This window comes from Streptomyces sp. KM273126, assembly GCF_004337435.2.
Taxonomy (GTDB): Bacteria; Actinomycetota; Actinomycetes; order Streptomycetales; family Streptomycetaceae; genus Streptomyces; species Streptomyces acidicola.
This window is the reverse complement of the sequence record NZ_SJXB02000001.1, coordinates 2,865,172-2,922,157: the sequence shown is the minus strand read 5'-3', so window position 1 is coordinate 2,922,157 and position 56,986 is coordinate 2,865,172. Positions and strand designations below refer to the sequence as shown.

General features: G+C 70.5%; 44 protein-coding genes and 4 pseudogenes. 19 read left to right on the top strand and 29 right to left on the bottom strand.

What is annotated here, in order from left to right; translation table 11 throughout:
- Positions 1-150 precede the first annotated feature (150 nt).
- Entirely contained in the window at positions 151-1,050 is a 900-nt protein-coding gene (locus E0500_RS12570) for a hypothetical protein (protein WP_131564360.1), read from the bottom strand.
- Positions 1,051-1,372: 322 nt separating this feature from the next.
- Between E0500_RS12570 and E0500_RS12565 the strand changes: the two genes are divergently transcribed.
- The gene (locus E0500_RS12565; RefSeq protein ID WP_258572757.1) at positions 1,373-4,225 is read left to right on the top strand and encodes a LuxR family transcriptional regulator; all 2,853 of its coding nucleotides are present in this window, start codon (positions 1,373-1,375) and stop codon (positions 4,223-4,225) included.
- A gap of 10 nt (positions 4,226-4,235) precedes the next feature.
- Here the strand turns inward: E0500_RS12565 and E0500_RS12560 are convergent, their stop codons facing one another.
- On the bottom strand, positions 4,236-4,697 hold the full coding sequence (locus E0500_RS12560) for an ATP-binding protein (protein ID WP_131564364.1): 462 nt from the start codon (positions 4,695-4,697) through the stop codon (positions 4,236-4,238).
- Between the two features lie 132 nt (positions 4,698-4,829).
- Here E0500_RS12560 and E0500_RS12555 point away from each other — a divergent pair, with 132 nt between their 5' ends.
- Complete coding sequence (locus E0500_RS12555; RefSeq protein ID WP_131564366.1) at positions 4,830-5,693, top strand: helix-turn-helix transcriptional regulator; 864 nt, start codon at positions 4,830-4,832, stop codon at positions 5,691-5,693.
- A complete protein-coding gene (locus E0500_RS12550) occupies positions 5,690-5,929 on the top strand; it encodes a DUF397 domain-containing protein (protein WP_131564368.1) in 240 nt (79 codons plus the stop codon). The genes E0500_RS12555 and E0500_RS12550 overlap by 4 nt, the downstream gene beginning before the upstream one ends.
- Here E0500_RS12550 and E0500_RS12545 read toward each other — a convergent pair.
- Positions 5,926-6,774: an alpha/beta fold hydrolase gene (locus tag E0500_RS12545; protein ID WP_131564370.1), complete on the bottom strand. Its 849-nt coding sequence runs from the start codon at positions 6,772-6,774 to the stop codon at positions 5,926-5,928. The two genes, E0500_RS12550 and E0500_RS12545, sit on opposite strands and share 4 nt — an antisense overlap.
- Positions 6,775-6,895: 121 nt before the next feature.
- On the opposite strand from E0500_RS12545, the gene E0500_RS12540 reads away from it, so the two are divergent.
- A complete protein-coding gene (locus tag E0500_RS12540) occupies positions 6,896-7,474 on the top strand; it encodes a TetR/AcrR family transcriptional regulator (protein WP_131564372.1) in 579 nt (192 codons plus the stop codon).
- Positions 7,475-7,756: 282 nt separating this feature from the next.
- Here E0500_RS12540 and E0500_RS12535 read toward each other — a convergent pair whose 3' ends face one another.
- Positions 7,757-8,656: an aminoglycoside phosphotransferase family protein gene (locus tag E0500_RS12535; protein ID WP_258572756.1), complete on the bottom strand. Its 900-nt coding sequence runs from the start codon at positions 8,654-8,656 to the stop codon at positions 7,757-7,759.
- Between the two features lie 376 nt (positions 8,657-9,032).
- On the opposite strand from E0500_RS12535, the gene E0500_RS12530 reads away from it, so the two are divergent.
- Positions 9,033-9,503: a GNAT family N-acetyltransferase gene (locus E0500_RS12530; protein ID WP_131564376.1), complete on the top strand. Its 471-nt coding sequence runs from the start codon at positions 9,033-9,035 to the stop codon at positions 9,501-9,503.
- 48 nt (positions 9,504-9,551) lie between these two features.
- Here the strand turns inward: E0500_RS12530 and E0500_RS12525 are convergent, their stop codons facing one another.
- Positions 9,552-10,433 (bottom strand): alpha/beta fold hydrolase, encoded by an 882-nt coding sequence (locus E0500_RS12525; RefSeq protein WP_131564378.1) that lies wholly within the window; start codon positions 10,431-10,433, stop codon positions 9,552-9,554.
- A gap of 435 nt (positions 10,434-10,868) precedes the next feature.
- Between E0500_RS12525 and E0500_RS12520 the strand changes: the two genes are divergently transcribed.
- The gene (locus tag E0500_RS12520; protein WP_258572755.1) at positions 10,869-11,774 is read left to right on the top strand and encodes a calcium-binding protein; all 906 of its coding nucleotides are present in this window, start codon (positions 10,869-10,871) and stop codon (positions 11,772-11,774) included.
- 205 nt (positions 11,775-11,979) lie between these two features.
- On the opposite strand, the gene E0500_RS12515 is transcribed toward E0500_RS12520, so the two are convergent.
- Positions 11,980-12,948 carry a helix-turn-helix transcriptional regulator gene (locus E0500_RS12515; protein ID WP_131564382.1) on the bottom strand — a complete coding sequence of 323 codons (969 nt, stop codon included), beginning with the start codon at positions 12,946-12,948 and terminating at the stop codon, positions 11,980-11,982.
- A 395-nt stretch (positions 12,949-13,343) separates the two neighbouring features.
- On the opposite strand from E0500_RS12515, the gene E0500_RS12510 reads away from it, so the two are divergent.
- Positions 13,344-14,702: an MFS transporter gene (locus tag E0500_RS12510; RefSeq protein WP_399119046.1), complete on the top strand. Its 1,359-nt coding sequence runs from the start codon at positions 13,344-13,346 to the stop codon at positions 14,700-14,702.
- A 368-nt stretch (positions 14,703-15,070) separates the two neighbouring features.
- Here the strand turns inward: E0500_RS12510 and E0500_RS44950 are convergent, their stop codons facing one another.
- Positions 15,071-19,747: a cation-transporting P-type ATPase gene (locus E0500_RS44950; protein ID WP_131564386.1), complete on the bottom strand. Its 4,677-nt coding sequence runs from the start codon at positions 19,745-19,747 to the stop codon at positions 15,071-15,073.
- Positions 19,748-19,910: 163 nt separating this feature from the next.
- On the opposite strand from E0500_RS44950, the gene E0500_RS12500 reads away from it, so the two are divergent.
- Positions 19,911-20,300: a hypothetical protein gene (locus E0500_RS12500; RefSeq protein ID WP_181586975.1), complete on the top strand. Its 390-nt coding sequence runs from the start codon at positions 19,911-19,913 to the stop codon at positions 20,298-20,300.
- 213 nt (positions 20,301-20,513) lie between these two features.
- Here E0500_RS12500 and E0500_RS12495 read toward each other — a convergent pair.
- Positions 20,514-22,444, bottom strand: a pseudogene (locus tag E0500_RS12495) (AMP-dependent synthetase/ligase).
- A 443-nt stretch (positions 22,445-22,887) separates the two neighbouring features.
- Between E0500_RS12495 and E0500_RS12490 the strand changes: the two are divergent.
- Positions 22,888-23,741, top strand: a pseudogene (locus tag E0500_RS12490) (MaoC/PaaZ C-terminal domain-containing protein).
- On the opposite strand, the gene E0500_RS12485 reads toward E0500_RS12490, so the two are convergent.
- From E0500_RS12485 to E0500_RS12455, 8 genes and pseudogenes are all read right to left on the bottom strand, one after another.
- Positions 23,734-24,405, bottom strand: coding sequence for a TetR/AcrR family transcriptional regulator (locus E0500_RS12485; RefSeq protein ID WP_131564392.1), 672 nt, complete (start codon positions 24,403-24,405; stop codon positions 23,734-23,736). The pseudogene E0500_RS12490 and the gene E0500_RS12485 sit on opposite strands and share 8 nt — an antisense overlap.
- A gap of 87 nt (positions 24,406-24,492) precedes the next feature.
- Positions 24,493-24,792 (bottom strand): DUF4229 domain-containing protein, encoded by a 300-nt coding sequence (locus tag E0500_RS12480; RefSeq protein WP_131564394.1) that lies wholly within the window; start codon positions 24,790-24,792, stop codon positions 24,493-24,495.
- Positions 24,793-24,876: 84 nt separating this feature from the next.
- Positions 24,877-25,401 (bottom strand): GNAT family N-acetyltransferase, encoded by a 525-nt coding sequence (locus E0500_RS12475; protein WP_131564396.1) that lies wholly within the window; start codon positions 25,399-25,401, stop codon positions 24,877-24,879.
- A 378-nt stretch (positions 25,402-25,779) separates the two neighbouring features.
- Positions 25,780-26,943, bottom strand: a complete 1,164-nt coding sequence (gene mqnE, locus E0500_RS12470; RefSeq protein ID WP_131564398.1) for an aminofutalosine synthase MqnE — start codon at positions 26,941-26,943, stop codon at positions 25,780-25,782.
- Between the two features lie 177 nt (positions 26,944-27,120).
- Entirely contained in the window at positions 27,121-27,576 is a 456-nt protein-coding gene (locus E0500_RS43780) for an Lrp/AsnC family transcriptional regulator (RefSeq protein ID WP_131564400.1), read from the bottom strand.
- 114 nt (positions 27,577-27,690) lie between these two features.
- Positions 27,691-28,359: pseudogene (locus E0500_RS43775) on the bottom strand (UbiX family flavin prenyltransferase); the annotation flags it as partial.
- 66 nt (positions 28,360-28,425) lie between these two features.
- Positions 28,426-29,328, bottom strand: coding sequence for a menaquinone biosynthesis prenyltransferase MqnP (gene mqnP, locus E0500_RS12460; protein ID WP_131567727.1), 903 nt, complete (start codon positions 29,326-29,328; stop codon positions 28,426-28,428).
- On the bottom strand, positions 29,325-30,782 hold the full coding sequence (locus E0500_RS12455; protein ID WP_131567729.1) for a menaquinone biosynthesis decarboxylase: 1,458 nt from the start codon (positions 30,780-30,782) through the stop codon (positions 29,325-29,327). The genes mqnP and E0500_RS12455 overlap by 4 nt, the downstream gene beginning before the upstream one ends.
- Before the next feature lie 112 nt (positions 30,783-30,894).
- On the opposite strand from E0500_RS12455, the gene E0500_RS12450 reads away from it, so the two are divergent.
- Both E0500_RS12450 and E0500_RS12445 read left to right on the top strand, forming a co-directional pair.
- Complete coding sequence (locus E0500_RS12450) at positions 30,895-31,266, top strand: PLD nuclease N-terminal domain-containing protein (RefSeq protein ID WP_131567731.1); 372 nt, start codon at positions 30,895-30,897, stop codon at positions 31,264-31,266.
- A gap of 111 nt (positions 31,267-31,377) precedes the next feature.
- Entirely contained in the window at positions 31,378-32,769 is a 1,392-nt protein-coding gene (locus E0500_RS12445; protein ID WP_131567733.1) for a cytosine permease, read from the top strand.
- Positions 32,770-32,822: 53 nt separating this feature from the next.
- Here the strand turns inward: E0500_RS12445 and E0500_RS12440 are convergent, their stop codons facing one another.
- Complete coding sequence (locus tag E0500_RS12440) at positions 32,823-33,533, bottom strand: VOC family protein (protein WP_131567735.1); 711 nt, start codon at positions 33,531-33,533, stop codon at positions 32,823-32,825.
- A gap of 85 nt (positions 33,534-33,618) precedes the next feature.
- The gene (uvrA, locus tag E0500_RS12435; protein WP_131567737.1) at positions 33,619-36,126 is read right to left on the bottom strand and encodes an excinuclease ABC subunit UvrA; all 2,508 of its coding nucleotides are present in this window, start codon (positions 36,124-36,126) and stop codon (positions 33,619-33,621) included.
- 114 nt (positions 36,127-36,240) lie between these two features.
- Here uvrA and E0500_RS12430 point away from each other — a divergent pair, with 114 nt between their 5' ends.
- Both E0500_RS12430 and E0500_RS12425 read left to right on the top strand, forming a co-directional pair.
- Positions 36,241-37,038: a TioE family transcriptional regulator gene (locus tag E0500_RS12430; RefSeq protein WP_131567739.1), complete on the top strand. Its 798-nt coding sequence runs from the start codon at positions 36,241-36,243 to the stop codon at positions 37,036-37,038.
- 135 nt (positions 37,039-37,173) lie between these two features.
- The gene (locus E0500_RS12425; protein ID WP_131567741.1) at positions 37,174-37,650 is read left to right on the top strand and encodes a YfbM family protein; all 477 of its coding nucleotides are present in this window, start codon (positions 37,174-37,176) and stop codon (positions 37,648-37,650) included.
- A gap of 53 nt (positions 37,651-37,703) precedes the next feature.
- Here the strand turns inward: E0500_RS12425 and E0500_RS12420 are convergent, their stop codons facing one another.
- Positions 37,704-38,978 carry a PucR family transcriptional regulator gene (locus tag E0500_RS12420; RefSeq protein ID WP_131567743.1) on the bottom strand — a complete coding sequence of 425 codons (1,275 nt, stop codon included), beginning with the start codon at positions 38,976-38,978 and terminating at the stop codon, positions 37,704-37,706.
- 139 nt (positions 38,979-39,117) lie between these two features.
- On the opposite strand from E0500_RS12420, the gene E0500_RS12415 reads away from it, so the two are divergent.
- Positions 39,118-39,567, top strand: coding sequence for a nucleoside deaminase (locus E0500_RS12415; protein WP_131567745.1), 450 nt, complete (start codon positions 39,118-39,120; stop codon positions 39,565-39,567).
- On the top strand, positions 39,548-40,525 hold the full coding sequence (locus E0500_RS12410) for an isopenicillin N synthase family oxygenase (RefSeq protein WP_131567747.1): 978 nt from the start codon (positions 39,548-39,550) through the stop codon (positions 40,523-40,525). The genes E0500_RS12415 and E0500_RS12410 overlap by 20 nt, the downstream gene beginning before the upstream one ends.
- Here the strand turns inward: E0500_RS12410 and E0500_RS12405 are convergent, their stop codons facing one another.
- The gene (locus E0500_RS12405; RefSeq protein ID WP_131567749.1) at positions 40,526-41,032 is read right to left on the bottom strand and encodes a hypothetical protein; all 507 of its coding nucleotides are present in this window, start codon (positions 41,030-41,032) and stop codon (positions 40,526-40,528) included. It abuts the gene before it with no gap.
- Between the two features lie 343 nt (positions 41,033-41,375).
- On the opposite strand from E0500_RS12405, the gene E0500_RS12400 reads away from it, so the two are divergent.
- Positions 41,376-42,536 carry an RNA-guided endonuclease TnpB family protein gene (locus E0500_RS12400; protein WP_131567751.1) on the top strand — a complete coding sequence of 387 codons (1,161 nt, stop codon included), beginning with the start codon at positions 41,376-41,378 and terminating at the stop codon, positions 42,534-42,536.
- A 184-nt stretch (positions 42,537-42,720) separates the two neighbouring features.
- On the opposite strand, the gene ccsB is transcribed toward E0500_RS12400, so the two are convergent.
- The 7 genes from ccsB to hemL form a co-directional block, all read right to left on the bottom strand.
- Positions 42,721-43,824, bottom strand: a complete 1,104-nt coding sequence (ccsB, locus tag E0500_RS12395; RefSeq protein ID WP_131567753.1) for a c-type cytochrome biogenesis protein CcsB — start codon at positions 43,822-43,824, stop codon at positions 42,721-42,723.
- Positions 43,821-45,857 (bottom strand): cytochrome c biogenesis protein ResB, encoded by a 2,037-nt coding sequence (locus E0500_RS12390; RefSeq protein ID WP_131567755.1) that lies wholly within the window; start codon positions 45,855-45,857, stop codon positions 43,821-43,823. The genes ccsB and E0500_RS12390 overlap by 4 nt, the downstream gene beginning before the upstream one ends.
- Before the next feature lie 3 nt (positions 45,858-45,860).
- Positions 45,861-46,583 (bottom strand): cytochrome c biogenesis CcdA family protein, encoded by a 723-nt coding sequence (locus tag E0500_RS12385; protein ID WP_131567761.1) that lies wholly within the window; start codon positions 46,581-46,583, stop codon positions 45,861-45,863.
- Positions 46,584-46,646: 63 nt separating this feature from the next.
- Positions 46,647-47,333, bottom strand: a complete 687-nt coding sequence (locus tag E0500_RS12380; RefSeq protein ID WP_131567757.1) for a TlpA disulfide reductase family protein — start codon at positions 47,331-47,333, stop codon at positions 46,647-46,649.
- Positions 47,334-47,526: 193 nt separating this feature from the next.
- Positions 47,527-48,855: a hypothetical protein gene (locus E0500_RS12375; RefSeq protein WP_181586973.1), complete on the bottom strand. Its 1,329-nt coding sequence runs from the start codon at positions 48,853-48,855 to the stop codon at positions 47,527-47,529.
- 370 nt (positions 48,856-49,225) lie between these two features.
- The gene (locus E0500_RS12370) at positions 49,226-49,948 is read right to left on the bottom strand and encodes a histidine phosphatase family protein (RefSeq protein WP_181586972.1); all 723 of its coding nucleotides are present in this window, start codon (positions 49,946-49,948) and stop codon (positions 49,226-49,228) included.
- Positions 49,945-51,261: a glutamate-1-semialdehyde 2,1-aminomutase gene (gene hemL, locus E0500_RS12365; protein ID WP_131571888.1), complete on the bottom strand. Its 1,317-nt coding sequence runs from the start codon at positions 51,259-51,261 to the stop codon at positions 49,945-49,947. The genes E0500_RS12370 and hemL overlap by 4 nt, the downstream gene beginning before the upstream one ends.
- A gap of 714 nt (positions 51,262-51,975) precedes the next feature.
- On the opposite strand from hemL, the gene E0500_RS43770 reads away from it, so the two are divergent.
- The gene (locus E0500_RS43770) at positions 51,976-52,473 is read left to right on the top strand and encodes a hypothetical protein (protein ID WP_165935251.1); all 498 of its coding nucleotides are present in this window, start codon (positions 51,976-51,978) and stop codon (positions 52,471-52,473) included.
- A 174-nt stretch (positions 52,474-52,647) separates the two neighbouring features.
- Here E0500_RS43770 and E0500_RS12355 read toward each other — a convergent pair.
- Both E0500_RS12355 and E0500_RS12350 read right to left on the bottom strand, forming a co-directional pair.
- Positions 52,648-52,944 (bottom strand): annotated as a pseudogene (locus E0500_RS12355) (family 1 glycosylhydrolase); the annotation flags it as partial.
- Positions 52,945-52,953: 9 nt separating this feature from the next.
- On the bottom strand, positions 52,954-54,303 hold the full coding sequence (locus E0500_RS12350; RefSeq protein ID WP_131571891.1) for a mucin-1: 1,350 nt from the start codon (positions 54,301-54,303) through the stop codon (positions 52,954-52,956).
- 181 nt (positions 54,304-54,484) lie between these two features.
- On the opposite strand from E0500_RS12350, the gene E0500_RS12345 reads away from it, so the two are divergent.
- On the top strand, positions 54,485-55,504 hold the full coding sequence (locus E0500_RS12345; protein WP_181586970.1) for a LacI family DNA-binding transcriptional regulator: 1,020 nt from the start codon (positions 54,485-54,487) through the stop codon (positions 55,502-55,504).
- Positions 55,505-55,606: 102 nt separating this feature from the next.
- Positions 55,607-56,959 carry a sugar ABC transporter substrate-binding protein gene (locus E0500_RS12340; protein WP_131570837.1) on the top strand — a complete coding sequence of 451 codons (1,353 nt, stop codon included), beginning with the start codon at positions 55,607-55,609 and terminating at the stop codon, positions 56,957-56,959.
- Positions 56,960-56,986: the final 27 nt, after the last annotated feature.

Here is a 56,986-nt window from a genome sequence, read left to right as displayed (position 1 = left end):
ACGCGACGGCCGGGTGACCGTCAGCCGGGTGACCGTCAGCCGGGTGAAATCGCAGTCCCGCGTCAGACACCCGCCGTCAGACACCCGCCGTCGGCGTGCGGCCACGGGGAGTACGCCACTCGGCAGCCATTCGGTGGTACCGGGTCTCTCTCAGCGGGCCCGGCCCCCGCCGTACCGCCGTGCCGTCTCCCGCGCCGCCAGCGTCTCCAGCACCCGGCGGGTGCGCGTGCCCTGGGACAGGTCGGGTTCGAGGCCGCGACCGTGCAGGAGGGCCGTGAGGGAGGCCTGGACGACCTCGGCGCCCTCGGGCGCGACGCGCTCGGACACCTCGAACCACTCCAGCGGCGTATCGGCCTCGTCGCCCGGCAGCGTCCAGTACTCCAGGGTCACTTCGTGGTGATCAAGGCGTACGCCGGTCCAGTCGACGGTGTGGACGGGCCCGAGGATGTCCAGGTCCCCGAAGCCGATCGGCGCGTCGGCGCACTCGGCGAGGAAGGCGCGCTGCCGGTCGGAGAACGCCGTGGCCAAGGGCTTGCTGCCCGAGGTGACCGCCTCCACCGCCGTACGGCCGCAGTCGGAGGCGAAGCAGGCAGCGAGCGCGCGGCGTTCGCCCGTCCAGTCGGCGGCCAGGCGGAAGGAGTCCGGCCCCTGGGCGCGGAAGTCCAGCCAGCGTTCGCTGAGCCGGGACCTGCGGCAGGGCCGGAGCTCCGCCGTGACGTCCCCGCCCACGCCTCGCCCGCTCCACGCCCGTAGCCGCAGTGTCACCCCCGCGTCCAGCAGCGGCAGTTGTCCGGGCGTCGCCCTGGAGCGGGCGAGGGTCTCGCCGGTGTACGGCGAGCTTGCGGAGGCTTCCCCCTCGTACGGAACACGGCCGTTCGGAAGATGGCCGTACGGAGAGCGGGAGAGCGCCTCGCCGAAGTAGACGTGGCGCCGGGCACCCCCGTGGTCCGGCGCCAGCGCCAGGGTCGCGGCGGCCGCGTCCGCTCCCGAGAACGTCACCCTGATCTCGACGGAGTCGAGCCGTGGTTCGGGTCCCGCGGATGCCGGCATCGGCCGTCCCCCTTGTGCCGCGACCTGCTTTTCCCCTGTTGACGTCGTCGTGCCTGTGTCGTCGTACATGTGTGTGCGTACATGTGCCGTCGTACATGTGCCGTCGTGCTGTTCTGCGGGCCCCCACGACTCGCAGGACTCCATTCAAGGTCGCCGGGCCTCCGGGCGCTTCCGGGAAGTCCCTACACCTGACCCACCACAACCCACCACACCCGGCCACCCTCACAACCCGTCCACGCGCCGCTCCGGCTGTGTTTCGGTCTTCTTGGCCCACACCCCACCGGGCATCATGGAAGACGGACGGGCGCCGAGGGGGTGGCACATGCGAGGGGGAGCGACCGGACTCGTCGGCCGCGAGCGGGAACGGCGGCTGGTGGACGACCTGTTGGTGGCGGGCGGGGCCGGCGGGGCGTCCCTGTTGCTGTGGGGCGAGCCGGGCATCGGCAAGACCGCCCTGCTGGACTACGCGACCGAGCAGGCTGAGCGGGCCGAGCGGGCCGAGCAGGCGGAACAACGCGCGGACCGGGCGGGCGCCCGCGGACGCAGAACCGTGCTCCGCGCCCGCGGCATCGAGACCGAGACCGTCCTGCCGTTCGCCACGCTGGGCGATCTCCTGGTGCCCTATTCGCCCTATTTCAGGGAACTCCCCGGGGCCCAGCGCACCGCCCTGGAGTCCTGCCTGGCACTGGGCGGTGACCCGGCGGAGGCCCCGAGCAACCCGTACGCGGCCTGCATGGGCGCCCTGAACGTACTCGCGGCCCTCGGCGACGAGCGGCCCGTGGTCGTCCTGGTCGATGACCTGCACTGGGTGGACCCCTCCTCCCAGCGCGTCCTGCTCTTCATCGCCCGCCGCCTCTCCAGCGAACGGGTCGCCCTCGCCCTGTGCTCCCGAGAGGACCACGGCGAGTCGGGCACGCGCCGCAGCATCCCGGCGGTCCAGGTCGGCGGCCTGCCCCCCGACGACTGCGCGGCCCTGCTCCGGGAGGCGGACCGTGAGGTCGCCCCGGCCGTGCTCACCGAACTGGTCCGGATCAGCGGCGGCAACCCCCTGGCCCTCCGCGAGATAGCGGCAGGCCTGACGCCCGAACAGGCGTGTGGGGAAGCCCCGTTGCTGAACCCACCGTCCCTGGGCCACCACCTGGAACGCGCCTGGGCGACCCGTATCGGCGGCCTGCCGGAGACGGCCCGCCGCGCCCTGGTCGTCCTGGCCGCCAGCCGTTCCAAGGCGGCCGGCCCCCTCCGCAAGGCGCTGGAGGCGGCCGGGCTCTCCCTCGACGCCCTCTCCCCGGCCGAGGTGGACGGCCTGATCACGGCCACCTCCGACGGCCTGGACTTCCACCACCCGGTGCTGCGCCCGCTGGTCCTCGGCCGCGCCCCGCTGGCCCACCGTGTCGCGGCCTTCACCGCACTGGCCGCGGTGAGCACGGGTCCGCTGCACGCCTGGTACCGCGCGTCGGCGAGCGCGGGCCCGGACGAGGAGGCCGCAGCGGCACTGGAGGAGGCGGCGCAGGAGGCGCGCCGCCGCAGCGCGTTCGCGGAATCGGCCCTGGCCTGGCGCCGCGCCGCCGACCTGACCCCCGCCCCCGACCCGGCGGCCCGCGCCGCCCGCCTCCACCGCGCCGCGTCCGACGCGTTGCTGAGCGGCTCCCCCTCCGGTCCCCCGTGGTGCGAGGAGGCCCTACGCATCACCCCCGACCCGGCGATGCGCGCCGACATCCAGGGTCTGCTGGGCCGTATGTGCACGTGGAAGGGCGAGACGGCAAGGGCGTACGGCCTCCTGCTCGACGCGGCGGACGCCGTACGCGGCCACGACCCGGTCCGAGCGTGTCTCCTGCTCGCCGAGGCGACGGCTCCGGCGCGGCTCGACGGCCACGTCCCGGCAGCCGTACGGGTCGCGGAGCAATCCCTGTCCCTGGCCTCGCCGACCGGACCCGAACGCTGGTACAGCCTGACCGTCCTCGGCGCCGCCCTCATCATGGCGGGCCGCACGGCCAAGGGCCGCGAGATGCTGGAGTCCGCCGACGCCCACGGCACCGGCGACCCGGTCCGCGACCAGCAGGTGTACGCGATGGCGGGACAGGCCTGGAGCCGGGTGGAGGAGTTCGTACGGGGTCGCAGACTCCTCAACACGGCCGTGGAATCGGCCCGCCGCCACAGCGCGGTGGGGGTCCTCGGCTTCACGCTGGCGGTCCGGGGAGAGCTCGAAACCCGCATCGGTCAATGGGCGTCCGCCCGGGGCGACTTGACGGAGTCCCTGCGCTGGGCCGAGGAACTGGGCCAGCTGACGTGCGTGAGCTACACGCTGTACTGCCTGGCACGCCTGGAGGCGTTGCGCGGCAACCGGGGCGAGTGCGAGGACCATGTGGCGCGCGCGAGGCGGGAGTGCGGGGCGTACGGCATCGGTTGCCAGGAGTTCCACATGACGGCGGTGCTCGGTCTGTCGGCCCTGTCGTACGGGGATTACGACGCGGCGGCGGACCAGTTGGAGCAGACGTTGGCGCTGGCTACGGAGCAGGGAATCGGCAACCCGGAGGTGGTTCCCTTCGCGGCGGACCTGGCGGAGGCGCACCTGCGGGCGGGCGATACGGCACGGGCCGCCGAGGTGGTGACCTGGCTGGAGGAACGGGCGCGGGAGACGGGACTCGCGTCCGCGGAAGCGTCGGCGGCCCGCTGCCGGGGCCTGCTGGCGTCGTCACCGGAGGACGCCGAAGCGCACTTCGAGCTGGCGCTCAAGGCCCACCAGCGCACGACGGGTCCCTTCGACTGGGCCCGCACCCTGCTCTGCGAGGCGGAGGTGCTGCGCCGTTTCCGCCGCCCGGCAGCGGCCCGCGCGCCGCTCGCCTCCGCGCTGGCCTGCTTCGAACGCCTGGGCGCGGCCCCCTGGGCTCGCCGCGCGGCGGGCGAACTGGCCGCTGCGGGCGGCACGTTGACAGGTCCGACGAGCACGGCCTCCTCCTCCACCGACCTGTCCGGCGCCCTCGACCAGCTCACCCCGCAGGAGTTCCAGGTGTCGCGGGCGGTGGCGCGGGGGCTGAACAACACGGAGGCCGCTGCGTCGTTGTTCGTGTCACGCAAGACGGTGGAGGCGCACCTCACGCGGATCTACCGGAAGCTGCATGTGCGCTCGCGTACGGATCTGACGCGGTTGCTGACGGCGGCGGACCTGGTGGACTGAGGGCGCCGGTTCAGGGTGATTCAGGGAGGGCGAGTTCGGCCCACACGGTCTTGCCGAGCGCGCGCTCGGTGACACCCCAGTCGACGGCGAGGGCGTCAACGAGCAGGAGCCCGCGCCCGGATGTGTCCTCCTCGCCCCCTCGACGAACCTCCGGACGCCGTTCCCCGCACGCGTCGGTCACCTCGATACGCAACCTGCCGACGTCCTGGAGGAAGACGAGCCGCAGCAGGAAGTCACGTCCGGGCACGTGCCCGTGAGTGACGGCGTTGGCGGCGAGTTCGGCGACGACGTGGACGGCGGTGTCACTGAGGTCACTGTCGTACGGGACGCCCCAGTGGTGGAGTTGCTGCACGGTGAACCGCCTGGCGAGCCGGGCCCCGCGCCGCGTGGAGCTGAGCAACTGGCTGAATTCGGGACTCGCCCCGGCGGTGACGGCCGCCGAGACTCGGGAGGTGGAGTTTCGTGAGTTCACGTCACTGAGCGTGGCTGTTTGTCCCTACCTTGACCAGGGGCGACCACGGGACGCTACGTAGCCGTATGGCTGCGCTGAGCGATGCGTCGGGTCGTCGACCGTGACCACGAGGACGTGAAGGCGGGACGGGACATGGCGGACGAGCGGGACCGGAGGCCGGAGACTCCGGCCGAGGCCGACGGAACGACGGGGCTGTTCACCGCGGTGGGCAAGCTGCTGAGGCTGCTGCGGGAACGGGCGGGTGTGACCCAGAAGGAACTGGGCGAGATGGTCGGCTACGGCCCCGACGCGATCTCGGCGATGGAGCGGGGCGTACGGGTCGCGCGCCCCGAAGTCCTGGAGAAGGCGGACGAGTTGCTGAACGCCGGGGACGCGCTGAAGGTGATGATCCCCGAGATCAAGGAGGCGATGAAGAAGGCGCGGACGAGGCATCCGGAGTGGTATCGGAGTTATGCGGGGTTGGAGGCGGAGGCGGTTGAGCTGCACTTCTATGCCAACCAGGGGGTGCCGGGCCTCCTCCAGACCGGCGACTATGCGCGGGCTGTGTTCTCACGCCGACGACCTCTGCTCGATGAGGAGACCATCGAGAAGCGGGTGGCCGACCGGCTGGCGCGTCAGCAAATCTTCGACAAGTGGCCGGCACCAATGTGCAGTTACGTGCTAGAGGAAGTGGTGTTGCAACGGCCGATCGGAGGTCGGGCTGTGCACGAGGGGCAGTTGCAACAACTGCTGCGCATCAGCCGCATGCGGAACGTCGAGATCCAGGTGCTACCGACCGAGCACGCAGAACACCCGAACATGGACGGTGCGTTCAACCTGCTGACACCCAGGCACCACGGGCAGGTGGCGTACACGGAAGTCCAGGGCTACCCACGGTTGATCACCGATGCGGAGGACGTCCGCAAGATCGCTGACCGCTATGGGATCATGCGCGCGATGGCCCTGAACCCTATGGAGTCCCGGGCCCTGATCGAAAAGAAGCTGGGGGAGCTATGAGCACAGAGAAACTCAACTGGTTCAAGTCCAGCTACAGCGGCGGCGAGGGCGGCGAATGCCTCGAAGCCGCCTACACCTGGCGCAAGTCGACGTACAGCAGCGGCGGGGGCGGCGAATGCGTCGAGATATCCCCCTGCCCCCGAACCATCCACATCCGCGACTCCAAGAACCCCACCGGCCCCCACCTCACCTTCTCCCCCACCGCCTGGTCGGCCTTCCTCGCAAGCAGGACCTAGGACGCGGCGAGTTCGCCCAGAACCCGGGCCGCCGGTGCCGGGTCGACCAGCCACTTCAGGTGGCTGCTGGTGAGTGTGCGGACGTCGTAGGGGTTCTCCGGCGTCAGCGCGTCGCCCTCGCGGATCATCCGGTCCTGCATGGCGAGCGGCACGCCCGCGTCCTCGGTCAGCCGGATGTACGTCCTGGGGATTCGCCCCCAGGTGTCGGACTGTGCCCGGTCGTCGGGTGTGCCGACGTCGAGGTTCTCGTCGGACTGGAAGGTGTTGAGGAAGACCATGAACTCGTCGTCCGTCCCGTCGGCGAGGAAGGCCGCCTTGAGGGCCGCGAGGACGCCGGGATCGGCGGTGCGGAAGTTGCAGCGCAGCAGCCCGAGTTCGGCAGGGTTCCCGACCATCGCCGATGCCATCCCTCCGGCGTCGACCGTGGCCATCTCGGGCTCGGCGTAGTAGGCACTGACGTCGAGGTCGACGGGGCACCAGGCGGAGACATAGACGATGCGGTCGATCAGGTCGGGCCGCTGGTTGGCTGCGCGGGTGGCCGTGATGCCGCCACGACTGTGGGAGACGAGGATGACGGGCCCGTTCCGCTTGGCCCGCTCCAGTATCCCGATGAGGTGCGCGGCGTTGTCGGCGAGCGTGACGCCCTTGATCGCCCCGGGCGCGGTGGCGAGCCCTCCGAGATCCTGGGGCGCCTGATAGGCGCGCGGGTACGTCGAGGCGAACCCGTGCCCCGGAAGGTCGACGGCGACCGAACGGTGTCCGAGGAGGCCGAGTTCGGCCTGGAGAGGTGCGAAGGAGAAGGAGTTCGCGAAAGCTCCGTGAACCAGTACGAAGGTCGGTGGCATCTGCCTGCTCTCACTTTCCGGCCCGCGGCGTCGTCGGCACCCACGTCGCCCACGTCGCCCAGGCGATGAAGTACTCTGACTGAAGTGGTTTGAACGTAGTACTACAGCTGGAGTGGTGTCAATGGTGAGACGGAACGACCAACGGCGTGCTGCGCTCGTCGACGCCGCGATCGAGGTGCTGGCCAGGGAAGGCGCGCGAGGGCTGACGTTCCGGGCGGTGGACACCGAGGCCGCCGTACCCGTCGGCACGGCGTCGAACTACTTCGCCAGCCGCGACGACCTGCTCACCCAGGCCGGCGCCCGTGTCTACGAACGGCTCCAGCCCGACGAGGCCACGATCGCCCGCCAGCGGTCAGCGGGCCGTGACCGGGAGACCTACGCGGAGCTGATGCGTGAACTGGTGGGCCGCGTCGCCGCCTTCCGCACCGGCTACCTGGCGCTGCTCGAACTCCGCCTGGAGGCCACCCGCCGCCCCGAACTGCGCAAGGTTCTCACCGAACGGGTCCGAGCCGACGTGGACGCCAACATCGCCTACCACGAGGCCTCCGGCCTCCCTGGCGACGCCATGGCCGTCAAGCTGCTCATCCTGACCCTGAACTGGCTGATCGTCGAACAGCTCACCCTGCCGGACGTCTTCACGGAGGCGGAGCGCGAACAACTGGTGACGGCAGCGGTCGAGCGCATCGTGACGCCGGAGTAGGCGACTGGGCCCCAGGACTACGGCGTCTTCGAACTTGAGCGGCGCGCCGGCCACCGCGATGGGGCCGCGACTACCTACCAAGGAAGGTGATTGGCAGGTTTGGGCCGGCCCGGGACGCCTCTGAAGGGGTTGATGCCGGCCCAAACCTGCCAATCACCCGATGGATTCCACCGCAGACCCGGATTGGCCCTGGGCAACCGAGCGTGCAGGTCGAGCATGCCGGGGGTGGCGGATGGCAGTGCTGGCTGGAGCGGAAGGTCCGAGGAGGCAGCACACGCCGCTTCACACCCGCTGTCCCAGCCAGCGCAGCGAGGCAAGGCCCAGGGCGGTCGCCATGGCCACGAGCTTGCGATCGGCGGCCGGTCCGGCCACGGCGGCCATTCTCAGGAGGAATCCCGCCTGCAGTGCCAGCACTTCGTTGACGCGGACGGGATCAAGGTCACGGATCAGGGGTTGACGGTCTGCGATCGGCTGCGGATCCAGGCCGCTGAGCCACGCGCTCGACAGCAGTGTGACCACATCGCAGTGCCGGGGTCCGATCCAGGCATGCGGCCAGTCGACGACGAAGACACGGTCCGCGGTCAGCATGATGTTGAACGGGTACAGATCTCCGTGCAGGAGGGTGCTGCCGACGAGGGAGGCGTTCTGTTCCAGGGCGACGAGGTCGTCGAAACGGTGGGCCGCCCACGGCGACAACTCCTCCACCTTGGCCCTGACGGCGGCATCCGCAGCTACGTCCAGCCACCCTCCGAGGCGCGGCTCGCCCAAGATCGCGTCGTCCACGGGCGACGGCGTCAGGACCTCGGTCATGTCGGTGACTGCCGCGAGCACCCTGTCGAGTTCGTCAGGCTGCCACGGCTGGGCGGGCAGACGTCCAGGGACGTCCTCGAAGGCCAGCATCACCCAGGTACCGTCGTCATACGCATCAAGCAACCGCGGTGTCGGCGCTCCCGCGGGGAGCCGCTGCGAGACCGCGGTCTCCCGGCGGTGGAAGTCCGCTACTGCCGGCGCCACCAGCGAGCTCGCTGCCTTGATGAACGCACGCTTGCCGTTCACCAAGTGCACTCGCGCGGCCACGCCTTCGGAAAAGCCGCCTGGCTGGCTGGACGCGCCGGCAACCGGGCTGCCCAGCATCTGCTCGATCCGAGCCGTCACCTCCCGAGGCAGCGCCGCCCAGGCCATCCTTCGGCCACCTGTGGCCTCGGGCATGACCAAACCTGGCGCGACGTTATGTTGGTCGCGATTGCCTGTCATCGTGGCCTCCCTCCGTCTTCAGCGGATGACGATCATTCTGCGAGAGAGCGCTATCCAGGCGAGGCGTCAACGCCTCAAGCGATCTGAGGCAGCACAGGTCGCCGACGCCTTCCCCCCTCCTCGACGTGATCGCCCCGAAGGGCGGCGAGTCTCAGGCCGGCCCAGGGCGTGCGTGGAAAGTGGCTGGTCATGACTCTGTGGCCTGTGTTTCCATGCCGCAGTGAACATCGAGAACTTCGGCGCTGCCGTGGAGAGGTCAGGCCCCTGGGTCCGGCGAAGGACTGGTGGCGATGTCGAGAGGTGCGTGCAGGTTCTCGCGGAGGTCCACCGATGCGACGGGTACCCGGTGAACTGGCCTGACCGACCTGATGAGTGGCTGTCGCAGGCTTCTGCGGCTCCTGCACTGGGAGCCTGGGTCGCTGAACTCGGCGGCCGTGTCGTCGGCCATGTCAGCTTGTCCCACAGCGGCGAAGGAGACCTGGCCCCCGGCTTGTGGAGCGAGCGGAGCGGCACGAGCAAGGACCTGACCGCGGTGGTCAGCCGACTGTTCGTCGCCCCGCAGGCCAGGGGGCACGGGGTCGGTGCGCTGCTGATCGGCCGGGCCGTGGAGGAAGCACGACGTCGTGGCGTGCATCCGGTGCTCGACGTCGTGGCGTCCGATACCGCCGCGGCAGCCCTGTACGAACGGCTGGGCTGGGAGTTGATGGCCACGGTCGAGCAACGCTGGAGCCCGTCCCAGCTGGTCTCCATCCACTGTTACGCGGCGGCATCGTGAGGCGGCCCGTCACGCGCGTCTACCTGGCGGCGCAGGGGTGAGTAACCCTCAGCCGGTGTGCGCCTCGACGGCGTCGTTGATCTCGGGCCAGAGCTCGCGGGGGCGGTCGTGCCCCATTCCGGGGATCAACAGGAGCTTCGCTCCAGGCACGAGATCTGCGGTGCGTTTACCACCACTGGGGTCGATCAGCGTGTCGTCCAGGCCATGGATCACCAGAGTCGGCACCCGAAGCTGCCGGAGCGCATCTGCGCGTGAACCGCCGAGGATCATCGCTCCAAGCTGACGCCCGACTCCGGCTGGGTAGTACGCGCGGTCGTAACTGTTGGCAGCCAGCTCACGAAGGACTGCGGGGTCGCCGTAGCGCTTGGAGGCCCACACCAGTTCCCTCTCCGCCGCCGCGACGTATCCCTCGCGGTCTGCCGGCTTGAGGCTGGAGACCACCGCCTGGGCTTCGGCACTGGACCGGCCGTATTCGGGTTCGCCGGTCGAGGACATCATCGTCGTCAGGGTCAGCAGCCGCGCCGGCTGGGTGATGGCCATCGTCTGGGCGATCATTCCGCCCATCGAGGATCCGACCACGTGAGCTCGTTCGATTCCGAGCGCCGTGAGCAGGTCGAGGCCGTCATCGGCCATGTCCTGAAGCGTGTAGGGGACCATCGCGAGGGCGGACGGAATGTCTCCCGAGCTCACAGCGGTGATGAGCCGGCCCGTGTCCACGGGCTGATCATCGAACTTGGTGGACAGCCCGCAGTCGCGGTTGTCGTACCGGATCACGTAGCGGCCACGCTCGGCGAGTGCACGGCAGAAATCCTCGTGCCAGGCGATCATCTGAGCGCCGAGACCCATCACGAGCAGGACAGGTGTGTCAGAGGGGTCACCGAAGGTCTCGTACGCGATGGACACTCCGGGCGAGACCTCGATCATTGGCATGCCGGGAGCTTCTCAGTATCCGCCATCTGAGCGCACCCGGATTATCGGCGGCGCCTGACCTTCACGTCCTCCGGGGCGGGGTCGGCGAGACCTGGAGGGGCTCGAACGGTGGGCAGGGAAAGGTAGCCACTCGGGCCGTCTCAGCGGGAAGCGGGGGAAATCCGGTTTCCTCACCTCTCGTGGAACGTGAATTCAAGTTGAATTGCGTCTGACGGGCTTTTGAATTGGCGTGCCCTCACTCGGTCGATCGTCGCTGGTCAGTCGATATTTCCGCGCTCCGCCGCAATCACCGCCGCAATCACCGCCGCCGTTTTCCCGCGCGAGAGGTCGGACAACCAAGTGCATACCCCAGCCGTCTCACGTTGCGTCAAACCACATACGCATCACGGAGGTTATGCAATGCCCTCTCGCCCCTTACGTCTCGTCGGTCGCCGGATGCCGCGGGTTACGTCGGCGCTGGCGCTGACTCTCGGTGCGGGGCTGGCCGCCCCGCTGCTGCTGGCCGGTTCTGCCGGTGCCGCGACGTCGTCGGCCACCGCCGAGCTGAACGGCAAGCAGGTCGTCTATACGGCCGCCTCCGGGCAGACCAACAAGGTGACCGTCACCGCGTCGAAGAGCAGCGGCCTGGAGACCATCACCTACGTCATCGACGACGTCGTCCCGATCACCGCGGGCAGCGGCTGCGCCTACCCCGACAGCGCGGACAACACGAAGGTCTCCTGCGAGGTCACCACCCTGGAGAGCCAGGACCCGTACGCCACCCTGCGCATGGTTCTCGGGGACGGCGACGACACCGTCACCTACACCAACAACACCGACCAGGCCTACTACTTCGCCTCGATCGACCTGGACGCCGGCAAGGACACCCTGACCGAGACCCCCGGCGTCCAGGGCAACGATGTCAACGGCGGCGAGGGCGACGACACCCTCACGGTGGACGCGGTCACAGTGGTGCGCGGCGGGGGCGGCAACGACACCATCCACGCGGGCGAGGGGACCATCGCGCAGGGCGGCGACGGCAACGACACGATCTACTCCAACGGTGAGGAGGCCGCCGTCGACGGCGGCGCGGGCGACGACGTGATCCGCGGCGGCGCGGACCGGCAGAGCCTGTCCGGCGGCGACGGCGACGACGAGATCTACGGCGAGGACGGCAACGACTACCTGTACGGCGGCAAGGGCGACGACTTCCTGTACGGCGGCACGGGCAACGACATCCTCTACGGCAACAGCGGCAACGACACGATCTACGGAAACAGCGGCGACGACGAGCTGTACGGCGGCCCCGGCCAGGACACGCTCTCCGGCGGCCCGGGCACGAACATCGTCCGCCAGGACTGACGCCGCCGCCTCCCGCGCCCGGGGAACTGGCCGTTCACTCGCACAGTTCCCCGGTTCCGCGTAGGGGTCCGGTTCGGGGACGTATCGGGGTGATCTCGCACCCGGGTGTTCTCCACTCGTGACCGGCGCTCGCCGTTCGTGCTGTCGTACACCCCGACTCCGCTGTCCTCGGACCAGCACATGACCGAGCGGGTCGTCGCCGTGCTCACCTCGTGAGCGTGGGGCCCACGGCAGCGGACGGGAGCTCGTCGGTGGCGGGTTCTCCGACGACGGGGCACCTCAGTGGTGGAGTGGAATCCGCCGTCACGTGCTCCCCCGCTGCCGGAGCAGTCGCGCTGCCCAGGAGCCGCAGTGCCGCCTCCGACGGCGAGCCGGGCTCGGCGGTGTAGGCGATCAGGCGCTGGCCCGAGGTGCCGGGGATGACGAGGTTCTCGAAGCTGAGGTCCATCGCGCCGACCAGCGGATGACGCAGGCGCTTCACTCCGGAGGTGCAGGTGCGCACCGGGTGCCGGGCCCATTGGGAGGCGAACTCGTCGCAGTTCATGGTGAGTTGACCGATGAGCTCGGCCAGGGATCGGTCGTCGGGGTGGCGTCCGGCGATCAGACGCAGGGAGGCCACGGCGAGTTGGGCCTCCTCGTTCCAGTTCGTGTACAACGCCCGGTACTGCTCGTCCAGAAAGAGCATTCGGGTCAGGTTGGGGCGACCGGCAGGCATGTCGGGGCCGTTGGGCGCCAGATGTCCGGCGAGCAGCGCGTGACCCAGCTGGTTCCATGCGAGGACGTCGTTGCGCCGGTCCAGGGCGAGGGCCGGTACGTCGGTCATGGCCGCCAGCAGCTGCCGTGCCGATGCGCCGGCGTGCTCCACCCTGAGCGCAGCGCGTCGGGACGACGCTGTGGTGGGGCGGGCGAGGTCCTTCAGGTGGGCCGTCTCGTCGTCGGTGAGGCGCAGGGTGCGCGCGATCGCCTCCAGCACGCCGTCGGAGGCGCCGGTGGCGCGGCCCTGTTCGAGGCGGGTGTAGTGGGTGATGCTGACGCCGGCGAGCGTCGCCAGCTCCTCGCGGCGTAGCCCGGTGACGCGGCGGCGGGTCAGGTTCGGGGTGATGCCGACGTCCTCGGGGCGCAGCGCGGCGCGCCGGGACTTGAGGAAGTCTCCCAGCTGGGACGGGGCGTCCATCCATGCCTCCAAGTCGACGCACGGCGACAGGCTGTGGCCACTCCCTCCCATGATGCCCGCCGCTCCCGATGGCCGGGGGCCGTAAGGGTGGTCCTGTGATGACTACCCTCGCGCCGGCTGCGCGAGGCAGGGATCTGGCTGGCGATCCCGGCGCCGACAAGCCTTTTCTCCGTAATCGCGCGTGACGCGACCGAACGTGCGGCGCGCGCGAGGAACGGTGAGGAAAGGGAATCGACGTCATGTCTGTCACTGATCCGGAGACGGCCGGGACTGCGTCCGGTACCGCCGTCGGCCCGGCACCGGCACCAGCACCGGCACCAGCACCAGCACCAGCACCAGCACCAGCACCAGCACCAGCACCAGCACCAGCCACGCTCGCGCCCCGGCTGCGGCTGGTGCTAGTGCTTCTGCTCGCGGCCCAGTTCATGCTGGCCGTGGACTTCTCGATCCTGAACGTGGCGCTGCCGGTGATCGGTGAGGGCCTGGGCTTCTCACTGGCGCACCTGCAGTGGATCGCCACCGCGTTCGCGCTGTGCGCCGCGGGTTTCACTCTGCTCTTCGGCCGGGTCGGGGACCTGTTCGGCCGACGCCGACTGTTCCTGGGCGGCCTCGTCGTCCTGGGAGCGGCCTCGCTCGTGGGCGGCCTGGCGCAGAACCCGGAGGTGCTGATCGCGGCCCGGGTCTTCCAGGGCCTGGCCACCGCCGCCGTGACTCCGGCCGGGCTGTCGTTGCTGACCACCTCATTCCCGGAGGGCCCTCTGCGCCAGAAGGCGCTCGGCCTCAACGGGGCGCTGATGTCGGCCGGGTTCACCACCGGCGCCATCCTCGGGGGCCTGCTGACCGACCTGCTGTCGTGGCGCTGGGCCTTCTTCATCAACGTACCCGTCGCCCTCGCCGTGCTGCTCGTGGCCCCGACGGTCATCAAGGAGTCCCGGCCCGACGAGCGTCCCAAGCTGGACGTGCCCGGTGCCGTCAGCGTCACGCTCGGCCTGCTGGCCATCGTCTTCGGGCTCACTCAGGCGGGCGAGCGGGGCTGGGGCTCGGCGGACGCCCTGTTGCCCCTGGCGGTGGGCGTGGCGCTCCTGCTGGTGTTCTGCGCCGTCGAGCGCAAGGTGTCCGCGCCGCTGGTGCCGCTCGGTGTACTCGGCAAGCGGTCGGTGGCCTGGGGCAACGTCGCCGGTCTGATCGCGTTCCTGACCGAGACCTCGCTGGTGTTCCTGCTGACCCTCTACCTCCAGGAAGTGCTCGGCTTCTCCCCGCTCGCCGCCGGCCTGTCCTTCGGCGTGCTCGGCATGGGAACCGTCGTGGGTGGCTCAACGGCCCCGAAGGTCATCGGGAAGATCGGCAGCAAGCAGACCCTGATCGTCGGCGGCGTCCTGCAGACCGTGTTCACCGCGGCCCTGCTCGGCCTGGGCGACGGCCGGTCGTGGATGTGGCTGTTGCTGGTCGGCACCTTCGCCGGTGGTGTCGGCAACATGCTCGTCATCGTGGGCTTCATGGTCACCGCCACCTCGGGGCTCGCCGACCACGAGCAGGGCCTGGCCACCGGCCTCGCCACGATGACCCAGCAGATCGGCATCACCATGGGCACGCCGATCATGAGCGCCGTCGCCACCGCCGCCATGACCGGCACCGGAGCCTCGGCCGTCCTCGGCGGTCTGAAGGTCGCGATCGCGGTGAACGCCGCCATCGTGCTCCTCGGCACCCTCACCAGCGCCCTGTTCCTGCCCGGTGCCCGGTCGAGTATGCGGTGACGGTGGACGGTACGGGCCGCCGGTCGGGGACCGACGGCATTCCACCGCCGGCGCCTCGACGACCGGCAGTGCGAGGAGGCCCGGTCGGGGGGCCGACGCCGCTGATGCCACCCGCGGTGATGCGCACATGGCCGGCGTACCCCGCCCTGCCGAAGGCCCGGCAAGGATCTCGGCGAGGGTCTGCTGGTCTCCGCCGTTGCCGGGGACGTCTCTGTGAGGGCGACTGCTTGCGCTCGTCTCCCGGGCCGCCACCACCCGCGCTGCGGCGTCAGAGGAGGCGTCAGGGGAACTGTGAGGTCACAAACGCCGTTGCTCTCACGCCGACGGCCACGGTTGCGCCCAGGGCCCGCGAAGGGAGGCTCGCCGGTTCAGCCGGGCGGTATCCCGATTCCGGTCCGGAGGGCGAGCATGTTGCTTCCCTGGGCCAGCGCATGATCGAGCAGGTCGGCGCCGCGCGCACCCCATGAGCGCGGCGCCGTCGGCGGCGGCCCTTCACGGTGTCCCTGCGATGCAGGGCGGCCCTGCGCCTGCGATGCCCCCGGAGCCGTAGCAGCCACACCCGGGCCCGTAGCAGCCGTACCCGGGCCGGTAGCAGCCGTACCCGGGCCCGCAGTCGAGTCTCCGGTCGCCCCCGCCGTCGCGCCCGCAATCGCCTTCGCACCCGCGGTCCGGACGCCTGCGATCAGCGTCGGGAGGAACAGCGAGCTCAGCGTCGCCGCAGTCGCCGCGGAGAGTGCGATGGTCCAGGCCACCGGGCCCAGCGGTGTGCAGCCGAAGAACTGGCTGAGGACGGGGGTCTGGACGACGGCTGCCAGGGCCGCCAGGGAGCCGAGGGAGGAGACGACGATCGCTCGGCTCGTGCCGCCGGCCAGCAGGGTCTGGCCGAGTTGGGCGCCGACGAGGGCGACCAGGGCGATGGTGCGGGCGCGCACGGGGCGGCCGGTGAGCCGGGCGGGGAGCCAGGCCGCCGTCGCGCCGAAGGTGGTGGCCACCGCGCGGGTCACGGTCTCCTCGGCGAGGGCCTCACCGAGCGAGGACTCCGGCCCTTCGTGGAGCATGCGTTCGGCCGCTTCGGGGTGGGGTGGGCGCAGCGCCACGGCGATGGCGGGGGCGAGGTCGGTGAAGAGGTTGACCAGGAGGAGTTGACGGGCCGTCAGTGGGGAGGTTCCGGTGGCCACGGCGCCGAGGAGGGTGAAGGCGATCTCGCCGAAGTTGCCGCCGACGAGGATCGCCAGGGCCTGCCGTACGGAGGCCCACATGGCGCGGCCCTCGACCAGGGCGGCCAGCACGGTCTCCAGGCGGTCGTCCGTCACGACGAGGTCGGCGGCGGCGCGTGCGGCCGGTGTGGCGCGTGTGCCGAACGCGATGCCGACGTCCGCGAGGCGGATGGCGGGTGCGTCGTTGGCGCCGTCGCCGGTCATCGCGACGGTACGGCCCAGGCGTTGGAAGGCCTGCACGACGTGGACCTTGTGGACGGGGGTGCCGCGGGCGACGACACCGATCTCCGGCAGCAGGGCGTCGAGGGCGTGCTCGTCCAGCTCGTCGAGTTCGGCGCCGGTCACCACCCGCCGGCCGTCCAGGACGCCGAGTTCGCGGGCCATGGACTCGGCGGTGCCCGGATGGTCTCCGGTGATCATCACGATGTGCACCCCGGCGTCGGCGAGCCGGCGTACCGCGTCGGCCGCGGTGGGGCGTACCCGGTCGGCGAAGGCGAGGAAGCCGAGGAAGCCGAGGCCGGTGACCGCGTCGTCGGTGAGCCTGCCGTCGGTGGCGCCGCGGCGTTCGGCGACGGCGAGGACGCGGTGGCCCTCCGCCGCCAGTCTCTCGCCCGTCGCGAGGATGGCCCTGCGGCTCTCCTCGTCCAGGGGGCGGCCACCGCGGGTGACGCAGCGGTCGACGACCTCCTCGGGTGCTCCCTTCACCGAGAGGATCAGGCTCTCGCCGCTGCGGCCGCGCGTCGCGTGGAAGCCGCGGCTCGGCTCGAACGGCAGGCTGGAGGTGCGCCGCCAGCCGGGCGCGGCCGCCGTCCGTGCCACTCCCGCTTCCCGGGCGCCCTCGGTGACCGCGCCGTCCGTGGCGTGCTCGAACCCCCTGTCGCCGTGCGGGCGTGGTGTCGCCCGCAGGGCCGCGCCGAGGACGGCGCGCTGTTCGTCCCCGAGCGAGCCGAGGGGCCGGCTGTCGCCGTCGGCCGCGACGGCGACCAGGGAGATCCGCCCGTGGGTGAGGGTGCCGGTCTTGTCGAAGCACAGCACGTCGGTGCGGCCGGCCGCCTCGACGGTCCGGGGGTCACGGACCAGGGCGCCACGGGCCGAGAGCCTTCTGGCGGAGGCGAGTTGGGCCGCCGAGACGAGGAACGGCAGCCCTTCGGGCACGCTGGCCACGGCCAGCCCCACGCCGGCGCCGACGGTGTCCCGGGTGGGCCGCCCGCGCAGCATGCCCGCCGCCATCACCGCCACCGCGGATCCGAGGGCCACCGGCAGGGTCGTACGGGTGATCCGGGCCAGCCTGCGCTCCACGCCGACGCTGGGGGCGGCGCCCCGTCCGGCCAGGGCGGCCCGGCCCGCCTCGCTGGCCGAGCCCGTGGCGACGACGACCGCCCGGCCGGTGCCGGCCGCCACGGTCGTGCCCTCGTACACCATGGACGTACGATCCGCGAGGTCCGACGCCAGCACGGGCGCGACGCCCTTGGCCACCGGCAGCGACTCCCCCGTCAGCGCCGACTCGTCGGCCTCCAGGTGGTGCGACTCCAGCAGACGGCAGTCGGCCGGCACCACGTCGCCGGCGCTCAGGTTCACCACGTCGCCCACGGCCAGGTCCTCGGCGGAGGCGGTGGTCTCCTGCCCGTCCCGGACGACCTTGGCCGTCACCGCGGCCTCGCGCCGCAGCCGGGCCACCGCCCGGTCGGTCCGGTAGCGCTGGAAGCCGCCGATGAGGCCGGACAGGGCGGTGACCGCCATGATGATCACGGAGTCGAGGACGGCGCCCACGGTCGCCGACATGGCCGCCCCGACGCCGAGGACCGGCGTGAGCGGGTTGGCCATCTCGGTCACGTAGGCCCGGCCGAGCGACGACGCCGGGGCCTTCTCGCCGTCGACGGTGGCCCGCTCCCGCACCTCCTCGTCCGTGAGCCCCTCGTCGTGGCCGCCGGCCCGCGCGAGCACCGTGGCCGGGTCCATCGCGTGCCAGGGATGGTGGGAGGCGGGCAGGGGCAGCGGGCGCCGGAGCAGCCATACGGCCGTCCAGGCACCGATGGCGGTCCCCAGGCCGCCCGCCGCGTTGTACGAGGCCACACTGCGGGCCGCCGGATGCCGTCCGCGGCCGGCCAGCGCGGCCGTCGCGCCGACGACGGCGGACGCCTGGGCGAGCCGTACACCCCGCTGTGCGGCCTCCCGCGCGGAACGGCAGGCCTCCACGATCACGACGGCGGCCGCCGGATCGGAGCCCACGTACAGGTCCGCGCCCCAGGGTGGAACTCCGTGCGGGCCCGCGATGCCGACGCCCACGTCGGCGGCCCCGAGCGCGGACCGGTTCCGGGAGATCACCAGCACGCCCTCGCCGTCACGCTGGAGGCGCCGTACCGCGTAGGACAGCCGTTTGCCTCCGTCCAGCAGGTCATCGGCCTCGCGTACGGCCGCGTCGGCGGTGTGCGCGCCCGCGGCCACGACGGTGAGGCCGGCCGCGTGAGCGGCGGGGACGAAGGCGCTCGCGGTGTCGTGCATCTCCGGCACGACGCTGATCACGGCCATCAGACGCCGCTCGTGCGCGAGCCCCAGCACGAATCGTGCGCCCTCGCGCCGCAGCCGTTCCTGGGCCCGCGCCCCGGTGCGTCCGTGCAGGGTCAGCCGCTCGACGGGTCCCAGTTCCCAGGCGCCGTCGCGCCGTGGGCTCTCGGGTTCGGTGCCGTCGAAGAGGCGGTGGGCCGTCGCGGCGAGTTCGCCCACCGGGGCGTCCTCGTCGAGGGCGACCAGGTCGGCCAGCAGATGCGATCCGGTGGCCAGGGCGTCGGTGTCGAGGAGTACGGTGCCGATCCGGTCCAGCCTGCGCAGGGCGTCGGGATCGGCCACCAGGACGCCCCTGTGGGCCAGGCCCCGGCCGAGGACGCAGGCGAAGCCGTCGCGGGCCAGGAGCGGCGCCTTGGGAACGGCCGCCAGCGCCGCGGCGCCGGCCCGTCCGGAGCGCCGGGTGACCAGGAACGATCCGGCGAAGGACGCCGCCGCCACGGCGGGTGCCCGGTCGGCGTAGTGCTCGACGGGCCCGGACTTCAGCGGCGTCTTACGGGGCGGCGCCTCGTGGCCCCCGCCCCGGGCCCCGGCCCGCCGCGCGTCGCTCGTGAGGTGGGGCATCGCCGCGGACCAGGCGGCGTCCTCCGCGTTCGCCTCCATCAGGTGCAGGGCATGGCGGACGGCGTCCACGCCGCTGCCGAGGACACCGCCGGAGGCCGCGTGGCCCACCGCCGTCAGCGCGGCCAGCAGCAGCCTGGCGTTACCAGGGCCGACCGCCTGCTCCACGAGACGCCGAAGCCGGGGCTGCGTGTCCACGATCGGGACGAGTGCCGCGAATGCGGGGGGAAGGGGGGCGCGACGGGTCAGGCCGACTGCTGCGGCCACGGGTGCCGCGGCCACATGCAGGGCCAGGGCGAGGCGCGAGCGCCGGGCCTTCCCGCCGGAGAGCGGATGGTCGGGCAGCGGCGCATCGACCCGGTGCTCCCGCTCCACCTCCTCGACCACGTCTGCCAGCGCCGCCACGATCTCCTCGGCGTCGGGCGGGCCCTCGGTGGCCACGACGACGTGCCCGAGCACGGCGTTGGCCACGGCCCAGTCCACGCCGGGCACGGCGGCGAGCCGCCGCTCGACCTCGTCGGCCAGCCGAGCCGCGGCGGAGTCGGGCAGATGCCCCTCGCGCAGTCCCCGCACGGCGACGTGCGCGCGCCCGTCGACGCGCCGGACACGCGCTGCGGGCACGTCCTGCGCCGCACCCGCCGCAGAGGACACGGCGGCCCGCAGCTCTCCCAGCCCTCGTACCGCCAGTATCGCCGGTATCGCCACAGCGCCTCACCCATCTTCCCGTCCACTTGCCCGAGTGCACGGGTAGCCGGACATCCAGGCTTCAATCAGGCAAATCACATAAAAGAGGGAAAACGGTCCGAAGACGCGCGAGAATTGAATGGGTCAGTACATCCACCCGACCGATCCGGAGAGGAGGACAGGGATGGCCAGGACAGCGGAGACCACACGCGAGGACAAGGCGGTCGAGACGCGGGCGCACGAGGGTGCGGGACTGCACCTGCACACGCGCACGCTGCATCCGCCGGTACCGATTCCCTACATCACCAGGGACGACGTGCGAAGCACCGCCGAATCGGCGACGTCACGACTGCCGGGCAGGCCGTCGGGCAGGGACGTCGTGTTCTACGGAGGCCTCGGCGCGCTGGCCGTGGTGGGCGCCCTGGAGTGGCCGGTCGCCCTCGCCGTCGGCGGAGCGACGTGGCTCGTGCGCAGCAGAGGAAAGGGAAAGGAAGCGAAGGAAGAGGAAGTCGAGGCACGAGAGGCGAAGAACGCCACCAGGGAACGCAGCTCGGCCAAGAAGAGCGTTGCCTGACACAGCCTTCCCCCACTGGCGCACGGCGGCGAGAGCGCTGCCGGGCGCCATTTATGCGCACCGACTTCTACGCACCGACTTTCTGCGCAGCGACTTTCTGCGTACCGATGCGGCCGAGCGTCATCGACGGTACGCACACGCCCCGTTCGCACCGAGTCGCACGACCTCACGCCCGCCGGGCGCCCACCTGCACCCAGGCCCCAACCCCTCCGTCTACTTCGCGTACAGCCCCTCGATCTCGTCCGCGAAGTCCTGTTCGACGGCCGCGCGGCGCAGCTTCATCGACGGGGTCAGGTGTCCGTCGTCCTCCGTGAAGTCGCGGCCCACGACGGCGAACTTGCGGATGGACTCCGGGCGGGAGACGAGCTTGTTGGCCTCGTCGACGGCGCGCTGGAGGACAGAGAGCAACTCGGGGTCGGAGAGGACGAGTTCGGGCGGCACGGTGTGCTTGCCGTTCATACGGCGCCAGTGGTTGAGGCCTTCGGGGTCGAGGGTGATGAGGGCCGCGATGTAGGGGCGGCGGTCACCGAGGACCATGCACTGGGAGATCAGGGGGTGGGCCCTGAGCCAGTTCTCCAGGGGGCGGGGGCGACGCTCTTGCCACCCGCCGTGATGAGCATCTCCTTCTTGCGGCCGGTGATGGTGAGGTAGCCCTCGTCGTCCAGGGAACCGAGGTCACCGGTCGCGAGCCAGCCCTCGTTGGTGGCCGGGGACACTCCGCCGGCCCGGGGGTCCCAGTAGCCGCGCAGCACCGGACCGCCCGCCAGCAGAATCTCACCGTCCACGGCTATCCGGACCCTGACCCCGGGGAGGGGCCAGCCCACCGTTCCCGTACGGGGTTTGAGCGGGGGAGTGACCGTGGCCGCGCCCGTCGTCTCCGTGAGGCCGTAGCCCTCGTAGATCTCGATGCCCGCCCCGGCGAAGAAGGAGGCCAGGGGGCGGCCCAGCGGGGAGCCGCCGCAGATCATGTAACGGACCCTGCCGCCCATGGCGTTGCGGATACGGCGGTAGACGAGCGGGTCGTAGAAGGTCCGGGCCGCCTTCAGCGCCCGGCCGGGCCCGGGGCCGGTACCGGCCCGGCCCGCCTCCAGGGCGTCGCCGTACCGCCGGGCCACGCTCACGGCCCGGTCGAACGTCGACACCCGGCGCCCCACTTCCGCCTTCGCGCGGGCCACGTTGAAGACCTTCTCCAGCATGTACGGGATGGCCAGCAGGCAGGTCGGCCGGAAGCTCCCCAGATCGGCCAGCAGGTCATCCGACTTCAGGCTCGGCGCGTGCCCGAGCCGTACCCGCGCCCGTATGCACGCGATGGCGACCATGCGGCCGAAGACGTGCGACATGGGAAGGAAGAGGAGAACCGACGCCTCCTCCTTCGTCCGCGCCCGGAAGACCGGGTAGAGGAGCTCGATCGCGTTGTCGACCTCCGCGAAGAAGTTCCCGTGCGTCAGGGCACAGCCCCTGGGGCGGCCGGTCGTGCCCGAGGTGTAGACGACGGTGGCGAGCGTGTCGGGCCCCAGCACCCCACGCCGTACGGTGACTTCGTGGTCCGGTACGTGCGCGCCGCTCCCGGCCAGTTGCTCCAGGTGCCCCTTCTCCATGACCCACACGTGCCGCAGGTCGGGGATGCGCTGGCGCTCCGGTCCCAGCGCGGCGGCCTGCGCCGCGGTCTCCGTGACGAGCGCCACCGCGCCGGTGTCCTGGAGGATCCAGCGGGTCTGGAAGACGGAGGAGGTCGGGTAGACGGGGACCGTCACCAGACCGGCCGCCCACGCGGCGAAGTCCAGGAGCGTCCACTCGTACCTCGTACGCGCCATGACGGCGATCCGGTCGCCCGGCGTCAGCCCCTCGGCGATCAGCCCCTTCGCCAGCGCCAGCACCTGCTCCGCGAACTCGGCGGCCGTCACATTCGTCCAGCGGCCCGCCTCGGCCCGGCGGCTGAGGACGATGTCATGGGGTGCGCTCTCGGCGTTGTCGAACGGCAGGTCGGCGAGCGACCCGTACGTCACCGGGGCGACCAGTGGCGGCACGGACACCTCTCGCGCCACCCCGTCCAGCCGGCGGACCTCGGGCTCCACCAGCAGCGGCGCGGATTCGTACGCGCTGGCGGAGACCGGCGTGCGGGAGGACGGTTGTATGAGGGACACGAGCGACTCCTGGGACGTTCTGCGACGCGTTGCTCTGCCGCATGACGTAGTACGCGCCTCACGCACCGGGGCGTTCAGCCACGGGGCTCCCACAGTTGGGGCAGAGGATCATCACCGGTCAGCAACCGGATCGTACGGCGCGCTCGTGATGGGTCTGTGCCGGTTCGGAGATGCTCCGGCGCCGGAGATGTGCGGGATCAGGGCCCCGTCGAGGGGTCACACCCGGGCAAGGCGTATCGTGAAACTTTTTCATGTTCACCGCGCGACCACCACGGGCACCCCCACCCAAGAGCGGGCCCGCACCGAACCCATCTCGACGCCCACTCCACCCGTGACCTACCCTTACCACCAGTAACCTTACTTCGAAGTAAGGACTTCAGAACTCCTCAGAGCTGGGAGTCGAACATGGCCGACCGCAGCCCGAGCGGCCGGGGGCACGGCCCATGACCGTCGTCCTCACCAACTCCCCCGCCCTCACACCCCTCCTGGCCCGCGGAGCCCTGCGTTCCCCCTTCAAGCGGCCGAGCCCGGACGCGGACTTCCCCCGCACCCGACTGGTCCTGCCCGGCATACGCGTCGATCTCGCCCGCCTGGCCGCGTACGAGCGGGTGTGCGGCTTCCCGACCGGTGACGACGCCCTGCCGATCACGTTCCCGCACGTCCTCGGCTTCCCGTCGGCCATGCTCCTGATGAGCGATCGCGACTTCCCGCTCCCGCTCCTCGGACTCGTCCACACCTCGATCGAGATCACCCGACGCCACCCGCTGCCCGCAACCGACGACTACGAACTAACCGTGTACGTACAGGAGCTGACACCGCACCACCGTGGCACCGAGGCGGCGGTCGTGACCGAGGCGCGAACCGACGGCACCGTCGTGTGGGAGTCACGCAGCACCTACCTGGCCCGGCACAGAACGCACGACCGAGCGGCACCACCTTCGGACAAACACCCCCTGCCGAGCCCGGGCCCCCTCCCCACCATCGCCGAATGGCACCTGGCCGGGGACATCGGACGGCGCTACGGAACGGTCTCCGGTGACCGCAACCCCATCCACCTCCACCCCTCACCGCCCGCCTCTTCGGCTTCCCTCGCGCCATCGCGCACGGCATGTGGACGGTGGCGCGCTGTCTGGCCGAGCACGGCACACCCGGAGCGGCGTTCGCGCGCGCGGAGTTCCGGGCGCCGGTGCTGCTGCCCGGGACGGTGACGTACGCGGCGGAAGGCGGCCGCTTCGCACTACGGGGTCACGAGGGCCGGGTGCACATCACCGGGGCGGTGCACCCACTGCTCACGTGAGAGCCGGCACCGGGGCGTCCGTGCCGCTCGGCGGCGACCAGGGGCGCCCGTCCATGAGGTTGCCGAGGCCCGCCCAGGCGAAGTTCATGAGGGTCGCGGCCGCCTGCCAGGCCGTGACGTCCGGGGTGGCGTTGGCCCAGTCGGCCAGCGACTCGGCGGCACCGACGAGGGCCTCGCCGAGCCCGGCGACCTCCCCTTCCTCCAGTGACGGGTCCCGGTGCGCCTCTCGTGCGGCCACCGCGATCAGCTCGGTGACGAACGCGACCAACTCCTCACGCATCGCGGCCACCTCGGCCGCGAAGGGCTCGCCGTGCGTACGGGCCTGGAGGTGCAGCACCGCCCAGCCGTCCGGGTTCTCGGCGGTGTGCGTGAAGAACGCCTGGAGCCCTTCCCAGAGTTGACGGTCGGCGGGCAACTCGGTCCGCACCCCCGTGCGCACGGCCTCGGTGAGCGCCTTCGCCTCACGCCGGATGCAGGCGGTGAAGAGGGATTCCTTCGAGTTCAGGTACAGATACACCAACGGCTTGGACACGCCCGCCAGTTCGGCGATCTCGTCCATCGACGCGGCCCGGTACCCCCGCTGCCCGAACGTCCGCACCGCCGCGTCCAGCATCTGCCGCTCCCGCACCGCGCGCGGCATCCGCTTGCTCTTCACACCACCCATAGGGAAAGGGTAGGCGTGTTCCGGATCACCGCGGCCGCGGAGTCCGACCAAAAACAGGTTGTCCTGGACCAAAAACAGGTTGTCCTGTCAGGACGCCTGGCCCTGCGCCCGGGCCGTGTCGTCGGCCACGTCCTCCTGGCTGCGGTTGGCGTCCAGGTTGGCCTTCACGCGGTCGACCTTCTGCACGATCTGCACGGAGGCGCGGTCCCGCTCCTTGCGCAGGACCACGAAGCTGATCGGGGCGGAGACGACCAGGGCGAGCAGGATCATCCACATGCCGTTGGACGCGCCCAGCCCGCGTGGGGCGATGCCGAAGTAGACGAGGCCCCAGACGACCACGAAGCAGCCCGCGAAGATACCGAGGCGCATCAGCGTGTAGCGGAGCATCTCAATCCACTCTTCCGTTCCGAACCATTACCAAAGTGCACCGTCCAGTGAAGCACGGTCGGCTCACGATCTTGCAGCGGGGCCTCAGTCGAGCGTCAGCAGCATGAAGATGTCGTCCCGGTCGTCGCCGGGCGCGACCCGTATGGCACCCGGAATCCGCCCGACCTCCTTGTACCCGCAGGCGGCGTAGAAGTGCTCCAGCCCCATACCGCCCCGGCAGGTGAGCCGGATCGCCTCGATGCCGTCGAACCCCTGCGCGGCCTCCGCCGCCGCCGCGAGCAGCTCCCGCCCGCAGCCCGTCCCCTGGTACCGGGGGTGCACCATCACGGTGTACAGCCACACCCAGTGCGTCATCAGCCGGTGCGTGTTGAACGTGAAGAACGCGGTCGCCGCGACCTCGCCGTCCCGGTCGTACCCCACGAGCAGCCGCGCCCGCTCCTCGGCCATCGCCGCGAAGTGCTTCACCAGCTCGGGCCGGATCGCCTCCGGCGTCACCGGGGGTACGAACCCCACGGCGCCCCCGGCGTTGGACACGTCGGCCCACAGCTTGAGCACGCCGTCCCGAAGCGAGGGGGTGACGGCCGGGTCCAGTCGGAACGTGAGGGGCATACGTGGGACCGTACCTCTCGTCTGCCGGGTCCTTGTCGGTGGGCGGCTGCGGGTCGTATGTGGCTGGTCGCGCAGTTCCCCGCGCCCCTGAAAGCACGGGGCGCCCGCCGCCACAACGCACCGCGAGCTCCGTACACATAGCCGCACCGAAGGCAACGTGGGCGGCACCCGCCCCCACGCACTGGCAGCCGCGTACGCACGTGAGGGGGTGTGCCGGGAGGTGTCCGCCCGCAGCGGCCGGCGTCCGCCGCCGGGCACATCGCACCCCCACAGACCCGCCGGACCGAGGACGGAGACCTCCCGGCGCGCACCCGACCCACGAACAAACGCGTAGGCGCCCAAGCCACCACGGCGGGAAGGGCGCCCGCGCCCAGAACCTCAGACCCGCATCGGCTGGGGCGTCTCCCGCCGCGCCGGGTCCGGGCCCTCGTACTCGCGGATGATCTCGTACCGCGTGTTCCGCTCCACCGGCCGGAACCCGGCATCCCGGATCAGGTCCAGCAGATCCTCGCGGGTCAGCTTGTTCGGCGTGCCGAAGTTGTCCGCGTCGTGCGTGATCTTGTACTCGACGACCGAGCCGTCCATGTCGTCGGCGCCGTGCTGCAACGCCAGCTGGGCGGTCTGCACGCCGTGCATGACCCAGAAGACCTTGACGTGCGGGACGTTGTCGAACAGCAGCCGTGAGACCGCGAAGGTCTTCAGGGCCTCCGCGCCCGTCGCCATCTGCGTCCTCGCCTGGAGGCGGTTGCGGACCTTGCCGTCCTTCATGTCCACGAAGTCGTGCTGGTAGCGCAGCGGAATGAAGACCTGGAAGCCACCGGTCTCGTCCTGCAGCTCACGCAGCCGCAGCACGTGGTCCACACGGTGACGCGGCTCCTCGATGTGGCCGTACAGCATGGTGCACGGCGTCTTCAGACCCTTCTCGTGCGCGAGCCGGTGGATCCGCGACCAGTCCTCCCAGTGGGTGCGGTGGTCCACGATGTGCTGCCGGACCTCCCAGTCGAAGATCTCCGCACCACCGCCGGTCAACGATTCCAGACCGGCGTCGATGAGCTCGTCGAGGATCTCGGAGGCGCTGAGCCCCGAGATCGTCTCGAAGTGGTGGATCTCCGTGGCCGTGAACGCCTTCAGCGACACGTTCGGCAGCGCGGCCTTCAGCTCCCGCAGCGAGCGCGGGTAGTACCGCCACGGCAGGTTCGGGTGCAGCCCGTTCACGATGTGCAGCTCGGTGAGGTTGTCGCTCTCCATCGCCTTGGCGAGCTTGACGGCCTCCTCGATGCGCATCGTGTACGCGTCCTTCTCGCCCGGCTTCCGCTGGAACGAGCAGTACGCGCAGGAGGCCGTGCACACGTTCGTCATGTTGAGGTGCCGGTTGACGTTGAAGTGGACGACGTCGCCGTTCTTCCGCGTCCGCACCTCGTGCGCGAGCCCGCCCAGCCAGGCCAGGTCGTCCGACTCGTACAGCGCGATGCCGTCCTCGCGGGTCAGCCGCTCACCGGAGCGGACCTTCTCCTCCAGCTCGCGCTTGAGCCCGACGTCCATGCCTCCGCCTCTCCTCAACAACAACTCGTGCAACCGTACAACTCCGGCTCCGGGCACTGGCGCCCCGATAGGGGCGCGGGGAACTGCGCGCTCAGCCACGGACGACCCGCAGTCGCGAAACGAGCCGACAGCCCCACGACGAAGCACACCCGCCCAACCCAGCGGAGCGCTACCGCATCAGCCCTCCTCCGGCAGCTCACCCACCCGGTTCTCCCACTTCGTGGAGAGCACGACGGTCGTACGGGTCCGGGAGACGCCCTTCGTCCCGGACAGCCGCCGGATCATCCGCTCCAGACCGTCCACGTCGTCGACCCGCACCTTGAGCATGAACGAGTCGTCGCCCGCGATGAACCAGCAGTCCTCGATCTCGCCCAGATCCCGCAGCCGGGCCGCCACGTCCTCGTGGTCGGCCGCGTCGGACAGCGAGATGCCGATGAGCGCGGTCACGCCGAGACCGAGCGAGGCCGCGTCGACCGTGGCGCGGTAGCCGGTGATGACCCCGGCCGCCTCCAGCCGGTTGATGCGGTCGGTGACGCTGGGGCCGGAGAGACCCACGAGGCGGCCCAGTTCCGCGTAGGAGGCGCGGCCGTTCTCCCTGAGGGCCTGGATGAGCTGCCTGTCCACCGCGTCCATGCGATCGGTTGCCTTCCGCTGAAGAGTTCTCAAAGTAGTGATGAGTGGTAGCGCTCCCGCTACCAGGTGCTCAGAAAGAGTGAAGTCGGGCTGGGTTCGGTGCCGTTCAAGCCGTCCGCGCCCCGCCGCCCAACTCCCCCGCCACCGCCGGTACAGCCCGTGCTCGACGCCCGCCGCGTCCAGCACCCGCCCGGCGACGAAGTCCACCAGGTCCTGGATGTGGGTGGCCCCCGCGTAGAAGGCCGGAGAGGCCGGCAGCACCGTGGCGCCCGCGTCGTCCAGGGTCACCAGGTGCCGCAGCGTCTGCCCGTTCAGCGGGGTCTCGCGCACGGAGACCACCAGCGGGCGCCGCTCCTTGAGGGTCACGCTCGCGGCACGCTGCAACAGGTCCTTGCTCAGCCCCAGGGCGACCCCGGCCACACAGGCGGTGGACGCGGGCACGATCAGCATCCCCTTGGCCGGGTACGACCCGGACGAGGGCCCCGCCGCCAGATCACCGGCGGCCCAGTGCCGTACGTCGTCGACGCGTACGTCCTCGAAGACCCCCGGCTTTCCATCGGCCCCCCGCCCCAGCCACTGACGCAGATCGTCCCGCCAGTGCGCGTCCCGGAACGCGATCCCCGTCTCGTCGAGCAGCGTGAGCCGGGAGGCCCGGCTGACGACCAGGTCGACGCTCTCCCCCGCATCCAGCAGCCCACGCAGCACAGCGGCGGCATAGGGGGTGCCGGACGCGCCTGAGACCCCTACGATCCAAGGCCTGCGCTGTGATTCTCCTGCGTTCACACCCCGAGCCTACCGGCGTACCGGGCCACACTCAGGACCGGTCACTCGCCTGCGGGCCGCACCTGCTCACACCGTCAGACCACGCACCAGCAGATCGAGCAGCGCACACACGAACAGGGCGATGCCGATGAACCCGTTGACGCTGAAGAACGCCCTGTTCAGACGCGACAGGTCGTGCGGCCGCACGATCGTGTGCTCGTACACGAACGCACCCGCCACGACCAGCAGCCCCAGCCAGAAGAACGCGCCCGCGTCGGTCGCCAGCGCGTACCAGACGAACAGGGCCGTGGTCACGGCGTGACAGACCCTCGCACCCCGGATCGCCGCCGGGATGCCGAACCGCGCCGGGACCGACATGACGCCGGTCTCGCGGTCGGACTCGACGTCCTGGCAGGCGTAGATGAGGTCGAAGCCGCCGATCCATATCCCGACCGCGAGCCCGAGGATCACCGCGTCCCAGGACCACTCGCCGGTGATCGCGAGCCACCCGCCGACCGGGCCCATCGCCTGCGCGAGACCGAGGATGGCCTGCGGGAAGTTCGTGAACCGCTTGCCGTACGGGTAGATCACCATCGGGATCACCGCGATGGGCGCCAGCGCCAGGCACAGCGGGTTGAGCAGGGCCGCCGCGCCGAGGAAGAACACCAGGGCGATGAACGCGCCGGTCCACGCGTGCCGCACCGTCATCGCGCCGGTGACCAGCTCACGGTGCGCCGTGCGCGGGTTACGGGCGTCGATCTCGCGGTCGATGATCCGGTTGGCGGCCATCGCGAAGGTGCGCAGCCCGATCATCGCGATCGTCACGAGCAGCAGCCGGCCCCAGTGGATGTTCCGGTCCAGCTGGAACATCGCGGTCAGGGAGGCGATGTACGCGAACGGCAGCGCGAAGACGGAGTGCTCGATCATCACCAGCCGCAGGAACGCCTTGGTGCGCCCCGGCTGGGGGAGGGCGGCGGAGGCGCTGGTCACAGGCCGTACTCCTTCCAGCGGCGGTCCACGAGTGCCGCCGTCGGCGGGTCGGGCAGCACCATCTCGGGCCAGCCCCCGTCCCGCGTGTAGCCCTCCTCGGGCCACTTCCGGGTCGCGTCGATGCCCGCCTTGCCGCCCCAGAACTGCTGGTAGGAGGAGTGGTCGAGATGGTCGACGGGGCCTTCGACGACGGTCAGGTCGCGGGCGTAGTCCGTGTTGCCGAGGGCCCGCCAGGCGACCTCGTGCAGGTCGTGGACGTCGCAGTCGGCGTCGACGACCACGATCAGCTTCGTCAGCGACATCATGTGGGCGCCCCAGATCGCGTGCATGACCTTCTGGGCGTGCTTCGGGTACTTCTTGTCGATCGCGATGATCGCGCAGTTGTGGAAGCCGCCGGCCTCGGGGAGGTGGTAGTCCACGATGTCCGGCACGATGATCTTCAGCAGCGGGAGGAAGAAGCGCTCGGTCGCCCGGCCCAGCGGGCCGTCCTCCGTCGGCGGGCGCCCGACCACGATGGACTGGAGCAGCGGCCGCTTCCGCATCGTCACGCAGTCGATCTTCAGCGCCGGGAACGGCTCCTGCGGCGTGTAGAACCCGGTGTGGTCGCCGAACGGGCCCTCCGGGAGCATCTCGCCGGGCTCCAGCCACCCCTCCAGCACGACCTCGGCGTTCGCGGGCACCTGCAACGGCACGGTCTTGCAGTCCACCATCTCGATCCGCCGGCCCGCGAGGAACCCGGCGAAGAGGTACTCGTCGATGTCGCCGGGGAGCGGGGCGGTGGAGGCGTAGGTGACGGCGGGCGGGCAGCCGAAGGCGATGGCGACAGGGAGCCGTTCGCCCCTCCTGGCCGCCACCTGGTAGTGGTTGCGGCTGTCCTTGTGGATCTGCCAGTGCATGCCGATGGTGCGCCGGTCGTGGCGCTGGAGGCGGTACAGGCCGAGGTTGCGGATGCCGGTCTCGGGGTCCTTGGTGTGCGTGAGACCGAGGTTGAAGAAGGAGCCGCCGTCCTGGGGCCAGGTGAAGAGGGCGGGCAGGGCGTCCAGGTCCACGTCATCGCCCTGGAGGACGACCTCCTGGACGGGGGCGCTGTCGGACTTGACCTTCTTCGGCGGTACGTGGGTCATCGCGCCGAGCTTCCCGAAGGCCTCGCGCACACCGACGAACCCGTGCGGCAGCTCCGGCTTGAGCAGGCCGCCGATCCGCTCGCTGATCTCGTCGTACGACTTCAGGCCGAGCGACTTCAGCAGGCGCCGGTCCGTCCCGAAGACATTCATGGCGAGCGGCATGCTTGAGCCGCGCACGTTCTCGAAGAGCAGCGCGGGGCCGCCGGCCTTGTTGACCCGGTCGGTGATCTCGCCGACCTCCAGGTGGGGGTCGACCTCCACCTTGATGCGCTTGAGGTCGCCTTCCCGATCGAGGGCCCGGAGGAACGAGCGAAGATCGTCGTAAGCCATGCGCTCCAGTATCCGGTACGCACTACTCTGGAGCGGTCACCGGGGGCCCGAAGCCGCCCGGCCCGGCGAACGGCCGTGACTCCCAAGGGGACCGACAAGGGGACCGATTACATTGCTCCGGGTGCTGATGATCCTTGTGCCGCTGGCGCTGAGCATCTACGCGTTCATCGACTGCATCACCACGCAGGAGCAGGATGTCCGCCACATCCCGAAGCCCCTCTGGGCCATCCTCATCCTCCTCTTCCCGCTGGTCGGCTCGATCTCCTGGCTGATCGTGGGCCGTGACCGCAGCAGCACGGCGGGCCGTCTGGGCGGCGGTTCCTCCCGCCGGCCCCGGGGCGGCTGGGTCGCTCCGGACGACAACCCCGACTTCCTGAAGTCCCTCGACGACGACAAGAAGAACGAGCAGAAGGACGGGAAGAAGGACAGGAAGAAGGACGAGAGGTCCGACGAGGGCAAGCAGGACGGCGACCCCAAGAACTGAGGTCCTGAAGGGCCGGCGCACGGCCGCGTACAAGATGTACGCCCGCACGCCGCCCGAAGCGGACAATGCGCCCCTGGGTCGGGGCTGCCCGGCCCAGGACACTTACGCTGCATGACGACCGCTCCCGCCAGTACGAGCACCACCCTCGCCCCCGGGTACGGCGACAGGGTCATCGCCGTGGAGACGGCGGGCTCGGAACCGATCCCCGACGCCGAACGCCACGGCGGCCCACTGCAGTTGCTGTGGACATGGGCCTCTCCGAACATCGAGTTCGCGACCGTCTACATCGGTGTGATCTCGGTCCTCTTCTTCGGCCTCGACTTCTGGCAGGCGTCGGCCGCCCTGCTGCTGGGCACCGCGCTCGGCTCCGTCACCCACGGGATCCTGTCCCTCGACGGCCCGCGTTTCGGCGTGCCCCAGATGGCGATCGGCCGGTTCTCCTTCGGGTACCGGGGGAACGCTCTGCCCTCGGGGGTCAACGCCCTGGTGGCGGGCGTGGGTTGGTTCGCCGTGAACAGCGTCAGCGCGGCCTTCGCGCTCAACACGCTCACCGGTCTGCGCCCGCTCCCCTCTCTCCTCCTGGTGGTGGCGGCGGAGATCGTGATCGGCTTCATCGGCCACAACTTCGTGCACGCCTTCGAGAAGTACGCGTTCCCGGCGCTCGCGGTGGTGTTCCTGCTCGCCGGGGTGTGGACGTTCCGGGAGGCCGACCTGGGCGGCGGCGGCACGGGCGGCGGCACCGGCGGCTTCCTGCTGGCGTGCAGCGCGGCGTGGGGGTACACGGCGGGCTGGAACCCTGGTGCCTCGGATTACTCCCGCTACCTCCCGCGCACGACGAACCGCTTCAGGACGGCCCTGTACCCGGCACTCGGCCTCTTCGTCTCGGTCTCCGTCGTCGCCCTGATCGGCGCGGCCTCGGCGACGATCGCTGCGCCCGAGGGTGCCACCCCGACAGCGGCGTTCACCGGCCATCTCCCCGGCTGGCTCGGTGACTTGGTGCTGGTGGCCATCATCCTGGGCGCGATCTCGGCGAACGCGCTGAACGTGTACTCGTCGGCCATGTCGATCACGTCGCTGGGGCTGCGGCTGCCGGTGTGGCTGGGCCGCAGCGCGATCGTCGTGCTGTGCGGACTGGCCGGTACGGCGGCGGCGTGGGCGTCCCTGGAGGACGCGGGCCACGCGTACGAGGCGTTCCTGCTGGTGATCGCGTACTGGGTGGGGCCGTGGCTGGGTGTGGTTCTGGTCGAGCGGTGGCTGCGGTCCCGTACGGCGTCCGACGAGGAACTCGCCCACCGTCTGGGGGACCGCGCCTTCACCAACTGGCCGGGCCTCACGGCCCTGTTGGCGGGCATCGCGCTGTCGGTTCCCTTCTTCTCCAACCAGGAGAAGTACGTCGGCCGGGTGCCTGAGACCTGGCCGTCGTTCGGGGACGTCACCTGCTTGGTGGGCTTCTCGGTGAGTGCGGGGCTGTATGCGGTGCTGCGGAGGCGGGGACAGGGGTAGGGGTAGGGGTAGGGGCAGGTGCTCGGTCCGGTTTCCTGACCTGCGCCCCGGCGTCACAGCCCCTGCGCGCGCAGCTCCTCAAGGCGGTCGAGGTCGTCGCGTACGGACTCCCGCTCCCCAGAGGTCAACTGGACGGCGGCGGCACGGGCAAGCGCGGACGCCGCCGTCTCCTGGTCGCCGAGCCGGTCGGCGACGTCCGCGCGCAGGGCGAGGAGGCGCAGGAGCTGCACGGAAGTGGGCCGTTCGTCCTCCAGGCGCAGCACACGGTCGATGATGCGCGCGGCCCCCTTCGGATCGTCCTTGGAGTCCGCGAAGAGGGCCGCGTGGTGCAGGGCCCGGGCGAAGGTCTCCTCGGGTACCGAGCTGTGGTGGAAGTCGTTCCCGACCGGCTGGCCGACGCGGACACAGTTGCCGCCCGGGTCGGTCATGAGGAACTGGCGCATGCCGTGGGAGGCGTCCTTGAGCGGCCCGAGACGCGGCAGCCCACGGGTCGGGATCTTCCCGTACGCCGCCTTGAGACCGGCCCGGAACGCCGCGTACAGCGCGTCCACGTCGTCGGTCACGACGTAGCAGGTGCTGTACGACCGGGCCGGCTCGTAGCGCCTCATGCCGAAGAACTGGAGCTGGAGGTCGCCGCGTACGACGACCGCGTACGGATTCGGGCTCCGCTGCTCGAAGGCGACCCCGAACCCGAGGGCGCGGTAGAAGTCGAGGACGGGCGGGAGGGTCTGGCACGGCAGGATCGGAATCATCGTCTCGGCCATGCCGCCAACCTAATCAAACTTGACGAGGCGCGCCCGTCGATTTTCGGTCGGCGCCGATCTCAGTCGGCGCCGATTCGAGCCGGCGTCAGAGGAACCGGCCCGTGAGGGAACCCTCCACCAACGCCACGGACTCGGGCGTCCCCTCCGCCACCAGTTCTCCCCCGGCCCTGCCGCCCGCCGGGCCGAGGTCGATCAGCCAGTCGGAGGCGCGGACGACGTCGAGGTTGTGCTCGATGGTGAGGACCGTGTTGCCCGCGTCGACCAGGCGGCGGAGGACGGCGAGGAGGCGGGCCGTGTCGGCGGGGTGCAGACCCGTGGTCGGTTCGTCGAGGAGGTAGAGGGTGCGGCCCGTGGCCCGGCGGGACAACTCCTTGGCCAGCTTGACCCGTTGGGCCTCGCCGCCCGAGAGGGTCGTCGCCGGCTGGCCGAGCCGCAGATAACCGAGGCCCACGTCCGACATCCGCCGCAGGCGCCCCGCCACCGACGGCACGTCCGCGAACACCGTCAGTGCCTCGTCCACCGTCGCCTCCAGCACCTCCGCGATGTCGTACCCCTGGAACCGCACCCCCAGCACCTCACTGCGGAACCGCCGCCCCCGGCACCCGGGGCAGCGGACCTCGACCGCCGGCAGGAAGTGCATCGAGACGGCGAGCACGCCCGCGCCCTCGCAGCGTTCACAGCGGCCACCGGCGACGTTGAACGAGAAGTGGCCGGGTGTGAAGCGGCCCTGCGAGTGCGCCGCGTACACCTCGCGGATCGGGGTGAAGGCGTCCGAGTACGTCGCCGCGTTCGAGCGTGGGAGGCGGCTGATGGGCTGCTGGTCGATCGTCACGATCTTGTCCAGCGCCTCCCAGCCGTCGATCCCGTCGTGCTCGGCCGGCGCTTCGCCCGCCCCGTGGAAGCGACGTCGGCCCGCGCGGCCCAGGATGTCCAGCACGAGGGACGACTTGCCCGACCCCGACGGCCCGGTCACCGCGACCAGCCGGCCCAACGGGATGCGCACGGTGAGGTCCTTGAGGCTGTGCGCACGGGCGCCCCGGATGGTGAGCGACGTACCGTCAAGCGTGGTCCGCTGAGTTCGGGGTGGCGTCGGTACGCGGCCCGCGAGGTATGCCCCCGTCACCGACCCCTCGCTCCCGGCCACCTCCTCCGGCGTCCCCTGGGCCACGATCCGGCCGCCGTCACCGCCCGCTCCCGGACCGATGTCGACGACGTGGTCGGCGGCGCGCAGCACATCGAGGTCGTGCTCGACGACCAGCACGGTGTTGCCCAGGTCCCGCAGCCTGCGCAGCACGTGGACCAGGCGTTCGGTGTCGGCCGGGTGCAGGCCGATGGTCGGCTCGTCGAGGACGTAGAGGACCCCCGTCAGCCCGGAGCCCAGCAGTGCGGCCAGCCGCAGCCGTTGGGTCTCGCCCGCGGAGAGGCTGGGGGTCGACTGCTCCAGGGTGAGGTAGCCGACGCCGACGTCCACGAGCCGCCGAACGCGCTCCCTGAGGTCGTCGAGAACGGGCGCGGTGATCGGCTCGGCCTTCAACCCGTCCATCCACGCGGCGAGTTCCTCCAGCGGAAGACGCGCCGCCTCGACGATCGTCAGCCCGTCGACGGTCACCGCCCGGCTCTCCGACCGCAGCCGGGTGCCCTCGCAGGCCCCGCACTCCTCCTTGACCAGCAACTTCTCCGTCTTCTCCCGGTAGTCGGTGTCCTCGACACGGTCGGCGTAGCGCCGCATGAGGTTCGTGACCACGCCCTCGAAGCGGCCCGCGGTGACGGTGGCCGGGGGCTCGACCCGCGCCGCCGCTTCCGGGAAGTGGCGCCCGAACTCCGCGCTCTCCACCCCGTACAGGAGCAAGTCGCGCTGAATGCCGGTGAGTTCGTCGAACGGTACGTCCGCGTCGAAGGTGAAGCCGTAGTGCTCGGCGGCCGCCCGCAGGATCGGCACGTTCCGTTCCGTCAGCCTGGGGTGCCAGCCGAGTACCGCTCCCGCGGCCACGCTCCGGCTGCCGTCCACCAGACGCCGTGCGTCCGCCCGGAGCACGAAACCGAGGCCCGTGCACTCGGGGCAGGCCCCCGCGGGCTTGTTGAAGGAGAAGCTGCCCATCACCAGCCCGGGTACGGCCGCCCCGCAGTGCGAGCACGGCACGGACTCCCCCTCGGCCGCCTCGTCGTCCCAGGTCTCCGAGGTCTCCGAGGACACGGCTCCCGGCGTCTCGTACGACGGCGGTACGCCCTTCCCGCACCCCGGACACGGCCGGCAGCCCATCCGCGCCCACAGCAGGCGCAGATACGTGAAGACGTCGGTCACCGTGCCCACCGTCGACCGCGGGCTCCGGTTCGTCAGGTGCTGGTCGACGCTGATCGACGGCGACAGTCCCGTGATCGAGTCGACCGCGGGCTTGCTGACGAACTGCGTGACCATACCCAGCGACTCCATGTACTGGCGCTGGCCCTCCCGGTGCAGGGTGTCGAAGGCGAGCGTGGACTTGCCCGAACCGGACAGGCCGGTCAGCACGACGAGACGGTTCTTGGGGATGGTGAGGGTGACGTTCCTGAGGTTGTGCAGACGGGCGCCCGTGACGCGAATGCAGTCATCCATGGATTCAAGTTTTCCATTGAAGCTCCTGTTGGGACTTTTATCTGAAGGGAGGGGACCGTCCCCGCGGCTGTGCGGGAATGATCTGAAACAGGCGCTCGCGTAACCTTCAAACCGATGATCGAGCACACAGCACGCCGGCCCGCGGCCGCCGTCCGTCTGCGCCCCGTGGACCTGGCTCGGCTCGCCGGGATCTCCACCCAGCAGATCCGCAACTACGAGCAGGCCGGGGTCCTGCCCCCGGCCCCACGCAGCACGTCGGGCTACCGGACCTTCGACGACGTCCACCGCCGCGCCCTCCTGTCCTACCGGGCGCTCGCCAAGGGCTACGGGCCCGTGACCGCCACGGAGATCATGCGCACCGTGCACTCCGGCGACGTCCCCGGCGCCCTCGCCCTCGTGGACGCCGCGCACGCCGCGCTGCACGAGGAGCGCGTGTCCCTGCGGACGGCGGGCGAGGCCCTGGAGACGCTCGCCGAGGAGGCGAGGGCCGAGAAAGCGAGGGCCGAGGGGACGGGCGCCGGGGCGGGCGGTGCCGGGAAGCCCCGCCGCTCCCAGCGCCCCGGACCCGACCTGCGTATCGGTGAGGTGGCCGCCCTCCTCGGCGTACGCACCTCCGCCCTGCGCGTGTGGGAGTCCGCCGGACTCCTGACACCGGGCCGGGAACACGGCACCGCGTACCGTCACTACTCCCCCGCCGACGTCCGTGACGCCCGTCTGATCCAAACCCTCCGCCGCAGCCACTACCTCCTCGACCAGATCCGCCCCCTCCTGGAGGACCTGCACCGCACGGGCGGCAGCGAGGCGCTCCACGAGGCGATCGCGGCACGCCGGGCCGCCCTGACCGAGCGGACGACGGCGATGCTCGCCGGGGCGGGGCAGCTGCACGCCTATCTCACGCAGGGGCGCCAGTGACACCTCACCAGTGACACCTCTTGTCAGAGCCGTGTGGAACACTCGGCCGCCGATGTTCGATCAAGGGAACATCGAAGGAATGTCACGGGGAATCACGCGGGGAATCACACGGGGAATCAAGGGGGATCGCCTGCCATGGGCGTGAGCATCTCGTTCATCAGCGCGACAGCGAAGGAACTGGACAGGGCGCAGAGTGAGCCGAGTTGGGCAGATGAGTTCATCTACGAGCTGTACGACGGCGACACCGTGGGCCGCCCCCACGGAGGCCCCGACAAGGCGTGGGCCGGCCTCCAGTTCCTGCTCGACGGGGCGGACATGGAACTTGAGTTCCTGATGGACGGGTACCTGATCCAGGAGGACGGCACCCTCTTCGGCTGGTCGCCGGATCACGTCCGGGCCGTGGCACGGGAGTTGAAGGCGACCCCGTGGGAGCGGCTGGCGGTTCACTACGACCCCGAGCGGATGACGAAGGAGGAGGTGTATCCCAACACCTGGCGATTCCACCCCGAGAGTGAACTCGCCTGGCTCGAAGACAGCTACGAGGGATTGGTCGCGTTCTTCGACGCGGCGGCCGAGGGCGGCTATGGGGCGTTCATGAGCTTCAGCTTCTAGCGCCGGGCCACGCGCGTACGGCACGCAGCCCGTTGAGCGCCGAGCACCAAGCGCTAAGCCACCGTGCGCAGGCCCCCCGAAGCCGCCGGCGCCCCGCGCACGATCCGGTGCGCGCACAGAGCCGTCAGTAGTTCGCCGAGCAGGTCCGGATCGTCGATCTCCAGGTCGAGGAGGGACTCGATGCGGTCGAGGCGCTGGTAGAGGGACTGGCGCCCGATGTGCAGGAGGGCCGCCGTACGGGTGGGCGAACAGCCGTGCCGCAGATGGACCTCCAGGGTGCGGACGAGGTCGCTGGGGTGGGCCGCCTCCCAGGCCAGCAGCGGGCCCAGAGTGTGCTGGACGAGACGCCCGAGCCGGTCCCGGTTGGTGTCCACACCGCCCCGGGTCAGTTCCCGCTCCAGCGCCAGCGCCCGTGACGCCGTCACCAGCGGGCCCGGCGGGCCCTCGGCGGCGGGCGGTTCGGCGGGCGGCACGGTGAGGGCGAGCTCCAGCGTCGTACGGGCTGTGCGCAAGGTCTCGCTCCATCGCAGCCAGCCGCTCCCGGCGGCCACGGCATGCCCGACAGCCACCGTCAGCCCGGGCCCGGCCACGGCCCGGAAGGCGTCCTGGACGGCGCGTACGGGGTCGCGGGTGCTTCCGGTTCCCGTACCGGGGAGGGCGGCCAGCGCCAGGACGTCCCCGGGGAACACCGCCCGCAGCACGCCGGACCCGCCGAGTCTCCGTACGGCCCGGTCCACCACCCCGGCGTCCCGTGCCCCGTGCACCGACACCCCGACCAGCCGGGCTCCCCCACCGGGAAGGAACCCAGCGAGCGCGGCCCGCGCCTCCACCTCGGGCTGGTTGAGGGCCTGTCCGTCGGCAAGGTCGGCGAGCAGGGCAGCCGTGTGATCGTCGCTCCACGGCCGCACGACGGACCGGCCGGACAGCCCGCGTGCGACGATCGCCCGGTTCGCCGCCTCCGTGATGCGCACGAACGGCACGACCCGGTGCAGGGCCAGCAACGGCAGGTCCAGGCGGCGGGCCTCGTCGGTCACCTCGTCCGGCATGCGCGGCAGCGACCGGCCCACTTCCACGGCCAGCCCCGCCGCGCCCCTGGCGGCCAGTTCACGGACGTACCGGCGCCGTGTCTCCTCGTCCGTGCCGGTCAGCCCGAAGCCGTTGGTGAGGAGCAGTTCGCCGCCGTCGAGGAAGTTGGCTCCCTCGTACACCTCGCTGGAGTGGACCCAGCGGACGGGACGGTCCAGCGTGCCCTCTCCCGCGAGGAGCCGGGGCTCGGCGGCGCGGACGGTGTCGAGGGCCAGGACTTCGCGGAGGGTCAGGGCGGGCACGGGGAACCTCCTCGGGCGGCCTCATGCGGCACGGACAGGTTGTCCGGCCGCGGGCTGCCCGGAGAGTACTTTCCGCACGTTGCCCCGGTGTTTCGGCCACAGGAGAGTGAAGGCACGGACCAGGCGGGAGAGTGAGGGAATGGATCACGCACAGGCACGCACATGGCTCGCCACCGCCGTCACCGAGGCCCGCGCCGGTCTCGCCGAGGGCGGCATCCCCATCGGCGCGGCCCTCTACGGCGCGGACGGCACGCTCCTCGGGCGCGGCCACAACCGCCGCGTCCAGGACGACGACCCTTCCATGCACGCCGAGACGGCCGCGTTCCGTGCGTCCGGGCGCCGGCGCACGTACGCGGGCACGACGATGGTGACGACCCTCTCCCCGTGCTGGTACTGCTCCGGTCTGGTACGTCAGTTCGGCATCTCGCGGGTGGTGATCGGCGAGGCGGAGACCTTCCACGGCGGCCACGACTGGCTCGCCGGGCACGGCGTGGAGATCGTGCTCCTCGGCGATCCCGAGTGTGCCGCCCTGATGCACACCTTCATCAAGAACAACCCGGCACTGTGGAATGAGGACATCGGTGAGTGAGCCCCGTATCCCGACGATCGATCTGCGGCCCTGGCTGTCCGGGGACGCCGAGGCGCGCGCCCGGATCGCCCGTACCGTCGACGAAGCCCTCCAGACCGCCGGCTTCCTCCTGGTCACCGGTCATGGCGTGGACCCGTCCCTCCGTACGCGTATCCGCGCCGCGGCCCGCGCCTTCTTCACCTTCCCCACCGAGGTGAAGCAGGCGTACGAGGCGAAGGTCGGCGGGCGCGGCTGGCTGGGCCCACGGGCCGAGGCGAACGGCCTCGCCGAGGGCACCGAAACCCCGCCGGACCTCAAGGAGTCGCTCACCTTCGCGACGCACGAGCCGTACGAGGACCCGGTCGTGAACGCGGAGTGGTACGCACCGAACGTGTGGCCGTCCGAGGTGCCGGAGCTGCGGGACCTGTGCGAGGAGTACCTGGCGAGGATGACGGAGCTGGAGAACGAGCTGCTGTCACTGCTCGGCGAGGCGCTGGGTCTGGAACCCGACTTCTTCAGCCGGCACATGGCCCACCCGACCTATGGCTTCAACATCAACTGGTACCCGGGTACGGAGGTCATCGGCGAGCCCGAGCCCGGCCAGTTCCGCATCGGCCCGCACACCGACTTCGGTACGGTCACGATCCTCGACCGCCAGGCCGGCAAGGGCGGGCTCCAGGTGTACACGGACGAGGGTGGCTGGGAGGACGCCCCCTACGATCCGGACGCCCTCACCATCAACATCGGTGACCTGATGGCCCGTTGGACCGGCGACCGCTGGCGCTCCGGCCGCCACCGCGTCCTGCCTCCTCCGGCCGACACCCCCGCCGAGGAGCTGATGTCCCTCGTCTACTTCGGCGAGTGCACCCCGGGCACGCGCGTGGAGTCCGTGCCCGCGCCGGTGGGCCGCGTGGCGTACGAGCCGGTGGACTCGCACGTGTATCTGCGGGAGAAGCTGAACTCGATCACGGTCGGCTGATCATTGCGTGTACGTCGCCCGCAGTTCCTCGAAGCGGTCCGGTGTCCAGGACCGCCAGTCCACCGGGTTTCCGTCGAGCGCCTCGGCCAGGTACTCAAGGTGGAGGTGCCAGGCTGCGAGGCAGTCGCGGCGCAGTTCGTCGTCACCCTGGATCTCGTTGGTGAAGCGGAGCGTGGTGCCGTGCTCACCGTACGGTTCCACGTGAAACCGGATGCGCCCGTGGAAGCCCTCCAGGGTGTACTCGGCGACCCGCTCGACGTCCCAGGCGGTGATCCTGCCGGGGACGGCTTCGCCCTCCGGCCCGGTGTTCAGCCAGCGCAGCGCGACGGCACCGCCGAGGTGCGGTTCGAAGGTGTCCGCGGCGGCGAGCCAGTCGCGAAGCCCGTCGCCATGGCCGGCCACCACGGGCCACACCCGCTCCACGGGATGGGGCAGGTGCAGCGTGAAGTGCAGCGTGTGCGTGTCTCCCTCGGTCCGGCTGGTGCCCGGTTCAATGACCTTGTTCATGGCACCAGCCTGACGCGGGACCGAGGGCGACGCACCCGGTTCAGGGGCGCCGGCCGGCCTTGTCGACGACCGCGCGGTCCAGGACGGCGCTGCGTCCGGTGACCGGGTCGGTTTTGATGATGTCGTCGCACGCCGGGGTTTGTCTTGGCGTCCTTGAGGACCACCTCCCGGGTGGTCACGGTGCGGAGCGTCGCCGCGGCTGCTGTGTGCGAGGCGGGAGCGTCCGTACGGCCGACCAGCACAGCAGAGGACATTCGAACTACCGCCCAACGGCTCATCGGTTGGGGTGATCGCCGGATGAACGGCGGTCGTGTGTGCGGTGGCCGCACTACGGTCCGATGTCATGAAGCTGGTGGTGCGCGTGAAGCTGCTGCCGACGCCCGGGCAGGCGTCGGCCCTGGAGGCGACCCTGCGTGCCTGCAACCGGGCCGCCACCTACGCCTCCGCCGTCGCCTTCGCAAAGGACCTGAAGGACCGCAACGGATTACAGAAGGAGGTGTACGCGGAACTCAAGGCGACGTTCGGGCTCTCCGCGCAGCCGGTGGTGCGGGCGGTGAAGAAGGTCGTCGACGCCTACGCGACCCTGAAGGCCAACCTGCGGGCCGGGAACCTGGGCCCGTCCACCTCCAAGCGGTACCACAAGGCGGTCGGTAGTCCGATCGTCTTCCGTCCGGAGGCGGCTCAGCCGTTCGACGACCGCTGCCTATCCTGGCAGTACGACGCGCACACGGTGTCCATCTGGACGGTGGACGGGCGCATGAAGGGCATCCGGTTCGCCTGCTCACCCGACCAGCTCAAGACCCTCGCGACCTACCGTAAGGGCGAGAGCGACCTGGTTCAGCGTGGCGGGAAGTGGTTCCTGGTCGCGACCTGCGACATTCCCAATCCTGAGGTGTACGACCCGGTCGACTGGATCGGGGTGGACCGGGGGATCGTGAACCTCGCCACCACGTCCGACGGCACCAACCACCAGGGCCGCCGTCTGGGCCGCTACCGGCGCTGGCAGGCCCGCAAGCGCGCTGAACTCCAGGCCAGGCAGACCCGCTCGGCCACCCGCCGCCTCGCCCGCCGCGCGCAGAAGGAGAAGCGCCATGCCACACATGTGAACCACGCCATCAGCAAGGAGATCGTGTCCGTCGCGCAACGCACCGGTCGCGGGATCGCTGTCGAGCAACTCAGTGGCATCCGCGAGCGGGTACGGCTACGCCGCGACCAGCGGGCCACCCTCTCTTCCTGGCCCTTCCACCAACTTGGCGAGCACCTGAGGTACAAGGCCCGCAAAGCGGGGGTGCCATTCATCGAGGTGGATCCGGCCTACACGTCGCAGCGCTGCCCGCGCTGCGGCCACACCGAGCGCGCCAACCGGTCTGCTCGGGACCACTTCCGCTGTCGTCGGTGCGGCCTCGCTGGACCCGCCGACCACGTCGCCGGGGTCAACGTGCGCAACCGGGCACGCTCGGCGTGGGCATTTGTCACCATGCCCGTCCCCGTACTGGGTGGATAGCCAACCCGTGCAGGGAGATGCGACCCGTGACCGTCCTGTCGTAGGGGGCAGTCGGGAGCGCGATCCGGTGTGAACCAAACCGAGTCTGTGCAAGCTCGGCCTGGTTCACGGCCGAGAAGATGACGCCGTAGTAGTTGAACAGCGCCAGGTAGGCAGTACTGCGGTCTTACTCGCACCCAGAGCCCTACACACCCGCGTAGGAGTGCAGGCCGTTCACGAAGAGATTGACACCGTAGTAGTTGAACAGCCAGCAGGCGAAGGCGATGAGCGCGATGTACGCGGCCTTGCGGCCCTTCCAGCCGGCCGTGGCGCGGGCGTGCAGGTAGCAGGCGTAGGCGACCCAGGTGATGAAGGACCAGGTCTCCTTCGGGTCCCAGCCCCAGTAGCGGCCCCACGCGTCGCCCGCCCAGATGGCGCCCGCGATGATCGTGAACGTCCACAGCGGGAACACGGCGGCGTTCACGCGGTACGAGAACTTGTCGAGGGACGCCGAGGCGGGCAGACGCTCCAGCACGGAGGTCGCGAACCGGCCGGGCTTGCCGCCGGTCGCGAGCTTGTTCTCGTACGAGTCCTTGAACAGATAGAGGATCGTGCCGACCGCGCCCACGTAGAAGACGGCGCCGCACAGGATCGCGGTCGAGACGTGGATGTACAGCCAGTACGAGTGGAGAGCGGGAACCAACTGGTCGCTGGCGGTGTACAAGATGGTGACGGCGACACCGAGGTCGAGGAGGACCGTCGTGATCAGGGGGAGGCCGAGCCAGCGGATGTTCTTCCGCAGCGCGAGGAAGGCGAGGTACACACCGACGGCGACAGTGGAGAAGGTGATGTTGAACTCGTACATGTTGCCCCACGGCGCCCGCTGCACCGACAGGGCACGCGTCAGCACACCGCCCGCGGCGATGGCGAAGGCGAGCACGGTGAGGGACACGGCGATACGGCCGTAGAGGTCGCCCTGCTCGTCACCCCCGTGCGCGCCGGGCCCGTCCGGCACGTCCCGCTCACCGGCCGCGGACCGCACGACCACCTCGGGCCGCTCCAGCACGGCGGTGCCACCGGCCTTCTTCACGGTGACGGCAGGCTTGGCCGTCTTGGCCGTCTGCGTCTTCTCGGTCAGTGCGGCGGCTGTACGGCCCACCTTGCTGCGGCTGCCGAGGAGCCATTCGGCGATGTACGCGAAGAAGGCCAGCGTGTAGACGGCCATCGCGGAGTAGATCAGCACATTGCTGATGTTGGCGAGGTTTTCGTTGGTCGCTGCGGCCAACTCGGTTGCGGCGGCGTGAGTCACGACGTCTCAGCCCCTTCGGCAGGTACGGCTTGGGGGTCGGGGTTGGGTGTCCCGGCGTCCGGCTCCGGGGCGGAGTCGGCGTCGGAGGAGGCAGAGAAAGAAGAGGAAGAAGAGGAAGAAGAGGAAGAAGAAGCGGAGGAGGAAGAAGAAGTCCGGGTGCCGGACGACTTGGGGGTACTGTCCTGGGGCTTCACTTGGCCGCCGCCCTTCGGGTCAGGGTCTGCGTCGGGGAGCTCGCGCTCGGAGGCGGCGGCCTCCTCGCCGGCTTCGGTGGCCGCATCGGCGTCGGCGTCCTGATCCGTTTTGGCATCCGCGGCCTGATCCGGTGCGGTCGGGGCCGCGTCGTGGATCAGTCCGGCCAGGTCGCCCAGTTCCTCGGGGAGCTTCGCGGACTCGCTGCGGCCGAGGCCCGCCATTTCCACGACGGTCGCGCCGTCGGCACCCTTCACGGCCCGCACCCACACACGGCGGCGCTGGATGAAGAGGGAGGCGGCGAGGCCGAGGATGGCGGCTATGGCACCGGCCAGCGCCCAGCCGCTGCCGGGCTGCTGGGTGATCTGGAAGCGGGACCACGGCTCGACGGAGTCGAAGGTCACCGAGCCGGCGCCGTCAGGCAGCTTCATGGTCTCGCCGGGCAGCAGCCGCTTCTTCAGCAGCTGGCCCTTGGAGTCCTTGAACTCCTTCAGGTTCTTCTTGTCGAGCTGGTAGATGTTCTGCGGGATACCCGAGTCGACACCCAGGTCACCGTGGTACGCGGAGAGCGCGAGCACGGGGAAGTCCAGTGCCGGGAACTGCGAGAGCATCTCGCCCTTGCCCGCCCCGGCGAAGGTCGGCACGAAGAAGGCGTTGAAACCGATCTGCTCCTTCTCGCCCTTGCCGTTCCGGTAGCCGTCGAGGACCTTGATCGCCCCGGAGGAGGTGAGGTTGCCGTCGATCGGCAGCAACGGCACCGCGTCCTGGAAGACGACCTTGCCCTTGCCGTCCCGGACGGTGATGACGGGCGCGTACCCGAAGTTGATCATGTAGACCTTGGAGTCGCCGACCACCAGCGGCTTGTTGACCTTGATCGTGGCCGGCTTCTCCTTGCCGTCCGCCCCCAGGCTGTAGGTGATGTGCGACTCGAACGTGCGCGGAGTCCCCCGGTTCGGGCCGTTGCGCTCGTAGGTGGCCTTGGCGGTCTTCAGGTTGAAGCTGAAGGAGTCCAGGTCGTCGAGCGTGAAGAGGTTGCCGGACTTGAAGTCGTCGTACTGCGTCATGGTGTTGGCGAAGCCGTCACCCTGCAGGATCAGCTTGGTGCCCTCGGATTTGAAAAGCTGGCCCCAGGCGAACGCGATCAGCATCACGATCAGGGCGAGGTGGAAGGCGAGGTTGCCCGCCTCCCGCAGGTAGCCCTTCTCCGCGGCGACCGCGTCACCGGCGACATGGGAGCGGAAGCGGCGTCGCTTCAGCACCGTCAGCGCGATCTCCCGGACCTGCTCCGGCTCGGCCTCGGTACGCCAGGTCGCGTAAGCGGGCAGCCGGTTCAGGCGCCTCGGTGCCTTGGGCGGACGCCCCTTGAGCTGCTCCACGAACTGCCAGGTGCGCGGGACGATGCAGCCGATGAGCGAGATGAACAGCAGGATGTAGATCGCCGAGAACCACACCGAGCTGTACACGTGGAACAGCCCGAGCTTCTCGTAGACGGGTCCCAGGGTCTCGTGCCGGTTCATGAAGTCGGCGACCTTGGTCTCGTCCTGTCCCGACTGCGGGATGAGCGAGCCCGGGATCGCCGCGAGCGACAGCATGAAGAGCAGCAGCAGCGCGACCCGCATGGAGGTCAGCTGCCGCCAGAACCAGCGGGCCCAGCCGATGACGCCCAGCGAGGGCAGGTTGGGGGCGTCGTCCCTGGCAGCGTCCTCCTTGGGGGCGGTGGACAGCTGGGAGCCGGCGGCGCCGAGGTCGTTCTCGTCGTCCGCGGAGGCGGCCTTGGCATTGGCCGTGGTCTTGGCCGCGGTCCTGTCCTTGGCCTGGGCCTTGGTCTCTGTGTTGCTCATGGATCAGATCCCCACCGTGAAGCCGTTCGACCAGACCTGCATCTCCTGCACGATGCGGTCCCAGGCGCCGGTCAGCAGGAGCAGGCCGGTCGCGATCATCATGACGCCGCCGATGCGCATGACCCACACGTAGTGCCGCTTGACCCAGCCGAAGGCACCGAGTGCCTTGCGGAAGCCGACCGCGGCGACGACGAAGGGCACGCCCAGCCCGAGACAGTACGCCACGGTGAGCAGGGCCCCGCGTCCGGCACTCGCCTGGTCCATGGCGAGGGCGTTGACGGAGGCGAGGGTCGGGCCGATGCAGGGCGTCCAGCCGATACCGAAGAGCGCACCGAGGAGGGGCGCGCCGGCGAGCCCGGCGGTCGGCCGGGTGTGGAAGCGGAACTCCCGCCGGGTGAGCCTGGGCATCAGCCCCATGAAGAACACACCCATGAGGATCATGAGCACGCCGAGCACCTTGGACAGCACGCCCTGGTACTCCTGCAGCGTCGACCCGAAGTACCCGAACAGCGCCCCACCGGACACGAACACGGCGGTGAACCCGAGCACGAACAGCCCGGCGCCGGCCACCATCCGCCCGCGCCGTGCCTCCGCCAGATCGGTGCCGCCCACGCCGGTGACGTACGACAGGTAGCCGGGCACCAGCGGCAGCACGCACGGCGAGAAGAAGGAGACGAGACCGCCGAGGACGGCGATCGGCAGGGCGATCAGCAGCGCGCCGCTCATGACCGTCTGGTTCTGGTCGGTGGACGCGGCGAGGTCAGCCGTGGCGGCGACGAGGGACACGGGTCACTTCTCCGCGAGGACCGGCTCGATCATCTTGCGCAGCTTCGCCTCGCTGAGCGCCTGGAGGGAGCGCGCGGCGACCTTGCCCTCCCGGTCGATGACGAGGGTCGAGGGGATCGCCTGCGGGTTGAGGGTGCCCTTCTCGAAGCGGAGCATCAGCTTGCCGGTCGGGTCGTACAGGCTCGGGTAGGTGACCTTGTACTCCTCCTCGAAGGCCCGGGCCGGTCCCGTACTGGTGTCGCGCGTATTGATGCCGACGAACTGCACGCCCTGGTCGGCGAGGTCCTCGGAGACCTTGACGAGGTTGGGGGCCTCGGCGCGGCACGGCGCGCACCAGGAGCCCCACACGTTGATCACGACGATCTTGCCCTTGTAGGCGGAGGCGACGTCGAGCTGCTTGTCGTCGATGGTCTTGCCGGAGAGTTCGGGGGCGTCGGCCCGGTCACCCTTCTTCACGGTGGCGATGCCGTCGGAGCTGGTGATGAAGCCGGTGCCGCCACCACCGCCCGAGGTCCCTCCGGAACTGCACGCGGTCAGGACGAGTGCCGCGACGGCGGCCCCGGCGGAGAGCAGGGCGGTGCGGCTACGGCTCGTACGGGCCCGACGGGTCTGGAGGGTTTGGCGGCTCTGACCGGTCTCACGGGTGCGGTGCGCGCGCTGGGGGGCGCGGGCGCGGCTGGCGGCACTCATGTGAAAAGTTTCGCATGCCCGTTTAGACGGCCTTCGGCACCCCCCTCAAGGACAGAAAACTCCATTTCAGACACCGTTCTTTCCATGCCTCCCGCCCCGCCAACCGGGCCGCTCGGGGCATCGCCGGGCATCGCCGGGCCGACCGACCCGGACACCGCCGGGCGGCCCGGACGCCACCAGGCCGACAGCCGGCCTAGGAGCCGCTCGCCGAACCGTCCGAGCCGGCCGAGGTGCCGCCGTCCGAGGTGCCGCTGCCCGACTGGGTCCCCGTATCCGCGAGGAACTCCTTCCAGCCCCCCGTCGGCTCCTGCCCCACCCCCAGCTTCTGGAGCTCGGCGAGCACCTCCGGCTTCTGGACGTCCAGCCAGTCCACGAACTGCCGGAAGGAGACGAGCCGTATGTCCGCGCCCTTCTCCCTCTCCCGCGCGATGTGCTTGAGGGCCGCCTCGACGGCGTCCATGTAGATGCCGCCGTTCCACTCCTCGAAGTGGTTGCCGATGAACAGGGGCGCCCGGTTCGTCTCGAACGCCCGCTCGAACCCGGCGACATACGCATCGGTGGCCTGCCGGCGCCAGCCCGGGTAGTTGGCGGGCGGGGCCTTGGTGGAGTTCTGCGACTGGTTGTACATGATGTTGTAGTCCATGGAGAGGACCTCGATGGTGCGCCCGGGCAGGGGTATCGACTGCAGCGGCAGATCCCAGATGCCCTGCTTCTTCCGCGGCCAGACCTGCAGGCCGCCGGACGAGGAGGAGTCGTACCGCCAGCCGAACTCGCGTGCGGTCGGCAGCAGGTTCTCCTGGCCGAGCAGACACGGGGTGCGGGCGCCGACGAGTTCCTTGTCGTAGTCGAAGGGCAGCGGGTCGAGGTCGGTCCACCCGGTGTTGGTCCGCCACTCCTTCACGAACGACTTCGCCTGCTCGATCTCGCTGCGCCACTGCTTGGGCGTCCAGTTGGCGACCGAGCCGTTGCCGCCGCAGAAGTGCCCGTTGAAGTGGGTGCCTATCTCGTGCCCGTCGAGCCAGGCCCGGCGTATGTGCCCCAGCGTCGACTTGATGTGCTCGTCCGTGAGGTAGCCGATGTCGGAGGCGCCTGGCGCGTTGTTCGGCGGGAGGTACGTGCGCTTCTTGGACTCGGGCAGCAGATAGATCCCGGAGAGGAAGAAGGTCATGTGGGCGCCGTGCTCCTCGGCGGCCTTCAGGAACCGCGGGAACAGACCGTTACCGACATCGCCCGCCCCGTCCCAGGAGAACACCACGAACTGCGGGGGCGTCTCACCCGCCTCCAGCGGCCGCGGCTTCCCCGGCTGCTCGGGCTGAGCGCCGGTGTACGCGGTGGACCCGTCCCCGATCGGCTTGGCCCCGCGCTCCCCGTCCCCGCCGCGCCCCGAGCCTCGCACCTTGGAACCCCCGGCGTCGCCCGCCCCGCCCTGCAGAACGGACCCGCAACCAGCCAGCCCCAGAGCGGCGGTGGCGCCGGCGCCCGCGCCGAGCGCGATCATTCCCCTCCGGCTGATGTTGCGCATCACTTCCCCCTTCGCCGTGCCATGTCCTCCTCAGGTCAGGCGAAGGACACCGGTTTAGAGGCCACGGCAAAGGCGGGGGTTCCACCGATCTAGCACGTATTTCAGTTACTTTGCGGAGATACGCTCAGATGCGGGCGACAGTACGCTTTGTGACGGAGCGTACGCCGGTGGGGCGCACGCGGGCACAGCCCAAAGCCGTACGTCCGCAGAGAGAGACGTACGGCTTTGGAGAGGGTCCTACGGCTCACGGGGTTCCGAAACAGCCGGTACGAGCACCCCGGCCGGGGGCGCCGGGAACTGCACGGCCGACCACAACACACGTGCAGTTTCCCCACAGCATCAAGCACCCCGGCCCGACCGAGCGGAGCGCCTACGCCCCGAACGCCTTGTCCTTGCCCTTGACCGGCTTGGCTCCGGCGAGGAGATGCGCCGGCACCAGATCCCGCGCCGGCTCGGTGTACCCCACGGACACGATCTTGTCGCCCTGGTACGTGAACGTGGTCAGCGACGCGAGCGTGCACTGCCGCTTGCGCGGGTCGTGCCACAGCCGCCGCCGCTCGACGTACGACCGCACGATCCAGATCGGCAGCTGGTGACTGACCAGCACGGCCTCGTGCCCCCGCGCCGCGTCCTTCGCCGCGTCGAGCGCTCCCATCATCCGGACGACCTGCTCGACGTACGGCTCGCCCCAGGACGGCTTGAACGGGTTGACCAGGTGCTTCCAGTTCTCGGGCCGCTTCAGCGCGCCGTCGCCGACGCCGAAGGTCTTGCCCTGGAAGACGTTGTCGGCCTCGATGAGGCGGGCGTCGGTGGCGAGGTCCAGCCCGTGGGCCTTGGCGATCGGCGTCGCGGTCTCCTGCGCACGCTCCAGCGGGGAGGCGACGACATACGTGACGTCCCGCGAGGCGAGGTGGTCGGCGACCCGGTCGGCCATGCGCCGCCCGAGCTCGGAGAGGTGGTAGCCGGGCAGGCGCCCGTACAGGATCCCGTCCGGGTTGGCGACCTCGCCGTGCCGCATCACGTGCACGACGGTGATGTCCGTGCTGCCCGCACCGCTGTCCATACCGTTGCCCGTACTGTTCACGCTGCTCATGCGGCGGCCTCCGCGGCGGCGCGGGCGGCGGCGGGCAGGGCGTCGGCGATGCGCTGGACGGCCCGCTCGTCGTGCGCGGTGGACACGAACCACGACTCGAACGACGACGGCGGCAGGTACACGCCCTGCGACAGCATGGAGTGGAAGAAGGCGTTGAAGCGGAACACCTCCTGCGTCTTGGCGTCCTCGTAGTTCCGCACGGGCCGGTCGGTGAAGAAGACGGAGAACATGTTGGAGGCCGTCTGCAGCGTGTGCGTGACGCCCTCCTTGCTCAGTGCCTCGGTGACGAGCGTACGGATCTGCTCGGAGACGGCGTTGACCTTGTCGTACGCGGCGTCGTCGAGCAACTGGAGCTGGGCGAGCCCGGCGGCGGTGGCGACCGGGTTCCCGGACAGCGTGCCGGCCTGGTAGACGGGCCCGGCGGGCGCGAGGTGCGCCATGACATCGGCACGCCCCCCGAAGGCGGCGGCCGGGAACCCGCCCCCCATGACCTTCCCGAAGGTCATGAGATCGGGCCGCACGCCGTCGATCCCATACCACCCGCTGCGGCTGGTCCGGAACCCGGTCATGACCTCGTCGGAGATGTACAGCGCCCCGTGCTCCGCGCAGGCGTCCTTCAGTCCCTGGTTGAAGCCGGGCAGGGGCGGTACGACACCCATGTTGCCGGGCGAGGCCTCGGTGATGACGCAGGCGATCTCGCCGGGGTGGGCCAGGAAGGCCTCCAGCACGGCGTCGAGATCGTTGTACGGCAGCACGATCGTGTCCCCGGCCTGAGCGCCGGTCACGCCGGGGGTGTCGGGCAGCGCGAAGGTGGCGAGCCCGGACCCGGCGGCGGCGAGCAGCGAGTCGACGTGACCGTGGTAACACCCGGCGAACTTGATCACCTTGCTGCGGCCGGTGAACCCGCGGGCGAGCCGGATGGCCGACATGGTGGCCTCGGTCCCGCTGGACACGAGCCGCACCTGGTCGAGCGGTTCGACGCGGGCGACCATCTCCTCGGCGAGCGCGACCTCGCCCTCGCCGGGCGTACCGAAGGAGGTGCCGCGGGAGACGGCCGCCTGGACGGCGGCGATGACCTCGGGACGGGAGTGCCCGAGAATCATGGGCCCCCACGAACACACAAGATCTACATACTCGCGACCATCGGCATCGGTCAGATAAGGACCGGTACCGGACACCATGAACCGGGGCGTACCGCCCACGGCGCGGAAGGCGCGCACGGGAGAGTTCACGCCGCCGGGCGTGACGACCGACGCACGCTCGAAGAGAGTCTGCGAAACTGGGGCTTCGTACGGATAGCTCACACAAGCCATGGTGTCAGAGGCCCCGAAGATCCCGCGGACAGGTGTTTCAACGCACGTTTCGGCGCGCGGCCGTGGGGGAGGTCACAATGACACGATGATCGGGTTGCGCGGCGGGGACCACGCGTCCTAGAACAGCAGTCGGGTGGAGATATGCATCGCGGTGGCGGACTGGGCGAGGGGACCGATGACGTCGGTCCGCGGCGTGCCCGGCGGGGAAGGCACCGGCGCGAGGCGGAGGAATCGACCGAGACACGAGGCGAAGCACGGCAGGCACAGGGTGGACAGATTCCGCCGGGCCCTCCCGGACCGGCAGGCCCTCCCGGGAGCCCGGTGGGTCCGCAGAGCCCCATCGGTCCGGTGGGCCCGCACAGTTCCCACGACTCCTTCGAATCCTTCAACTCCTTCGAATCCTTCGACTCTCCGGGCTCGACGGGCTATCAGGACTCCACGGGCACGGGTGATCGGCACGTCCCCAGGGCACCGCAGAACCCCTCGGCTCCACCGGAGCCCCCGGGTTCGCCGGACCCCACGCTTCCGCTGGGCCCTAAGGGGTCACACCAGGACGATTCCGTTCCGCAGCGCAGCGGCGCTGAGCGATTCGACCGGCCGGACCGTATGGACGGTAAGGACCGTATGGATCGGATGGATCACATGGATCGCATGGATCAGACCGGCAGGACCAACCGCACGCCCGGCACCCCCCGGACACCCCGGACATCCCGAATGGACCGGATGGACCACGTGGCCGATCGGCTGCGAGCAGGGAGCAGGAATGGTGGCCGGGTGGGGGTGACGTACAAATACTTCGGCGCGCCCGACGGCGCGACGGCGGCCCGTGTCCCGATCTCGATGCGACCCGAGGAACTCGGCGGCGACGAGCTCGGCATGAACGGCATGTTCACCAAGATCAAGCCGGAGACGATGGCCGCGATGGTGCTGACCGGCATCGAGGGCGTGCCGCTGCACAGGGTGCCCCCGCTCGAACTGGTCGTCCTCCACCCCGACTACGCGGTCGTCAAGCTCCCCATGACCGTCGTCGATCCGCTGCGCGGCATCGGCGAGGAAGCGGTCGGCGCGGCCGCCTTCATCTGGTCGACGGTCCCGGACCGCGGCGGCCCACGCGACGCGTTCAACGTGTACCAACTGCTCCACGAATGGCAGGACTTCAGCCACCGGCTGCATGAGGCGGGGCATCAGCCGTACTGCTTGGTGTGGCCCTGACCCTTGGGTTTCGCTGGTTTCGGGCGGGGCTTCCGGGCCCCGCTCTCGTCATGTGCCGAAGGCGGCTGTCAGGCGGCCAGTGCACGGTGCGGGCACATGTGCCTCGGCGGCGCCACCAAGGTGCTCTCCGTGGCGCCGGCTTGGATCAGTTCAGCGGTCGGCTCGCGGCAGGACCCTGGTGCGCGCGAGGTCCGCTTGGGAGAAGTGACCGGGGGCGGGTTCGATGCGGGCCCACTCGATGCTGAACCGGTAGTCGGTGAAGCCGAGTTCGGCGAGCAGGTCCATGTCCTCGCGCCGGCGGTGGTAGCTGTCGCAGCCGTCGCCGCTGGGTTCCGGGAGGGGGCTGTTCTCCTCGTGCTCCCGTTGCCACCAGTCGCTGTTGACGTTGTTGCCCTCGATCTGGTGGGCGGCGGTGGCGGTTCCCCGCAGGAAACCGTCGGGGAAGGGGAGACCTTCGGGGGTGGCATCCATGGCGGGCCTTCAACTCGATGCCGGTCCGGGCCACACGGCCGAGGCGTCGTCGCGGCCGGGGGCGGGCAGGCGGACCGGGCGGACCGGGATCGTGCGGGGACGGCCTTCCGAAACCGCCGTCCACGGGGCGGGGTGACCCGAGTAGCACAGAGTCGTCAGGACGAAGACGCCATCGGCGTAGACCTCGACGTACTCGCCGACGGTGAGGAGGCGAAGGGCCGAGGCGGGCTCGGTCAGGACGGTCTCGCCGAGTCGGCTGCCGTCGGGGCCGGTGATCCAGAGGTTCCTGCCGTCGCAGCCGACGACGAGGGCGGGCCGGGCGCTCCCGGGCGCGTCCGTGCGCAGGGTGATCTCGACACGACCGGAGAGGGTGACGTCGCCGACCGCGTGCAGACCGGGCTGCTCGGTCTCCTCGCCCAGCCAGGTGTCCAGCCCGGGCCACCACTCCAGGCGGGGCGCCGAATCGTCCTGCACGACAAGGCACTTGGGCTGGGCGAGCATGCCACGGCAGCGTTCGCCGGAGTCGGTGAGGCCGACGCGGCGGGGGGTGGTGTGCAGGACGACGCGGGAACCGTCGGGAGCGGCGATCACGCGGGGGGCGTAGGAGCCGGTCGGGCCGAGGGGGCCGCGGCGGGTCCAGGGGCCGCGCAGGCGGGGCGCGGTCCATGCCTCGAAGCCGCGGGTGGCTCCTACGGAGCCGAGCAGCAGCCAACTGCCGTCGTCGAGACGCTCCAGGACCGGGCACTCCAGTTCGTCGACGTCGCCCGGTGAGATGAGCGGCGGGTGCACGGTCCAGTGCTCCAGGTCGTCGGAGGTGGCCCAGGCGACGCAGCCGCTGACCTCGACCGGCAAGGAGGCGTCGGCGGCGCAGACGACCATGGCCCAGCCGTCCGACTCGTCGTCGCGTACGACGAACGGGTCGCGCCAGCCCATGCGTTCGCCGGTGCGGTACCAGCGTGCGTCCGCCTCGACGATCGGTCCGGTGCCGTGGCGCCGCCAGCCGGTGCCGTCGGTGCGGTCGGAGTACGCCAGCCCGACCGACTGCAGCGGCCAGCCGCCCGGGGTGAGCCCGGAGACGCCCGTGTAGAACATCGCCATTCCGTCCGCGTGCCGGACGGGGTGCATGGTCCACACGGCCTGCTGGTCGAAGCGGCCGGGCAGGCCGTTGCCGAAGGCCGTGCCTTCGGGACGCCAGTCGACCAGGTCGGTTGAGGTGGCCCGGCCGTAGGAGGTCTCCATCCGCAGATGGTCGAACTCGGCCGTCCACGGGCCCTGTAGGTGCAGCACGGAGTAGGTGCCGTCGTCGTCGCGGAGCAGGGCGAAGTCGTTCACGCAGAGGCCGGGCGGGGCGTATCGCATGCACAGTTCCTGTCGGCTCGTAGCGCTCAAACGTATGCGCTGACTCATGACCTCGAAGGTCTCACTTGAGAAAGCGGCTCAAGTAAAACTGAACGCAAACGCTTGCGCAACAGCGAGGCCAGGTTTACGGTCACGTCACTCGCACATCACAGCGACGTGAAACCGACGGGAGAAAAGCGCCGTGACGGTCAGCATCACCGACGTAGCCCGCGCCACCGGAGTCTCGGCATCCACCGTGTCCCGCGCGCTGCGCGGTCAGCCGGGCGTGTCCGACGAGGTCCGTGATCGGATCACGACCGTCGCCGCACGACTCGGCTATACGGCGTCCCGCTCGGCGTCCAGCCTGGCCAGCGGACGCACCTTCACGATCGGGGTCGTGGTCCCGTACGTGGGCCGCTGGTTCTTCGGCACCGTGCTGGACGCCGCCGAGCGCGTGTTCAGTGCCGCCGGGTACGACGTCCTGTTGTACAACCTGGGCTCGCCGGAGACCCGCAAGCGTTTCTTCACCAAGATGCCGGTCCGTAAGCGGGTGGACGCCGTGCTGTCGCTCCTCATCCCCGACGAGGAGGAGTCCTTCGCACTGCGCTCCCTGGGGGTTCCGTTGGCCACCACGGTCGGCGGCCCCCGCCCCGGCTTCACCGTGGTCGGCATCGACGACCATGCCGGCACGGAGAGCGCAGTGCGGCATCTCGTGAACCTCGGCCACCGCAGGATCGGCATGATCAGCGGGTCCAGCGGGCTACAGCACTGGACCACGCCCGTCGAGCGCCGCCGGGCGTACCTGGACGTGCTGGCCGACGCCGGCATCGAGCACGACCCGGCCCTGGAAGCGGACGGCGACTACACCGTGGAGGGCGGTGAGCGGGCCATGACGGAACTGCTGGCCGTCTCCCGGCCGCCGACGGCGGTGTTCGCCCAGTCCGACGAGATGGCGATGGGCGCGCTGCGCGCCCTGCGGCGGCACCGGCTGAAAGTGCCGGACGACGTGTCCGTCGTCGGTTTCGACGACCACGAGCTCGCCGACGTGATCGGACTGACCACCGTCGCCCAGCCGGTCGCCGGTCAGGGCGCCGAAGCCGCCCGGCTGCTGCTGCGGCAGCTCGACGAGCCGGAAGCCGAGCCGCCGAGGCATGTGCAGATGCCCATCCGTCTCGTCCTCCGCGAGACGACCGCCCCGCCGTACCCGCGCGGGCCCCAGTAAACCCCTGCCCCCTCCACGACCGCCGGCCCCAAAAGCCCCGCTCCCCACGCCGGAAAGCACCGACGCACTTCGAACCCTCACACCGCACGGAGGCCACGCATCATGAGCTCGATCAGCAGAAGGTACCGCCGCACGGCCTGTACGGGCCTGGCCCTCGCCCTGCCGCTGGCCGCCCTGGCCGCCTGTGGCGGCGGCAGCGGCGGTGACGGCGGTGACGCCTCCGCCGCGGCGGGCAGCGGCAAGGGCACCATCAGTGTCTGGGCCCACCAGGGCCAGAAGAGCGAGGACACGGCCCTGCAGAACGCCGTGAAGTCCTTCAACTCCTCCCAGGACAAGATCAAGGTCGAGCTGAAGCTGATACCCGGCAACGACTACACCAAGACCATCACCGCCACCGACGCCGCCGAGCTGCCGGACGTGATGGAGTTCGACGGCCCGACCATGGCGAACTTCGTCTACACCAAGAAGCTCGCCTCCATCGACGACTACGTCTCGGCCAGGACCATGGCCAACGCCACCGACGCGAGCAAGGCGCAGGGCGAGATCGACGGCAAGCACTACGGCCTGGGCATGTACGACTCCGGGCTCGGCATCTACGGCAACAAGAAGCTGCTCGACGCCGCCGGGGTGAAGTACCCGACGAGCCTGTCCGACGACTGGACGGCCCAGGAGTTCACGGACACGCTCAAGGCGCTCAAGGCCAAGGACTCCGACGGTAAGGTCCTCGACCTCCAGGAGACCGGCGGCTACGCCAACGAGTGGGGCACCTACGGCTTCGCCCCGATCGTCTGGTCGGCCGGCGGTTCCCTGCTGAAGGACGGCAAGGCGGAGGGCGCCCTCGACACTCCGGCCGTGGTCTCGGCGATGAAGACCTTCCAGTCCTGGAAGACGTATGTCGACCCCAACACGGACGGCAATGCCTTCGCCAAGGGCCGGGTGGCGCTGAGCTGGGTCGGCCACTGGATGTACCCCGCCTACAGCAAGGCACTCGGCAGCGACCTGGTCGTGCTGCCGCTGCCCGACTTCGGCAACGGTCCCAAGACCGGCCAGGGTTCCTGGGCCTGGGGCATCGGGGCGGGCTCCAAGAACGGCAAGGCGGCCGGCACCTTCCTCGACTACCTCCTGAACGACACCAACGTCACGGCGATGACGACGGCGAACGGCGCCCCGCCCGCCACGAAGAGCGCGCTGGCCAAGAGCGAGCTGTACAAGCAGGGCGGCCCCCTCCAGCTCTTCGCCGACCAGCTCGCGGGGCCCTGCGGCGACAGCGACATCACCAAGTCCTGCGTCGCCGTGACCCGTCCGGTCACCGCCGGATACCCGACGATCACCGCCAAGTTCAGCGACGCCCTGAACTCGATCTACGGCGGCGCCGACCCCAGGAGCGCCCTGGAGAAGGCCGCCCGCGCCATCGACCAGGACTTCTCCGACAACGCCGGCTACAAGATCCAGTAGGACGCGTCGGCCGGGGCGGGCTCGCGT

What these genes read in the sequence shown, in the direction of transcription:
- E0500_RS12400 (WP_131567751.1), top strand. Translation starts at nt 41,376, where the DNA reads ATGAAGCTGGTGGTGCGCGTGAAGCTGCTGCCGACGCCCGGGCAGGCG.
- E0500_RS12375 (WP_181586973.1), bottom strand. Translation starts at nt 48,855, where the DNA reads ATGCGCAACATCAGCCGGAGGGGAATGATCGCGCTCGGCGCGGGCGCC.
- E0500_RS12380 (WP_131567757.1), bottom strand. Translation starts at nt 47,333, where the DNA reads ATGAGTGCCGCCAGCCGCGCCCGCGCCCCCCAGCGCGCGCACCGCACC.
- E0500_RS12555 (WP_131564366.1), top strand. Translation starts at nt 4,830, where the DNA reads ATGGCGGACGAGCGGGACCGGAGGCCGGAGACTCCGGCCGAGGCCGAC.
- mqnE (WP_131564398.1), bottom strand. Translation starts at nt 26,943, where the DNA reads ATGGACGTCGGGCTCAAGCGCGAGCTGGAGGAGAAGGTCCGCTCCGGT.
- E0500_RS12550 (WP_131564368.1), top strand. Translation starts at nt 5,690, where the DNA reads ATGAGCACAGAGAAACTCAACTGGTTCAAGTCCAGCTACAGCGGCGGC.
- E0500_RS12455 (WP_131567729.1), bottom strand. Translation starts at nt 30,782, where the DNA reads ATGGCTTACGACGATCTTCGCTCGTTCCTCCGGGCCCTCGATCGGGAA.
- E0500_RS12485 (WP_131564392.1), bottom strand. Translation starts at nt 24,405, where the DNA reads ATGGGTGGTGTGAAGAGCAAGCGGATGCCGCGCGCGGTGCGGGAGCGG.
- E0500_RS12480 (WP_131564394.1), bottom strand. Translation starts at nt 24,792, where the DNA reads ATGCTCCGCTACACGCTGATGCGCCTCGGTATCTTCGCGGGCTGCTTC.
- E0500_RS12520 (WP_258572755.1), top strand. Translation starts at nt 10,869, where the DNA reads ATGCCGCGGGTTACGTCGGCGCTGGCGCTGACTCTCGGTGCGGGGCTG.
- E0500_RS43780 (WP_131564400.1), bottom strand. Translation starts at nt 27,576, where the DNA reads ATGGACGCGGTGGACAGGCAGCTCATCCAGGCCCTCAGGGAGAACGGC.
- E0500_RS12405 (WP_131567749.1), bottom strand. Translation starts at nt 41,032, where the DNA reads ATGAACAAGGTCATTGAACCGGGCACCAGCCGGACCGAGGGAGACACG.
- hemL (WP_131571888.1), bottom strand. Translation starts at nt 51,261, where the DNA reads ATGGCTTGTGTGAGCTATCCGTACGAAGCCCCAGTTTCGCAGACTCTC.
- E0500_RS12540 (WP_131564372.1), top strand. Translation starts at nt 6,896, where the DNA reads ATGGTGAGACGGAACGACCAACGGCGTGCTGCGCTCGTCGACGCCGCG.
- E0500_RS12570 (WP_131564360.1), bottom strand. Translation starts at nt 1,050, where the DNA reads ATGCCGGCATCCGCGGGACCCGAACCACGGCTCGACTCCGTCGAGATC.
- E0500_RS12350 (WP_131571891.1), bottom strand. Translation starts at nt 54,303, where the DNA reads ATGCGATACGCCCCGCCCGGCCTCTGCGTGAACGACTTCGCCCTGCTC.
- E0500_RS12415 (WP_131567745.1), top strand. Translation starts at nt 39,118, where the DNA reads ATGGATCACGCACAGGCACGCACATGGCTCGCCACCGCCGTCACCGAG.
- E0500_RS12410 (WP_131567747.1), top strand. Translation starts at nt 39,548, where the DNA reads ATGAGGACATCGGTGAGTGAGCCCCGTATCCCGACGATCGATCTGCGG.
- E0500_RS12500 (WP_181586975.1), top strand. Translation starts at nt 19,911, where the DNA reads ATGGCCAGGACAGCGGAGACCACACGCGAGGACAAGGCGGTCGAGACG.
- E0500_RS12475 (WP_131564396.1), bottom strand. Translation starts at nt 25,401, where the DNA reads ATGCCCCTCACGTTCCGACTGGACCCGGCCGTCACCCCCTCGCTTCGG.
- E0500_RS43770 (WP_165935251.1), top strand. Translation starts at nt 51,976, where the DNA reads ATGGACCGGATGGACCACGTGGCCGATCGGCTGCGAGCAGGGAGCAGG.
- E0500_RS12425 (WP_131567741.1), top strand. Translation starts at nt 37,174, where the DNA reads ATGGGCGTGAGCATCTCGTTCATCAGCGCGACAGCGAAGGAACTGGAC.
- E0500_RS12430 (WP_131567739.1), top strand. Translation starts at nt 36,241, where the DNA reads ATGATCGAGCACACAGCACGCCGGCCCGCGGCCGCCGTCCGTCTGCGC.
- E0500_RS12535 (WP_258572756.1), bottom strand. Translation starts at nt 8,656, where the DNA reads ATGGCCTGGGCGGCGCTGCCTCGGGAGGTGACGGCTCGGATCGAGCAG.
- E0500_RS12565 (WP_258572757.1), top strand. Translation starts at nt 1,373, where the DNA reads ATGCGAGGGGGAGCGACCGGACTCGTCGGCCGCGAGCGGGAACGGCGG.
- E0500_RS12385 (WP_131567761.1), bottom strand. Translation starts at nt 46,583, where the DNA reads ATGAGCGGCGCGCTGCTGATCGCCCTGCCGATCGCCGTCCTCGGCGGT.
- E0500_RS12440 (WP_131567735.1), bottom strand. Translation starts at nt 33,533, where the DNA reads ATGGCCGAGACGATGATTCCGATCCTGCCGTGCCAGACCCTCCCGCCC.
- uvrA (WP_131567737.1), bottom strand. Translation starts at nt 36,126, where the DNA reads ATGGATGACTGCATTCGCGTCACGGGCGCCCGTCTGCACAACCTCAGG.
- E0500_RS12515 (WP_131564382.1), bottom strand. Translation starts at nt 12,948, where the DNA reads ATGGACGCCCCGTCCCAGCTGGGAGACTTCCTCAAGTCCCGGCGCGCC.
- E0500_RS12545 (WP_131564370.1), bottom strand. Translation starts at nt 6,774, where the DNA reads ATGCCACCGACCTTCGTACTGGTTCACGGAGCTTTCGCGAACTCCTTC.
- E0500_RS12445 (WP_131567733.1), top strand. Translation starts at nt 31,378, where the DNA reads ATGACGACCGCTCCCGCCAGTACGAGCACCACCCTCGCCCCCGGGTAC.
- E0500_RS12525 (WP_131564378.1), bottom strand. Translation starts at nt 10,433, where the DNA reads ATGCCAATGATCGAGGTCTCGCCCGGAGTGTCCATCGCGTACGAGACC.
- E0500_RS12340 (WP_131570837.1), top strand. Translation starts at nt 55,607, where the DNA reads ATGAGCTCGATCAGCAGAAGGTACCGCCGCACGGCCTGTACGGGCCTG.
- E0500_RS12390 (WP_131567755.1), bottom strand. Translation starts at nt 45,857, where the DNA reads ATGAGCAACACAGAGACCAAGGCCCAGGCCAAGGACAGGACCGCGGCC.
- E0500_RS12370 (WP_181586972.1), bottom strand. Translation starts at nt 49,948, where the DNA reads ATGAGCAGCGTGAACAGTACGGGCAACGGTATGGACAGCGGTGCGGGC.